General features: G+C 66.7%; 59 protein-coding genes (1 of these 59 running past the window's edge). 33 read left to right on the top strand and 26 right to left on the bottom strand.

The genetic code is table 11. The features are described 5' to 3' along the window. From FHW78_RS04095 to FHW78_RS04080, 4 genes are all read right to left on the bottom strand, one after another. On the bottom strand, positions 1-121 hold the 5' end (the start) of the coding sequence (locus FHW78_RS04095; protein ID WP_183638047.1) for a hypothetical protein. The gene continues 146 nt to the left of window position 1, outside the view; the window shows 121 of its 267 coding nt (coding positions 1-121); its start codon is at positions 119-121; the stop codon falls past the left edge of the window. A gap of 9 nt (positions 122-130) precedes the next feature. Beyond that, positions 131-451 (bottom strand): YkgJ family cysteine cluster protein, encoded by a 321-nt coding sequence (locus FHW78_RS04090; RefSeq protein WP_183638045.1) that lies wholly within the window; start codon positions 449-451, stop codon positions 131-133. Then, positions 448-1,110, bottom strand: a complete 663-nt coding sequence (locus FHW78_RS04085; RefSeq protein WP_183638041.1) for a methyltransferase domain-containing protein — start codon at positions 1,108-1,110, stop codon at positions 448-450. Before FHW78_RS04085 ends, FHW78_RS04090 begins: the two co-directional genes overlap by 4 nt. Before the next feature lie 319 nt (positions 1,111-1,429). Further along, a complete protein-coding gene (locus FHW78_RS04080) occupies positions 1,430-2,014 on the bottom strand; it encodes a hypothetical protein (protein ID WP_183638038.1) in 585 nt (194 codons plus the stop codon). A 12-nt stretch (positions 2,015-2,026) separates the two neighbouring features. Between FHW78_RS04080 and FHW78_RS04075 the strand changes: the two genes are divergently transcribed. Both FHW78_RS04075 and FHW78_RS04070 read left to right on the top strand, forming a co-directional pair. Beyond that, the gene (locus FHW78_RS04075) at positions 2,027-2,392 is read left to right on the top strand and encodes a hypothetical protein (RefSeq protein WP_183638035.1); all 366 of its coding nucleotides are present in this window, start codon (positions 2,027-2,029) and stop codon (positions 2,390-2,392) included. A 358-nt stretch (positions 2,393-2,750) separates the two neighbouring features. Then, entirely contained in the window at positions 2,751-3,584 is an 834-nt protein-coding gene (locus FHW78_RS04070; protein ID WP_183638031.1) for an alpha/beta hydrolase, read from the top strand. A gap of 105 nt (positions 3,585-3,689) precedes the next feature. Here the strand turns inward: FHW78_RS04070 and FHW78_RS04065 are convergent, their stop codons facing one another. From FHW78_RS04065 to FHW78_RS04055, 3 genes are read right to left on the bottom strand one after another with little or no spacing between them, the layout of a single operon-like run. Continuing rightward, entirely contained in the window at positions 3,690-3,941 is a 252-nt protein-coding gene (locus tag FHW78_RS04065) for a hypothetical protein (RefSeq protein WP_183638028.1), read from the bottom strand. Further along, the gene (locus FHW78_RS04060) at positions 3,938-5,254 is read right to left on the bottom strand and encodes a TFIIB-type zinc ribbon-containing protein (RefSeq protein ID WP_183638025.1); all 1,317 of its coding nucleotides are present in this window, start codon (positions 5,252-5,254) and stop codon (positions 3,938-3,940) included. Before FHW78_RS04060 ends, FHW78_RS04065 begins: the two co-directional genes overlap by 4 nt. Before the next feature lie 21 nt (positions 5,255-5,275). Next, a complete protein-coding gene (locus FHW78_RS04055) occupies positions 5,276-6,427 on the bottom strand; it encodes an SPFH domain-containing protein (protein WP_183638023.1) in 1,152 nt (383 codons plus the stop codon). A gap of 280 nt (positions 6,428-6,707) precedes the next feature. Here FHW78_RS04055 and FHW78_RS04050 point away from each other — a divergent pair, with 280 nt between their 5' ends. Then, positions 6,708-7,523 carry a trypsin-like serine protease gene (locus FHW78_RS04050; protein WP_183638019.1) on the top strand — a complete coding sequence of 272 codons (816 nt, stop codon included), beginning with the start codon at positions 6,708-6,710 and terminating at the stop codon, positions 7,521-7,523. A gap of 42 nt (positions 7,524-7,565) precedes the next feature. Here the strand turns inward: FHW78_RS04050 and FHW78_RS04045 are convergent, their stop codons facing one another. Continuing rightward, on the bottom strand, positions 7,566-7,892 hold the full coding sequence (locus FHW78_RS04045; protein WP_183638016.1) for a YciI family protein: 327 nt from the start codon (positions 7,890-7,892) through the stop codon (positions 7,566-7,568). Positions 7,893-8,300: 408 nt separating this feature from the next. Between FHW78_RS04045 and FHW78_RS04040 the strand changes: the two genes are divergently transcribed. The 3 genes from FHW78_RS04040 to FHW78_RS04030 are packed head-to-tail and all read left to right on the top strand — an operon-like array spanning position 8,301 to position 11,496. After that, on the top strand, positions 8,301-9,248 hold the full coding sequence (locus tag FHW78_RS04040; RefSeq protein WP_183638014.1) for a DUF1080 domain-containing protein: 948 nt from the start codon (positions 8,301-8,303) through the stop codon (positions 9,246-9,248). A 2-nt stretch (positions 9,249-9,250) separates the two neighbouring features. Next, positions 9,251-10,933: a GMC family oxidoreductase gene (locus FHW78_RS04035; protein WP_183638011.1), complete on the top strand. Its 1,683-nt coding sequence runs from the start codon at positions 9,251-9,253 to the stop codon at positions 10,931-10,933. Then, the gene (locus tag FHW78_RS04030; RefSeq protein ID WP_183638008.1) at positions 10,930-11,496 is read left to right on the top strand and encodes a gluconate 2-dehydrogenase subunit 3 family protein; all 567 of its coding nucleotides are present in this window, start codon (positions 10,930-10,932) and stop codon (positions 11,494-11,496) included. Before FHW78_RS04035 ends, FHW78_RS04030 begins: the two co-directional genes overlap by 4 nt. A gap of 37 nt (positions 11,497-11,533) precedes the next feature. On the opposite strand, the gene FHW78_RS04025 is transcribed toward FHW78_RS04030, so the two are convergent. The 5 genes from FHW78_RS04025 to FHW78_RS04005 all read right to left on the bottom strand — a co-directional run bounded on the left by FHW78_RS04025 (position 11,534) and on the right by FHW78_RS04005 (position 14,074). Beyond that, a complete protein-coding gene (locus FHW78_RS04025) occupies positions 11,534-11,887 on the bottom strand; it encodes a hypothetical protein (protein ID WP_183638004.1) in 354 nt (117 codons plus the stop codon). Between the two features lie 103 nt (positions 11,888-11,990). Continuing rightward, positions 11,991-12,356 (bottom strand): cupin domain-containing protein, encoded by a 366-nt coding sequence (locus FHW78_RS04020; RefSeq protein WP_183638001.1) that lies wholly within the window; start codon positions 12,354-12,356, stop codon positions 11,991-11,993. 46 nt (positions 12,357-12,402) lie between these two features. Then, positions 12,403-12,777 carry an ammonium transporter gene (locus FHW78_RS04015; RefSeq protein ID WP_183637998.1) on the bottom strand — a complete coding sequence of 125 codons (375 nt, stop codon included), beginning with the start codon at positions 12,775-12,777 and terminating at the stop codon, positions 12,403-12,405. Then, a complete protein-coding gene (locus tag FHW78_RS04010; RefSeq protein ID WP_183637996.1) occupies positions 12,774-13,070 on the bottom strand; it encodes an autorepressor SdpR family transcription factor in 297 nt (98 codons plus the stop codon). The genes FHW78_RS04015 and FHW78_RS04010 overlap by 4 nt, the downstream gene beginning before the upstream one ends. Before the next feature lie 110 nt (positions 13,071-13,180). Next, positions 13,181-14,074 (bottom strand): LysR family transcriptional regulator, encoded by an 894-nt coding sequence (locus FHW78_RS04005; RefSeq protein ID WP_183637992.1) that lies wholly within the window; start codon positions 14,072-14,074, stop codon positions 13,181-13,183. Positions 14,075-14,180: 106 nt separating this feature from the next. Between FHW78_RS04005 and FHW78_RS04000 the strand changes: the two genes are divergently transcribed. Together FHW78_RS04000 and FHW78_RS03995 are read left to right on the top strand one after the other, a co-directional pair. Then, positions 14,181-14,924: an SDR family oxidoreductase gene (locus FHW78_RS04000; protein WP_183637989.1), complete on the top strand. Its 744-nt coding sequence runs from the start codon at positions 14,181-14,183 to the stop codon at positions 14,922-14,924. Positions 14,925-14,950: 26 nt separating this feature from the next. Continuing rightward, on the top strand, positions 14,951-15,847 hold the full coding sequence (locus FHW78_RS03995; protein WP_183637986.1) for an SDR family oxidoreductase: 897 nt from the start codon (positions 14,951-14,953) through the stop codon (positions 15,845-15,847). A gap of 146 nt (positions 15,848-15,993) precedes the next feature. Here FHW78_RS03995 and FHW78_RS03990 read toward each other — a convergent pair whose 3' ends face one another. Continuing rightward, the gene (locus tag FHW78_RS03990) at positions 15,994-16,734 is read right to left on the bottom strand and encodes a hypothetical protein (protein WP_183637983.1); all 741 of its coding nucleotides are present in this window, start codon (positions 16,732-16,734) and stop codon (positions 15,994-15,996) included. An 84-nt stretch (positions 16,735-16,818) separates the two neighbouring features. Beyond that, positions 16,819-17,430 (bottom strand): DUF1294 domain-containing protein, encoded by a 612-nt coding sequence (locus tag FHW78_RS03985; protein WP_183637980.1) that lies wholly within the window; start codon positions 17,428-17,430, stop codon positions 16,819-16,821. A 280-nt stretch (positions 17,431-17,710) separates the two neighbouring features. On the opposite strand from FHW78_RS03985, the gene FHW78_RS03980 reads away from it, so the two are divergent. Continuing rightward, positions 17,711-18,580, top strand: a complete 870-nt coding sequence (locus tag FHW78_RS03980; RefSeq protein WP_183637977.1) for a type II toxin-antitoxin system RelE/ParE family toxin — start codon at positions 17,711-17,713, stop codon at positions 18,578-18,580. Between the two features lie 117 nt (positions 18,581-18,697). Here FHW78_RS03980 and FHW78_RS03975 read toward each other — a convergent pair whose 3' ends face one another. The 3 genes from FHW78_RS03975 to FHW78_RS03965 all read right to left on the bottom strand — a co-directional run bounded on the left by FHW78_RS03975 (position 18,698) and on the right by FHW78_RS03965 (position 20,855). Beyond that, entirely contained in the window at positions 18,698-19,180 is a 483-nt protein-coding gene (locus FHW78_RS03975; RefSeq protein ID WP_183637974.1) for a hypothetical protein, read from the bottom strand. 130 nt (positions 19,181-19,310) lie between these two features. Continuing rightward, positions 19,311-19,721, bottom strand: coding sequence for a Na+:solute symporter (locus tag FHW78_RS03970; RefSeq protein WP_183637971.1), 411 nt, complete (start codon positions 19,719-19,721; stop codon positions 19,311-19,313). 42 nt (positions 19,722-19,763) lie between these two features. Then, complete coding sequence (locus tag FHW78_RS03965; protein WP_183637968.1) at positions 19,764-20,855, bottom strand: alpha/beta hydrolase; 1,092 nt, start codon at positions 20,853-20,855, stop codon at positions 19,764-19,766. 296 nt (positions 20,856-21,151) lie between these two features. Between FHW78_RS03965 and FHW78_RS03960 the strand changes: the two genes are divergently transcribed. From FHW78_RS03960 to FHW78_RS03935, 6 genes are all read left to right on the top strand, one after another. Beyond that, on the top strand, positions 21,152-21,607 hold the full coding sequence (locus tag FHW78_RS03960) for a hypothetical protein (protein ID WP_183637965.1): 456 nt from the start codon (positions 21,152-21,154) through the stop codon (positions 21,605-21,607). Positions 21,608-21,705: 98 nt separating this feature from the next. Then, complete coding sequence (locus FHW78_RS03955) at positions 21,706-22,053, top strand: GFA family protein (RefSeq protein ID WP_343205530.1); 348 nt, start codon at positions 21,706-21,708, stop codon at positions 22,051-22,053. Between the two features lie 544 nt (positions 22,054-22,597). Beyond that, positions 22,598-23,002, top strand: a complete 405-nt coding sequence (locus tag FHW78_RS03950) for a VOC family protein (RefSeq protein ID WP_183637960.1) — start codon at positions 22,598-22,600, stop codon at positions 23,000-23,002. 97 nt (positions 23,003-23,099) lie between these two features. After that, the gene (locus tag FHW78_RS03945) at positions 23,100-23,492 is read left to right on the top strand and encodes a BlaI/MecI/CopY family transcriptional regulator (RefSeq protein WP_183637956.1); all 393 of its coding nucleotides are present in this window, start codon (positions 23,100-23,102) and stop codon (positions 23,490-23,492) included. Then, positions 23,489-25,021: a M56 family metallopeptidase gene (locus FHW78_RS03940; protein ID WP_183637953.1), complete on the top strand. Its 1,533-nt coding sequence runs from the start codon at positions 23,489-23,491 to the stop codon at positions 25,019-25,021. The genes FHW78_RS03945 and FHW78_RS03940 overlap by 4 nt, the downstream gene beginning before the upstream one ends. 142 nt (positions 25,022-25,163) lie before the next feature. After that, entirely contained in the window at positions 25,164-26,735 is a 1,572-nt protein-coding gene (locus tag FHW78_RS03935) for a serine hydrolase domain-containing protein (RefSeq protein WP_183637950.1), read from the top strand. Between the two features lie 37 nt (positions 26,736-26,772). On the opposite strand, the gene FHW78_RS03930 is transcribed toward FHW78_RS03935, so the two are convergent. Beyond that, on the bottom strand, positions 26,773-27,255 hold the full coding sequence (locus FHW78_RS03930; protein WP_255443136.1) for a LuxR family transcriptional regulator: 483 nt from the start codon (positions 27,253-27,255) through the stop codon (positions 26,773-26,775). Between the two features lie 322 nt (positions 27,256-27,577). On the opposite strand from FHW78_RS03930, the gene arr reads away from it, so the two are divergent. Together arr and FHW78_RS03920 are read left to right on the top strand one after the other, a co-directional pair. Next, complete coding sequence (arr, locus tag FHW78_RS03925; protein ID WP_218533516.1) at positions 27,578-27,979, top strand: NAD(+)--rifampin ADP-ribosyltransferase; 402 nt, start codon at positions 27,578-27,580, stop codon at positions 27,977-27,979. 95 nt (positions 27,980-28,074) lie between these two features. Beyond that, positions 28,075-28,524, top strand: a complete 450-nt coding sequence (locus FHW78_RS03920) for a hypothetical protein (protein WP_183637945.1) — start codon at positions 28,075-28,077, stop codon at positions 28,522-28,524. A 101-nt stretch (positions 28,525-28,625) separates the two neighbouring features. Here the strand turns inward: FHW78_RS03920 and FHW78_RS03915 are convergent, their stop codons facing one another. Further along, complete coding sequence (locus tag FHW78_RS03915; RefSeq protein ID WP_183637941.1) at positions 28,626-29,420, bottom strand: winged helix-turn-helix domain-containing protein; 795 nt, start codon at positions 29,418-29,420, stop codon at positions 28,626-28,628. A gap of 232 nt (positions 29,421-29,652) precedes the next feature. On the opposite strand from FHW78_RS03915, the gene FHW78_RS03910 reads away from it, so the two are divergent. The 3 genes from FHW78_RS03910 to FHW78_RS03900 all read left to right on the top strand — a co-directional run bounded on the left by FHW78_RS03910 (position 29,653) and on the right by FHW78_RS03900 (position 33,681). After that, positions 29,653-30,423: a hypothetical protein gene (locus FHW78_RS03910; protein ID WP_183637938.1), complete on the top strand. Its 771-nt coding sequence runs from the start codon at positions 29,653-29,655 to the stop codon at positions 30,421-30,423. A 100-nt stretch (positions 30,424-30,523) separates the two neighbouring features. Then, the gene (locus FHW78_RS03905; RefSeq protein WP_183637935.1) at positions 30,524-31,978 is read left to right on the top strand and encodes a serine hydrolase domain-containing protein; all 1,455 of its coding nucleotides are present in this window, start codon (positions 30,524-30,526) and stop codon (positions 31,976-31,978) included. Positions 31,979-32,265: 287 nt separating this feature from the next. Then, on the top strand, positions 32,266-33,681 hold the full coding sequence (locus FHW78_RS03900; RefSeq protein ID WP_183637932.1) for a GGDEF domain-containing protein: 1,416 nt from the start codon (positions 32,266-32,268) through the stop codon (positions 33,679-33,681). 19 nt (positions 33,682-33,700) lie between these two features. On the opposite strand, the gene FHW78_RS03895 is transcribed toward FHW78_RS03900, so the two are convergent. Next, the gene (locus FHW78_RS03895) at positions 33,701-34,318 is read right to left on the bottom strand and encodes a LysE/ArgO family amino acid transporter (protein ID WP_183637929.1); all 618 of its coding nucleotides are present in this window, start codon (positions 34,316-34,318) and stop codon (positions 33,701-33,703) included. A 104-nt stretch (positions 34,319-34,422) separates the two neighbouring features. Between FHW78_RS03895 and FHW78_RS03890 the strand changes: the two genes are divergently transcribed. Continuing rightward, entirely contained in the window at positions 34,423-35,319 is an 897-nt protein-coding gene (locus FHW78_RS03890; protein WP_183637926.1) for a LysR family transcriptional regulator ArgP, read from the top strand. Positions 35,320-35,420: 101 nt separating this feature from the next. Then, positions 35,421-36,041: a glutathione S-transferase gene (locus tag FHW78_RS03885; protein WP_183637923.1), complete on the top strand. Its 621-nt coding sequence runs from the start codon at positions 35,421-35,423 to the stop codon at positions 36,039-36,041. Between the two features lie 73 nt (positions 36,042-36,114). Here FHW78_RS03885 and FHW78_RS03880 read toward each other — a convergent pair whose 3' ends face one another. After that, the gene (locus FHW78_RS03880) at positions 36,115-37,320 is read right to left on the bottom strand and encodes an acyltransferase (RefSeq protein ID WP_183637920.1); all 1,206 of its coding nucleotides are present in this window, start codon (positions 37,318-37,320) and stop codon (positions 36,115-36,117) included. Positions 37,321-37,708: 388 nt separating this feature from the next. Between FHW78_RS03880 and FHW78_RS03875 the strand changes: the two genes are divergently transcribed. From FHW78_RS03875 to FHW78_RS03850, 6 genes are all read left to right on the top strand, one after another. Further along, positions 37,709-38,344 carry a DUF6348 family protein gene (locus tag FHW78_RS03875; protein WP_183637917.1) on the top strand — a complete coding sequence of 212 codons (636 nt, stop codon included), beginning with the start codon at positions 37,709-37,711 and terminating at the stop codon, positions 38,342-38,344. A 267-nt stretch (positions 38,345-38,611) separates the two neighbouring features. Further along, complete coding sequence (locus FHW78_RS03870) at positions 38,612-40,831, top strand: TonB-dependent siderophore receptor (protein WP_183637914.1); 2,220 nt, start codon at positions 38,612-38,614, stop codon at positions 40,829-40,831. Further along, positions 40,828-42,198: an alpha/beta hydrolase-fold protein gene (locus FHW78_RS03865; protein WP_183637911.1), complete on the top strand. Its 1,371-nt coding sequence runs from the start codon at positions 40,828-40,830 to the stop codon at positions 42,196-42,198. Before FHW78_RS03870 ends, FHW78_RS03865 begins: the two co-directional genes overlap by 4 nt. Next, entirely contained in the window at positions 42,195-42,482 is a 288-nt protein-coding gene (locus FHW78_RS03860) for a hypothetical protein (protein WP_183637908.1), read from the top strand. Before FHW78_RS03865 ends, FHW78_RS03860 begins: the two co-directional genes overlap by 4 nt. Further along, positions 42,479-42,781, top strand: coding sequence for a hypothetical protein (locus tag FHW78_RS03855; RefSeq protein WP_183637905.1), 303 nt, complete (start codon positions 42,479-42,481; stop codon positions 42,779-42,781). The genes FHW78_RS03860 and FHW78_RS03855 overlap by 4 nt, the downstream gene beginning before the upstream one ends. 21 nt (positions 42,782-42,802) lie before the next feature. Next, positions 42,803-44,428, top strand: coding sequence for a PepSY-associated TM helix domain-containing protein (locus tag FHW78_RS03850; RefSeq protein WP_183637902.1), 1,626 nt, complete (start codon positions 42,803-42,805; stop codon positions 44,426-44,428). 5 nt (positions 44,429-44,433) lie between these two features. On the opposite strand, the gene FHW78_RS03845 is transcribed toward FHW78_RS03850, so the two are convergent. Together FHW78_RS03845 and FHW78_RS03840 are read right to left on the bottom strand one after the other, a co-directional pair. Next, the gene (locus FHW78_RS03845) at positions 44,434-44,895 is read right to left on the bottom strand and encodes a GNAT family N-acetyltransferase (RefSeq protein WP_183637899.1); all 462 of its coding nucleotides are present in this window, start codon (positions 44,893-44,895) and stop codon (positions 44,434-44,436) included. A 50-nt stretch (positions 44,896-44,945) separates the two neighbouring features. Beyond that, positions 44,946-45,350 carry a VOC family protein gene (locus tag FHW78_RS03840; protein WP_183637896.1) on the bottom strand — a complete coding sequence of 135 codons (405 nt, stop codon included), beginning with the start codon at positions 45,348-45,350 and terminating at the stop codon, positions 44,946-44,948. A 143-nt stretch (positions 45,351-45,493) separates the two neighbouring features. Between FHW78_RS03840 and FHW78_RS03835 the strand changes: the two genes are divergently transcribed. After that, complete coding sequence (locus tag FHW78_RS03835) at positions 45,494-46,240, top strand: metallophosphoesterase family protein (protein ID WP_183637894.1); 747 nt, start codon at positions 45,494-45,496, stop codon at positions 46,238-46,240. Between the two features lie 12 nt (positions 46,241-46,252). Here the strand turns inward: FHW78_RS03835 and FHW78_RS03830 are convergent, their stop codons facing one another. Beyond that, positions 46,253-46,819, bottom strand: a complete 567-nt coding sequence (locus FHW78_RS03830; RefSeq protein WP_255443135.1) for an isochorismatase family cysteine hydrolase — start codon at positions 46,817-46,819, stop codon at positions 46,253-46,255. Between the two features lie 132 nt (positions 46,820-46,951). On the opposite strand from FHW78_RS03830, the gene FHW78_RS03825 reads away from it, so the two are divergent. Beyond that, complete coding sequence (locus FHW78_RS03825) at positions 46,952-47,332, top strand: VOC family protein (protein WP_183637892.1); 381 nt, start codon at positions 46,952-46,954, stop codon at positions 47,330-47,332. Next, positions 47,329-48,150 carry an exodeoxyribonuclease III gene (xth, locus tag FHW78_RS03820; protein WP_218533518.1) on the top strand — a complete coding sequence of 274 codons (822 nt, stop codon included), beginning with the start codon at positions 47,329-47,331 and terminating at the stop codon, positions 48,148-48,150. Before FHW78_RS03825 ends, xth begins: the two co-directional genes overlap by 4 nt. Before the next feature lie 4 nt (positions 48,151-48,154). Here xth and FHW78_RS03815 read toward each other — a convergent pair whose 3' ends face one another. Next, the gene (locus FHW78_RS03815) at positions 48,155-49,090 is read right to left on the bottom strand and encodes an AraC family transcriptional regulator (RefSeq protein ID WP_183637886.1); all 936 of its coding nucleotides are present in this window, start codon (positions 49,088-49,090) and stop codon (positions 48,155-48,157) included. A gap of 249 nt (positions 49,091-49,339) precedes the next feature. On the opposite strand from FHW78_RS03815, the gene FHW78_RS03810 reads away from it, so the two are divergent. Further along, positions 49,340-52,567: an efflux RND transporter permease subunit gene (locus FHW78_RS03810; RefSeq protein WP_183637883.1), complete on the top strand. Its 3,228-nt coding sequence runs from the start codon at positions 49,340-49,342 to the stop codon at positions 52,565-52,567. Then, positions 52,564-53,685, top strand: a complete 1,122-nt coding sequence (locus tag FHW78_RS03805; protein WP_183637880.1) for an efflux RND transporter periplasmic adaptor subunit — start codon at positions 52,564-52,566, stop codon at positions 53,683-53,685. The genes FHW78_RS03810 and FHW78_RS03805 overlap by 4 nt, the downstream gene beginning before the upstream one ends. Positions 53,686-54,259 lie beyond the last annotated feature (574 nt).

The raw sequence follows: 54,259 nt of genomic DNA, 5'->3' as shown, positions 1-54,259 counted from the left end.
TTTCGTGCGTGAGGGGGACGCGGTCGCTGCTGCCCGGGTGGCGCGCGAACATCCGGCTGACTTCACGGTGGCCTTTCGGCGAGGTCGCGGCGTTCGGTATCTGCTTGCGGGGACGGGACATGCGGCTCTCCTATGAGTACAGCGTCAGGGGGATGCCACGCGAGGTGCTGTCCAGATATTCGGTGCGCACCGCGCGGCAGTAAGGTCCCAACATGACGAAGCGGCGACACACATCGGGTCGTGTGTCGTAGATGGAACAACACATGCGTGCCGCGTCGATGGCCACGCACCAACCTTCCGCATCGCGCGCCATCACCGTCAGGCCGGCCGGCGTGTGCTCGGTCAGATGCGCGGGAATACGGTCTTCCGGCTGCAACACGACCGTCAGGCGGCAGCACACGGCATCGCAACTCGCGCACAGCGGCAATTCGGAAGCAGGGATGGCGCTCATGCGGCCAGTCCCCGCCGGTAGTGCAGCAGCCGGCCGCGATGCGGAGGGGCGTCGCGGTCGTCCATCGGACAGGGCGTGGCGTCCACCCCGAACCCCTGCGCCGCCAGCATGTGGCTGAAGCGCGCACTGTTGCCGCGCCCGGGATCGGTGATCAGCACCTCCGCACGGGGTTCCGCATGGCGTTCGATCACGGCGCTCAGTACGTCCGCGCTGTCGCGCTCGTACAGGACATCGCTGGCGACGATCGCATCGAAGCGACCCAGTGACGGCAGCGGGGTATCCCAGCGGAGCTGCCGGTAGTTGAGCGCCGGCAGACAATTCAGCGCGGCGTTGTAGGCCAGGAATACCTCCGCCAGCGGATGCATGTCCGATGCGACCACGTTGGCGCCGCGCTTCTGCAGCACCAGACTGGCCAGGCCGATACCGCAGCCGATCTCCAGGATGCGCTTGCCGGCGATGTCAAAACGCTGCATTGCCTGGGCCAGCAGGCGGCCCGCAGGCCAAAGCTGCCCGAACAGACTCCACTGCGCCGACGAAATGCCGATGCGCGCGCCATGGCCGTCGGGGTCGGCGAATTGCTGCTTGTCGCTCAATACGCGCAGGCGATAGACATGACCACCCACGGCGTGGCGGGTCTCGCGGACTTGGTAGCCCGTCATGGGCACTCCAGGAGGTGCGTCTGCCGGAAGGACGGTGACGCGTGAAGAAAAGCGCAGCGAGCGACGGCAGGGACGGTCGGACGGGACGCACGATGTTGCCGCGCCATCGTACGCCATAAGACGTGCGCGAACCTGAAGCGGACCAGGGAGCAAGACGGACGGTAGCCCCGAGGTCTATACGGCCGTCCATCCGGTCATCGGCTCCCCTCGGCGGTTTTTCCGGCAATGGCGGGCCGCAGGGACCGATTCCCGTCGCTTCGCACCAGGGGTGACAGGCTGCCACACCGGTCCCACGGCGGCTTTCGCAATGCATCTGCATTTACAGCGTATGGTATTCAGGGCATAACGCATCAGGCGAAGACCTGACGCTATGGCGATGGAAAGCATCGAAATCGTGAATGAGCTGGCCTACACCCTTGGCTCCCAAGACAATTCCCGGCGGTACGCCTTCGAACTGGATCTCTCCGGTGAATATTCCCCGAGCTCCATTCATGGAGTCATCGTGGATGGCGTGCCAACGGCTGTCTTCGCCGCCAGCGGCGGCGCCACCGGCGTCCATGACCACTCCTTCATCCGGGCGGAGGACCGTTGCTACTTGGCGGTAGGATCGCACGTCGTTTGCTTTGGAGTGAAACCGTTTGAGTATCTCTGGACGTTGCGGATAGACGAGGTCACCTGTTTTGGCGTTCATTACGGTGACGAAGCAGATGCGCTTGTTTCCCATGGAGAGCTTGATATCTCCCGTTTTACAGAATCCGGGCAGATCGTCTGATCGAAATCCGGCGAAGATGCCTTTACGGGAGCGGTCACCCTGCGCGGTGATCATGTCGAAGCCATTGACTTCAATGGCAGGATGTATCGTTTTGACTATATAGACGGGCATGAGCGCAATTGACAGATCCACTAAGGAGTTCCTATGCCGGTAGTTGCCGTCTGCTGGAACGTGATCTTCTTCCTCGCTGTCCGTGAGACGGTCAGGAAGGCCAGGGAGATTGGCCCAGGCAACCTCCGTTTTCTGACGACCAGCCCCCGGGTTTCATGGCTGCTCATGTTGGTTGGGGTGGTCATCGGCGTCGGGATGCTGCTGGTGGTGCTCCATGCGATTGCCGCGGGTGATGTGAGCGAAGTCTGCCGCAGGTGCTTCAAGCAACGGTTCTCGTATGCCACCAGCCCGGTTTCCTATTTGCTTACGGTCGCCGCGCTCATCGAACTGTGTTTTGTGGGTTTCTTTGTCGTATTCCTCGCTCGTAATTCGTTGAACGCCATCCGGGAGCGTGGCTGAACTTGTCCGGAGCCGCGCTGTCGATGATGTCCGGCATTGTGGCCGAACCGGCAAGGTAATCACGACAGCGGTTGATCATGCATGCGACCGCCTGGAGCAGTCCGGCGCTCTCGTGGAAGCGGATAGGGTAGGAGGGAAGGCTGTCAGCTTCGGCAGTCGTCGCTCATCATGCCGTCCGTCCAGAGGCCTGCCTTGAACATACAGTGGCGCAACGCTCCGGAAGGCATGATCCGGAGTGGCCCGAAGTTGGATGCCGGGCCGGCTCCGTCCCGGCGTGTCATGCGCATGCAAACCGCGTCCGGGGCATTCGTTTCGCAACTGGCGACTCCCCTCCCAACCACTGCTCAGGAGAAGACCCATGGGATACGTAACGACGAAAGACGGCGTCGAGATCTTCTACAAGGACTGGGGCCCGCGCGATGCGCAGGTCATCCATTTCCATCATGGCTGGCCGCTCAGTTCCGATGACTGGGACGCGCAGATGATGTTCTTCCTGAACAAGGGTTTCCGGGTGGTCGCGCATGACCGGCGCGGGCATGGCCGATCCAGCCAGGTCTGGGAAGGCCACGACATGGATCACTACGCCGACGACGTGGCGGCGGTGGTCGAGAAGCTCGGCACCCGCGGGGCGATGCATGTCGGGCACTCGACCGGCGGGGGCCAGGTGGTGCGCTACATCGCGCGGCACGGCCAGGACAAGGTGTCCAAGGCCGTGCTCATCAGCGCCGTGCCGCCGCTGATGGTCAAGACCGAGAGCAATCCGGGCGGGACGCCAAAGGAGGTGTTCGACAACTTCCAGGCGCAGGTCGCGGCGAATCGTGCGCAGTTCTACTACGACGTTCCCGCCGGTCCCTTCTACGGGTACAACCGCCCCGGCGCCAAGCCCTCGGAAGCGGTGATCTGGAACTGGTGGCGGCAGGGCATGATGGGCGGCGCCAAGGCCCACTATGACGGCATCGTCGCGTTTTCGCAGACCGACTTCACCGAGGATTTGAAAGGCATTTCCATCCCGGTGCTGGTGATCCACGGCGACGACGATCAGGTCGTGCCCTACGATGACTCGGGCGTGCTGTCGGCGAAGCTGGTGAAGAACGGCCGGCTCAACACCTACAAGGGCGGGCCGCATGGCCTTCCCACCACGCATGCCGATCAGATCAACGCGGATCTTCTGGCGTTCCTGCAGGAAGGTTGATCCTCGTTGGTACGAAAGCACACGCCCCGCATTGAAGGCGGGGCGTGTGTCGATTGCAAGGGAAGTGTTCGGATCAGGAACAGCGGCGACTGATATGCGCCGCCGTCACCCATCATCCCGCTGCACCCGCGCCCGATAGTCACGCACATTGTCGCCGCGGATACGGGTCTCCTGCGTACCGGTCACGGTATCGACCTTCGAGTCCGAGCCGGTCACCGGCTTGGCTTCGATCGTGGTCTCGCGCTCGAAGGCGTGTGACTTGTCGGTGTTGCGGTAGTACCGGTACAGGGCCCAATAGAGCGCCGTCGCGCCGACCGGGCCGGCCGCCAGCAACCAGAGTCCGCCGTCGTCGCTCATGACGCCACCACCAGGAACCAAAGGACCAGGGATTCGATGAAAGTGCCGGTGGCCAGCGCGGCCAGCAGCAGTTTCCATTGCTGCACGGGCACGCTGCCCATGGTTTCGCCGGTACGGCCGTTCACCGCGATGTAGTGCAGCATGCCGCCGTTGCGGCCGGGCTGGTGATAGGAGTACAGCCAGACCGGCAGGTACATCGACACCCAGCGGGTGCCGTGGACTTCGAGCTGCTCGCGCTCCCAGCGCACGCCGCGGTCGTAGCGGCGCACGGAGCTTTCGACCTGCGCGCGCGCGATCGACAGCAACTGGTCTTCCAGCCTCGGCCGCATCCGCTCGACGTCCAGGTTGCGCTTCTCCGAGGTGAAACCCAGCAGGTACGAGGCGTTCCACTTCAGCGCGTTCTTGGTGTCGAACGGCAGGATGGTATTGATGATGTTGTTGGTGTTGACGCGGGTGTCCAGGTTGCCGCGATCGGACGAGGATTCCAGCGGCAGGTCGTCCACGGTGAAATCCACCGCGCGGTTCACCTGGTACACGTCGGCGTCGTAGTAGGTCTTCTTCTTGTCGCCGCTGCCGCGCGTGTATTCGCGGGTCTTGATTTCACCCCTGCCGGTGACGGCGGCGCTCGCGTTGCCATCGACGATCATGTAGGGCAGGTAGACGCCGACGACATTCTCGGGCGTGAACTGTTCCTTGAACGCCTTCAGCGCGAACAGGCGGCGTTTGTCCACGAACTGGCGGATGCGCGCGACCGCATCCTCCTTGCCTATGTGGAACGGCAGCACGGCATCGGGCACCGCGCCGTTGGCGACCTGTTCGTTGACGCCGAACACGTGACGGCACCAGTGGCAGCGCGCCGTCATCGTGGTCTCGGTATTGACGGTGACCTCGGCGCCGCAGCCGGTGCATTTGAAGCTCATCAGGCTGGCGGCGTCGGCCTCGATGTCCCGCGCGCCCGAGGCGATGACGGTGCCGCGCAGTTGGTCGAGGCCTTCGCCCAGCCCGAATTCCTCTTCCACGCGCGCGCCGTGCCATTCATGACGGCAGTACTGGCAAACCAGCACGTCGGTGCCGAGCCTGAGGCGGACATCGGTGGCGCCGCATTTCGGGCAGCGGTTCAGGCCGTCCCGGAGTTCGGCCGATGCCGTGTCCAGCGCAACCGGATCAGGCGCCTCCAGCTCATCGCGGATGGCGCCGGGCAGGGTGGCCGGATCGACCGGGAACTGGCCGGGCAGGGGCGGCACGTCCCGCGGCGAGCCGGGGCCGGCCACGGGCGCCGCCGGCAACGGCGGCGGGGTCTTGGGATCGGACATGGATGCGGAACGCCTGCTCGCTTACAGACCCAATGCCTTGGCCTTGAGCGCGTCGTAGTCGGCCTGGGTGATGAGGCCGAGGTCCAGCATCTCCTTGGCCTTCTTCAACCGGGCAACCGGGTCTTCGGCCGCGGGCGCGGCCGGGGCCACCGGCTGCTGCAGGCTGCCGACACCGCCGACCATGCCGGTCGCCATGCCCAGTCCGACCAGCCCGGCGGCGCCGCCGTTCTCGCCGGCCGACTGGATGCCCTGCGCCACGCTGGCCTGCAGGTTGGAGTTGCCGCGCCCGCCGGACAGCGCGTCGGCGCGCTGCACGGTCTTGAGCAGCTCACGGGTGTTGGCGTCGTACTCGATCGACACGATGGCGGTCTTGACGATCGCCAGCCCGCGTTGCGAGCTCCACTGGTAGCCCTGTTCGACCGCATCGGACAGGCTTTTGGCGAAGCCCAGCGAATCCTGCTGCAGCTTGGTGATGCGGTTGCCCTTGGCCGGATCGTTCGTATACAGGCTGAAGGCCGGCGCCAGCGAACCCACCACTTCATTGAACAACTGGCTGGCGGCGGCGTTGTCCATGTCGGTGAAATCGAATACCTCGCCCGGCTGCAGGTAGCGCGCCGGCACGAAATTCTTCACGAACAGGATGGGGTCGGTGATCTTCAGCGTGTAGGAACCGCGCGTCACCGCGCCGACCTGGGTATTGAGGAAGCCGTCGTCCCAGTAGATTTCCGACTGGGTGCCGAAGCGGTTGTCGGGCAGTTCCTTCAGCGAAACGAAGAACGCGGCCTGCTGGGAACCCGGCTGGCCGCCGAACTTGAAGCGCTCCCAGCTTTGCTTGATCAGCGGGCTCACCAGGCCGTCGCCGGCGAAGATCGACTGCGAGTTCACGTCGTCCGAGCGCCATTCATAGCCACCCGGTTCGGCGACGAAGCCGGTCACCGCGCCGTCCTGGAACAGCAGCAGTCCGTAGCCCTCGGGCACGACGATCTTCGACCCGTTGGTGATGATGTTGGAGGAGCCGCGGGTGTTCGAACCCCGTCCGGCATTGGTCCCGCGCGGAACCGCCGCGAACAGTGCCGCCGTTGCCGGCAATCCTTCCGGCACAGTGTAGAAATCCTTCCACTGGTCGGCCAGAACACCGCCAACCGCGCCTGCCACCGCCTGTACAAGACCCATGACCAACTCCCTTCTGTTCGTGGACGGGCACCGTGCCCCTATGCTCGCCGCACTATACCAGTGCGGTGGGTCGGGAAAGGTTGCGGGGCGGCAGGTCGAAGCCACCGATCCGCCGCTTGTCATGCAAGGACCGAAAGTCCTGTGCACGGGACTCGGGTTCTCCCCGGGGGCTGCGCGAAGCCCCGTCGTGCGTCGTGGGTAGATGCCAGGCAGGCGTGCGGGAACGGATTCAAGTATCTTGCCGCTTCACCAGAAACGCACTCCCGCTCCGGCCCCGCACATGACCCGAACCTTGTTGCTCGCAGCGCTCCTCATGATGTCATCGGCGGCGACCGCCATCGTCATCCGGCATGACGTCGATGATGCGAAGTACCGGATTCCGGCCTCCGAGTTTCCCGCGCTCGTCGACATGCCGGGCGAAGGACACGGGGTATTGATTGCTCCGCAGTGGGTCATCACGGCGGCGCACACGATTCCCGCGGATTCAAAACTGGAGCAGGTCGTCATCAACGGCGTACCCAGAAGCGTCGAACGCGTCGTCACCCATCCCGGCTACAAGACGGTGCCGCATGACCTGATCGAGCAGGCCACGGCCACCGGAGAGGCGATGTTGATCGTGGTGTTCCTTGCCAATTCCGACGACGTCGCCCTGATCAAGCTGAAACAGCCTGTCGAGGACGTCGCTCCCGTCGCGCTCTACAAGGACGGCAGGGAGTTCGGCCAGATTGTAGAGATCGTGGGGAAGGGCGCGACGGGCACGGGCGCGAGCGGTTACGCTCCGGAAAGTCCCCATCGGACGGAGCTTCGCCGCGCGTTCAACAAAGTCAGCAGCGCGCATGACCGCTGGTTCTGCTACGAATTCGACGAACCGCCGGCGGCCCTGCCCCTGGAGGGCATACTGGGCAACGGGGACAGCGGCGGCCCGGTGCTGATCCAGAACGAGGGCCAACGGGCGTTGGCCGGACTGGCGTCCTGGAAATTCGTCCACGGCCACGTCATGACGGCACGGCCGGGACGCTACGGGCAGATCAGCTGCAATGTCCGCGTGAGCCATTACCGCGAGTGGATTGAAGGCGTGATGTCGGGGCAACCGTAGGCGGTGATGTAACGGACGGTTTGGCTGCGCCAGCTTTACGGTTCAAACAATGACCCGCAACTCCTGATCGCAGCGACAAGCCTTCGCGATACGTGCGGCCCATGCGATGGCTTCCTCGCGCGAAGGCAGTTCCAGCACGGTGAAGCCGCCAGTGAGTGGGGGCGCCCAGGAGTAGCCACCTTCGGCGAAGGTGCCGTTGGCCGAAACGAGCACGGGGGACACGCTTTCCTCGATGCCGCCGGCGAAGAGGTAGACGCCGGCGGCCTTGGCCTCGTCGATCACGGCATTGGCGTCACGGCCCACCGCCTGCATTTCGTCATCGGGCACGACCATCGCCGCGCTGGGAAAGGAAATCAGGTACATCGCCATGGTGCCCTCGTCTTGTCTGGGGAAACAACGCCGCGTAGAGCGGAGCTCGCTCCGCTGCCTTCCGCCTCCCGGAGAGAGCCGGTCACCCCGTTCCGTACCGCTGTGCCTGGCGGGAAGGGAGATTGCATGATGCCCGAATCGACGTCGCATCAAAGCGCCGAGGTCCCAGCAGAACCCTGACGGACGAAGCTTCCTTTATCTGAACAGGGCGCGCCTCCTGCCGGATACGGATTTTCTCGCACCGCACAAAATGAAAGACCGCTTCCGACGGCGCGTTGCGAAGGGAAATCCGATGCCAATCCGATACCTTCTCCAGCACTGGATTCGTGGAAATGTCCGGCCTGGCACGTAGCGTTGTCCAGCGCTGTCATTTAAAGTCGGTCGCCTCTGCCAGCAAACGGGAACACCATGGCCGCACGCCGAACCCCGCCAGCACTGCTCGCGCTTGGTCTGCTCGCGAGCCTGCCCATCGTCTCCGCGACGGCTTCGCAGAACCCCACCGACGAACTGGCCGGACGCTGGGACATCACCGTGCATACGCCCACCGGCGACGTGCCTTCCTGGCTGGAAATCCGCCGCTCCGGCGCGAGTGCGCTGGTCGGACAGTTCGTCGGCGTGGCCGGCAGCGCGCGACCGATCGCGCGGGTGGAAACGGACAATGGCGAAATGCGCTTCGCCATTCCGCCGCAATGGGAGGGAGGCAACGACCACCTTTCGTTCCAGGGACATCTGCGGGATGGCAAGCTCTCCGGGACGATGCAATTGCCGGACGGCAAACGCCACGACTGGAGCGCGGTGCGCGCGCCGTCGTTGCAGCGCGCGGAACCGCCGCGCTGGGGACAGCCGATCCGTCTGCTCGGCGGCAAGGGGCTGGAAGGCTGGCGTGCGATCGGCCAGTCCTCGCAATGGTCCGTGCAAGACGGCGTGCTGCGCAATGCCAAGGCCGGCGCCAACCTGGTCAGCGAACAGCGCTTCACCGATTTCAAGCTGCACGTGGAATTGCGTTTTCCCAAGGGCAGCAACAGCGGCGTGTACCTGCGCGGACGCCATGAGGTGCAGATCGCCGACACCTTCGGCGAGCCGGCCAGCGACAGCCTCGGCGCCATCTACGGTTTTCTGGCGCCCAGCGAGGATGCTTCCGCGAAGCCCAGCGAATGGCAGTCGCTGGATATCACCCTGGTCGGGCGCAAGGTTACCGTCGCGGTCAATGGCAAGACCGTGATCTGCGATCGCGAGATTCCCGGCATCACCGGCGGCGCGCTGGACAGCGACGAAGGCGCGCCGGGTCCGCTGATGCTCCAAGGCGACCATGGCCCCGTCGAGTTCCGCAACATCACCCTGACCCCGGCGTTGTGAGCATGGCCGACGACAATACCTACGACGCCATTGTCATCGGTTCCGGGATCTCCGGCGGCTGGGCTGCCAAGGAATTGTGCGAGAAGGGCTTGAAGACGCTGGTGCTGGAACGCGGCCGCAACGTCGAGCACATCAAGGACTATCCGACCGCGTGGCTGCCGCCGTGGGAGCTGCCACATGGCGGGGCGCTGACGCGCAAGTACCGGGAAGAGAACCCGGTGGCTTCCCGGATCGCCGCCGAGGACGTGCTGCACTTCTTCACCAAAGACGCCGATCATCCCTACGTGCAGGAAAAGCCGTTCGACTGGATTCGCGGTTATCAGGTCGGCGGGAAATCGATCATGTGGGGACGCGCCTGCCAGCGCTGGAGCCGCTATGACTTCGAAGCGCCGGAACGTGACGGCTACGGCATCGGCTGGCCGATCGGCTATGACGACATCGCGCCGTGGTATTCGCACGTGGAGAAATTCATCGGCGTGTCCGGCAACCTGGACGGCCTGGATTCGATGCCTGATGGCGAGTTCCAGCCGCCGTTCGATTTCAACTGTGTCGAGAAAGCCTACAGCGAGCGCATCCGCAAACACTACGGCGATCGCTACGTGGTGCAGGGACGCTGGGCGCACCTGACCAAGCCCGAGCAGATCCACCTGGATCAGGGGCGCGGCCCCTGCATGTCGCGCAACATGTGCTGGCGCGGCTGCCCCTATGGCGCCTACTTCAGTTCCAACTCGTCCACGCTGCCGTGGGCGGCCAAGACCGGCAACCTGACCATCCGGCCCGATGCGGTGGTGCACTCGATCATCCACGACGAGCGCAAGGGGCGCGCGGCGGGCGTGCGGGTGGTCGATGCGCATACCGGGAAGATCACCGAATACCGCGCGCGCATCGTGTTTGTGAATGCATCCGCGCTGAACTCCGTACTGATCCTGCTGAACTCGACCTCCGCGCGCTTTCCGCACGGACTGGGCAACGACAATGGCCTGCTCGGCAAGTACGTGGCCTTCCAGAGCTATCGTGCCAACGGCGGCGGTCTGATCGACGGGTTCGAGGACGGCTACTACTACGGGCGCCGCCCTTCGGAATGCATCATCCCCAACTTCCGCAATCTCAAGCGGCACGAGATGGGTTTCGTCGGCGGTTACACCACCTTCACCGGCGCCTTCCGTGAGCGTGGCGCGCCTTCGTCGGCGCGCATGGGCGGTGTCTACAAGGATGCGCAGGCGCGACCGGGACAGTGGAAGGTCTACATGTATATGCAGGGCGAGACCGTTCCCAAGGAAAGCAACCACGTCCGCCTGCACGATACGCTCAAGGATGCCTGGGGCATCCCGCAACTAGTGACGTCGGTGGAGTACGACGACAACGACGAAAAGATGGTCCGCGACTGGCGCGAGCAGGCGAAGGAGATGATGGAAGTCGCCGGTTGCCGTGACATCGAAACCGCGGATACCCAGTGGTATCCCGGACGCGACATCCACGAGATGGGCGGTTGCCGGATGGGGCGCGATCCGGCCACGTCGATGCTCAACCAATGGAACCAGCTGCACACGTGCCCGAACGTCTTCGTCACCGACGGCGCCTGCATGACCTCCACCGGCAACCAGTCGCCGTCGCTGCTCTACATGGCGTTGACCGCGCGCGCGGTGAACCGCGCCGTCGAGGAATTGGGGAGGCAGAACCTGTGAGCGATGCCAAGCAAAAGATCACCCGCCGCGAGGCGTTGAAGACCGCGCTGGCCGGCAGTGCGCTGGCTGCGACCGGCTTGTTGCTGGGTGCCGGCATGCCCGGCGACACCGAGGCCGCTCCCGCGACGCCGTCCCCGGCGCAGGACGACCGGACCTTGCTGGAGGACATCGCGGATACGTTGCTGCCGACGACGCCTGCATCTCCCGGTGCCAGGGCCGCCGGCGTCGGCGCGATGATGGTGCTGATGCTGGCCGACTGCGAGAGCCCCGAAACGCAGCAGCGTGTCGCCACGGGCTTGCAGGAACTCCGCGCCGCCTGCCGCGAGCGCGGCGGCAGTTTCGCCTCGCTGCCCGTTGCGGAACGCGAACGCCTGCTCACGGAACTGGATGCGGCGGCACAGAAGGCTGGGGACAAACACTGGTTCAACAGCGTGCGCGCGCTTGCGTTGCAGACCTATTTCAATTCCGAAGTCGGCCTCACCCAGGCCCTGCGCTATATCCCGGTGCCCGGACGCTACGACGGCTGCGTGCCGCTGGAGCCGGGGCAGCCGGCGTGGGCGTGAGGGCGATTCCCGGGGGGGCATTCAAGGACTTGGCAAGCTAGCGGGCAATCAACTTCAAGGCCCACGCGGCACAGATCATGAACGTCCAGGCCGATATCGCGATCACGGTGGTCAGCAGGATGACCGCCGAATCGGGTGCCCTGACGATCTCGTCGGCTGCTTTTTTCCTGGACCTGAGCATCGACAGGGGGAGGTGAATTCCACCGAGGATCATCAGCAGGGACGCGGCGAGTCCCATGATGGTGCCCAAGGGCTTCAAGTCGGCCGCGATTTCCGGTGGACCCAGCATCGCAAGGAGGTCTCCCGCGATGGGAGCCAGAATGCTCAAGCAGATCACCACGAATCCCAGGGCACAGGTGTGGCTGATCAATGTCCTTGTGCTTTCCTTCATCGAATCTGTTCCCTGATGTCGTCAACCCACCCGCAGAGATGGAGACGCTGAACCTACCGTCGCGAGGCGAAGCGGCGTCAATCCGAATGACACACGGGCTTCACTAAACCCACACATCATTCCGCGCGGTATACGTGCCCCCCGCATCCCCCGTGTTGACCACACCACGCGGCTCCACCAGCATGATGCAGCATTCCCGCGCGGCCACGGGCCGGTGTTCGACGCCCTTGGGGACGACGTACATCTCCCCGGCGGCGAGCGGCACGGCCTTGTCCCGGAACTCGATCGTCATTTCACCGTCCAGGACGATGAACACTTCGTCCGTATCCGCGTGGGCGTGCCAGACGAATTCGCCCTGCACCTTGGCGAGCTTGAACTGGTAGTCGTTCATCTCGGCGATGACGCGCGGCGACCAGTGGTCCGAGAACCGGGCCAGCTTGTCCCGCAGGTTGATTGCGGTATCCGACATATGCACCTGACTTCCTGACAGTTGGACCCCGATTCTGCCGTATCGGCTAGGACGCTTTCGTCTTACCACGCAGCGACAGGCAATAGCCGATGGTCACGGCTATTCCCAGCAACACGGCCAGCGAACCGCCCGCCGCCGCGACCTGGATCGGGGCGAATGCCCAGAGTCCGGCGTAGACGAGGCCGCTCAGGGCGAGGGACCAACCGCCGACCCGCGTGACCCGGCGCGCCCAGGCCTCCGGAACGAAGCGTTTGGGCATGCGATTGCCGAACCAGGCGACCATCAGGCCGATGGCGCCCATGACCAGACGGGTGACGGTTTCGCCATCGATGTAGCCGAGCTTGCGCGCGTAGGTGGCGCCGAGTGCGAGCAGCACGATGCCGACGCCCCACGCGAGATCCGAAATCAGTTCTTTGTTCATCGTGCCGTCTCCTTCTTGGACTTCGGCGACCCGGCGCCGACGCCGAATGAATGGACGAAGCCCAGCAGCGCTTCCTCGAGCACCGAGAGCTTCAGGTGGTAGATCACGGATTTGCCGGCCTTTTCCGCGTGGACCAGATCGGCTTCCTTCAACACGGCGAAATGCGCCGACATGGTGGGCTTGGAGACATCGAACTGGTCGCTGAGCTCGCCCGCGCTCAGCGGCCCCTGCCGGAGGAGTTGCAGGACCCGGCGGCGGGTGGGATCGGAAAGGGCTCTGAATACCTGGCTCATGTTGCGACAATTAGCTAAATATCTAATTGTGTCAAGTGAAAAGACCGGGAAGCCGACGACTGGTTCGGGATGGCGCTCGGCCGGCGCCGCCTTCGCGTTCGGGCGCGGAGTCAGCCCGCGTCGAAAACCCCGCTCGCCCAATCGATGAACGCCCGCAGCCGTGGCGACGGCAGGCGGGTGCGCGCGTAGACGATATTGACCGGGCTGGGCAGCGGCGGGAAACGTTCGAGCAGCGGCACCAGCGCGCCGGTGGCGAAATAGCCGTCCAGCCGGTAGCGCGGCGCCTGGATAATGCCGAATCCGGCGAAGGCCGCGCCCACGTAGGATTCGGCGCCGCTGACCCGCACGCGGGTGGGCAGGGTGAGGTGGCGGACGCGTCCTTCCTGCTGGAACTCCAGCGGCAACAGCGCGCCGATGGCGGTCGACTTGAAGCCGACCATCACGTGGCCGCCGGTTTCTAGGGTATCCACGTCCGTCGGCGTGCCGTGCCGCTTGCAGTAGGCCGGCGAGGCGGCGGTGGCTTCGGGCAGCAGGGTCAGGCGGCGCGCGACGAGATCGCTGTCGCGCAGTTCGCCGACGCGCACCGCGCAGTCGACGCCTTCGCGCACCAGGTCCACGTAACGGTCGCCTTCGCTGACATCCAGTTCGATGTCGGGATAGGCCTCCAGGAACGCCGGAAGCCGTGGAAACAGCAGATGGCGGGCGAGGGTGCCATGCACTTCGATGCGCAGAGGGCCTTTCGGGCGCGTATCACGGAAGGCGCCTTCGGCATCCTCCATGTCGGCGATCAGGCGCAGGCAGCGGGCGTAGAAGATTTCCCCTTCCAGGGTGAGGCTGACCTGGCGGGTGGTCCGTTGCAGCAGGCGCACGCCCAGGCGCGATTCCAGCGCCTTGATGGCGTCGGTCACGGTGGCGCGGGGCAGCGCCAGATCCTCTGCGGCGCGGGTGAAGCTGCGGCGTTCCACGATCCTGACGAAGACCCGCAGGGCGTCGAAGCGGTCCATTGTCCGGATTCCCGAATAGTGTTGGCGGATATTGCCAGATTATCCGGAACAGCTCCGCCAATAAGGTAGCTCCACCGCCAATCGGGCGGTCCAACGAGCCCCCTCCATGAACACGCAAACCTCCCGTCCGGTCGCCATCGTCACCGGCGGTTCCCGCGGCATCGGCGCCGCCATTTCCGAACGCCTGGCCGCCGATGGCCATGCGGTGGTCATCAACTACGCCGGCCGGCGCGACGACGCCGAGGCGCTGGCGAGCCGCCTCGTCGCCGGAGGCGCGGAAGCCATCGCCCTGCAGGCCGACGTCAGCGATCCGGTCGCGGTGCAGCGTCTGTTCGATGCGGCCGAGGCCCGCTACGGCGGCGTCGATGCGCTGATCAACAACGCCGGCATCCTGGAACAGGCCACTCTTGCACAGGTGGACGATGCCGCGTTCGACCGGCTGATCGCCATCAACCTCAAGGGCAGCTTCAACGGCATGCGCGAAGCGGCGCGCCGCCTGCGCGACGGCGGCCGCATCGTCAACCTGTCCACCAGCCTGGTCGGTACCAAGCTGGAAACCTACGGCGTATACGCCGCGACCAAGGCGGCGGTGGAAACCATGACGGCGATCCTGTCCAAGGAACTGCGCGGGCGCGCGATCACGGTCAATGCCGTCGCGCCGGGGCCGACCGCTACCGATCTGTTCCTGGAAGGCAAGTCGCCGGAACTGATCGAACGCCTGGCGAAGATGAATCCGCTCGAGCGCCTGGGTACGCCGGCGGACATCGCCGCGGTCGTGGCCTTCCTCGCCGGCCCGCAGGGCGGCTGGATCAACGGCCAGGTCATCCGCGCCAACGGCGGCATGGTCTGAGCCCTTTTCCTTCCGGAGACTTCGCAATGAACAAGATCATCCTGGTGACCGGCGCTTCGTCCGGCTTCGGCGCCCTGACCGCCCGCCATCTGGCGGACCGGGGACACACGGTGTACGCCAGCATGCGCGACACCGCCGGGCGCAACGCGCCGCAGGTGGAAGCGGCGGCGCGGTACGCGCGCGAGAAAGGCGTGGACCTGCGCACGCTGGAACTGGACGTGCAGTCCGACGCTTCGGCCGACGCCGCCGTGCGTGCCATCCTGGCCGATGCCGGCCGCCTCGACGGGGTGGTGCACAACGCCGGCCACATGGTGCTGGGACCGGCCGAAGCGTTCTCGCCCGAGCAATACCTGCAACTCTATGACGTCAATGTGGTCGGGACGCAGCGGGTCAACCGCGCGGCGCTGCCGCACCTGCGCGCGCAGGGCAGGGGACTGCTGGTGTGGGTGGGTTCCAGCAGCACGCGCGGCGGCACGCCGCCCTATCTGGCGCCGTACTTCGCCGCCAAGGCGGCGATGGACTCGCTGGCGGTGTCCTACTCGACCGAACTGTCCCGCTGGGGCATCGAAACCACCATCGTGGTACCGGGCGCCTATACCGCCGGCACCAACCACTTCGCCCATTCGGGCAAGCCGGCCGACGCGGCGCGTGCGGCCGAGTACGACACCGGTCCCTATGCCGGCGTGCCCGAGCGGATCCTGGAAGGACTGAAGGCGCTGGAACCCGCCGACGCCAACGTGGACGACGTGGCGGCGGCCATCGCCCGCGTGGTCGACCTGCCGCACGGGCAACGCCCCTTCCGCGTGCACGTGGATCCCTCGCAGGACGGCGCGGAGACGGTCAACGCCGTGGGTGACCGCGTGCGCCGCGAGATGTACCGGAATCTTGGCATGGAGGATCTACTGAAGCCGGTATCGCGTTGAACGAACCCGTTGGAACGACTTCGCGGAACGTCCGAAGCCGCAAGATGCGAATTCGGCCTGGGCCGGGCACTGCCCGGCCCGATACCGTGCGGGGGCGAACGCGATCCGTCGACGGCGATGCCCGAAGCCGCCCGATTGGCGGGACGCTAGTCGTGCAGCAGACCAATCTTGAAGCTGCCCGCGAAGCTGCCTGCAAGCAGGTCCTCCACCAAAGCCCGCGCGGTGTTCAGGTCTTTCGATTTGAATTCGATGTCGTTTCCGCTGTCTCCCACCCAGGTACCGAGTTTCCTGTCGGCGAGTGCGGCGGTCAGCTGGTCGAAGACGGGCTGGAAGTCGTAGTCCGGAGGACTGCCTTCCGGCGCTGCAAGTTCGATGGTGAGGCTTCCTGATGCTTTCCCCTCCGAATGAAGGGAGTAGGCATGGAAGAGCGCCCATTGCTCCTTCGTGGCGGTCGGGAAGGGATGCGCCCGGGGAAGCGGGATCGATGCGTGGAGGGAGCCGAGCGCGGATCGCGATGCGTGATCGGGGATTCCGTGATCGCATATCGCGAGCAGGCCCAACAGGCCGGCCCGGTAGAGCCGCCAGCCGAGGTCGGCGTCGCTTGCGTCCAGCACGGACGTCGCGTCGAAACGAACCGTGACGCGGGCGGAACCTCGACGCTCCGATGGCGCTTCCGCCACCTCCTCCCGGTCCGATGCCAGCAAGGTCAGGTGAACCTCGCGCAGTTTCGGCATCGCGTGCAGGAAGCCGCTCTCCAGCGCGGCGATGAACAGAGGGCACTCCGTGCTATCGACGCGATTCAGCCTGTCGATGACCCGACCGCTTCGTATCGTCGGAAAGTCCAGCAGGGGAGCCAGGTAAAGATTGAATCTGCGGATCGGTTTCATGTCGCGGGCTGTCGGATGGACGATGTCGTGATACCGGACGACGAACCGCGCCGGATCGTCGAACGACTTCGGATACGCGCCTTGTCAGGCCCCGAGCAAGGCGCTGGAAAGCCGCTGGGCGATGCCGCTCGCGACCAGCACGAACGCACCTGCGAGATTCAACAGGACCGTCAGCCAGAACGTGCGCTGGAATGAATCCTTCGCGGTTTTGTGCCGGCATTGTTGCTGCGCGACCAGCCCGCCCGGCCAACCGAAAAGAAGGTCGATGAAATGGAGAGTCGTTTCCGGAATCCGGCGATATTCCTTTTCCGCCGCTGCCTTGTCGAGGCAATACAGCACATAGGAAACCAGACTGACGGCCAGGTAGGCTAGCGAAACCATGACGGGGACTTTGCCGAAAAGAGTGAAAATCGCCACCAGAAGGAAGAACGCCAGGGCGATGCCCAGGCGTGGAATGCGTCGGTGCTTCCCGGGGGCTTCAATCTTCTGGCCGGCAAAACGGATGGTCTTTGCGTTCAATCGGCCCTTGGCGTCTTTCCTGATTTCGTACGAGATCAGATCGCCAACCACCGGCGGTCGCGAACCTCGCTGGAATTCGCTGACGTGAACGAAGGCGCGGTCACCGCCTCCGTGGGGGACGACAAAACCGAAGCCCCGTTCGCCGTTCCAGTCGGTGATGCGTCCTGCGAACCTCATGGAAGTGCTCCGGCCACGCGATTTGTCCGTGGGCGCCGGTGGGCGCGCCATCCCCTGATGCGGGCGATCCTATGTTTCCGGTGGCTGGCTCACAAGCCGCGCGGGCGCCGGCCCGTCGAGTTGGGGGGAAGAGACGCGGACCGGCGACGGGAAAGTGGGGAACCTATACAAGTTCCGGATCGGAAGCCGCACCCTGACGCGTTACCATGCGGAACTCCCCACGTCGCGTACTGTCGATCTCCCCCATGATGGCCCGCATCCCCCACGCACCCCTGGCGGCATGAGCAACGCCTCGAAGCGCGTGGAGACCTGGGTAGCCGATCCCAGGGTCGAACGCTCGCAATCCTGGATCGCCGCGCTGTTCAGCGCGCTGCTGCATCTGTTGATGTTGTTCATCCTGCTTTATTCCTCCAAGCCCACGGTGACTGCACCGCAGAGCGCTGCCGGGGGCAGCCGGGTCCGGGTGGATTTCATCGGCGAACCCAACCAGTCCGACCAGCCCGTGCAGGCGCCGCCCAGCCCGCCGCCTGCGCGGCCACCCGAACCCATCCCGCCGCCGCCCGCGGCGTCGCGCATCCCGTCCAGGCTGGTCGACCGGGCCGACGATCCGGTACCGCCCGAAGCGCGGATGCCGTCCGACAGTCGCGATGCGCGACGTAGCCCCAGCACGGTCTCGCGCCAGAGCCAATCGCAGCCACAACCGCCCAGCACGCCCTCGTCGGCCCGCCGCCGTCCCGAGACATGGACGGGACGGCCGCCGGGCCTGATGGCGGAAGACGCCGCGCCGGAGAACGCCGGGATGACCAACAGCCCCGCCATCCGCAACGGACGCGGCCGCGACATGACGGCCAACGGACCCAGCATGGAACTGGGCGGTTATCTGGTCTATTACGACGTGCGCAACGAAGTCCAGTTGCGCTCCTGGGCCGACCAGGGCATGAAGGAACTGTTCCTGCCGCTGCCGGGAACACGCTACTACATGGTCTGCCCGCTGGAGATCGCGCTGAAGCGCGGCTCGGGAAAATGCCGCGCGCTGGATCCGGACGCACCGGAAATGAAAGCCATCGGCGACGCCCGCCAGGCCGTCAACATGATGCAGGTCTACAAGCAGGGCGAACTGGTCTGGAACGGACCCGGGCCTTACCGATGAGAGGCTCCGGAGCGTGGTCATGGGTCACGCTCCGGGTGTCGCGGATCGCGGTGTCAGCGTCGTTGGCATGAAAGGGAGGGCTAAGCCCGTCGCCTCCCCAGCTGAAACGCGAAAAAGTCAGGAGGCCAGTTCGCCCTTGAGCGGCGGCTTGGGCGGCACCGGATCGATGTGCCTGGCCATGTGTACCACCAGACCCGCATGTATGCCCAGCCAGATGCCAACCCCCCGGACGATGCCGAACGTGGTCCAGTCGTATACCTCAGAGCCATTCAGATAGACGTCCGCGCGTTCCAGTTGCCAACGATCAGCGCGCGGATTTCCCGCATGAGGCTGGAAGCGGATGTAGACCGGGAATTTCTCCATATTCTCGGTCCTTAGATAGTGCGAGTTGGGATCGTTGAGATCCGGGTGCTGGACGTTCCGATCGCTGTTCTTGTCACCGAAGATGTAGGTTCGCGACGAATCTCTTTCGAAATCGTCTTTCGTCGAATCGATGTAGAACTCGCGACCGCACAGGCCGAGATAGACATCTCCGTCGGTGCCGGCGTCGCTTTGCTCGCCGGTTTCCAGGTGCAGTTCGATGCGGGTGATCTGTGGCATGACACGCTCCATGTGGCGGGACGTACGCGGACCGCGTGCGCTCGCGGCGGGATGGAACGGGCCGATGCGCGCGGGAACGGCCGCTATCGCTGCCGTCGCTGGGGAAAACGCGCGGGTGCGACGCCCCAGGTCACCGTTCGTCGTCGCGGCGGCCGGTCGCGGCGACCTTCACGCCCGCGAGCCGCAGTATCGGGCCGGTCATCAATGCGCCCAACAGCGCGCATGGCGTCCCCCACAACAGCACGGCCACGTAGATCAGGGATGCCCCGCCGCCGGCGTAGGGGGCGACGCAGTCGGTGTAGTAGGCGAACCACAACCAGGGCGAAAGCAGCAGGCATGCGCCCACCGCGCGCAACGGATTGGCGGTCAACAGGGACACCAGCGCGGGAAGCAGCGGGAGGAGCAGGAAGACGCCCACCGCACGCAGGTAGTCGAGCAATGAGTGGTCGTAGCAGGAAAAACTGTTGAACGCCTGTTGCGCGAGCACGGCGGCTACCGCGCTGACGCCGAGCAGTCGGGCTGCGTTGCGGGAAACGATCATCAGCCACCGGCGCCGGGAACGGCGCGGGCCGTCCGTGGGAGGTCAGCGCGCGGGTATCGCATCGGCCTTTCCGGCGAGCACTTTCAATGCGGCGACGGTCTGCTCGTCGGAGAAGCCGCAGTGTCCTTCGCCCGCCGCCGGCAGCACCGTGGGGAGTGGCGCTGCCCCTGCCTTGGCCGCCAGCTGCGGATAGACGCCTTGCATGCGCGGCACGATGGTGGGATCGCGGTGATTGAACTGGATCACCAGCGGTCGCTTCAGCGCGCCGGTCAGCGCCAGTTCGTCGGTGAACCTGGCGCTGACCGCCGGATCCGCCGGGTAGCGCTTCACGCCGGCGTTGAAGGCCGCGTCATCGCCGAATCCGGCATAGACCGTGTCCTGGTTTCCGACCGGCATGCCGCCGTATCGCCTGGCCATGTCATGGAACACCAGCGCATGCAGGCTGATCACGCCCGCGAGTTCCTCGGGTGTCACTTCCATGCGGGTGGCCAGTCGTTGCGCCGTTTCCGGCTGCGTTTGCAGCGCCGCCGCGATGCCCTGGTGGAGCTGCATCTGGGGAAGCGCGGCCGCCGCCGGCGAGGCCAGGCCATCCATGGGCAATCCTTCCGCCTTCGGGAAGAAGTAGTCGAAGGCCACGAGCGTGGTCAGCAAGTCGCCGGCCAGCGTGTCGCCGGGGAGGGTGGCGCCGCACAGCGCGACCCCGCCGTCGTAATGGCGGGACTGCCGCTCCAGGCTGGCGACCGCGATCGCGCCGCCCATCGAGTAGCCGAGAATCCAGGTGCGCCGGGTGTCCGGGTGCCCGGCGATGAAATGCTGGCGCAGGCGTTCGGTATCCGCGATCGCGTCGGCGACCGCCCAGCCCTGGGTGCGGTAACCGCTTTGCGCCACGGCGTAGCCGGCGCCGAGCAGCGCGGGCGTGGCCTCGTTCGCGGGCCAGGCGGATGGGCGTGGCGTTCCGACGGGTTCGAATCCATGCGCCAGCATGATGAGTTCGCCGTTCCAGTTGTCCGGAACATCGATGCGCCACGGGGCGCCCTGGAGTTCGCCGGTTTCCGAAACCGGCGCCCCGGCGAGCGCGTGCGGTGCGAACAGGGAGATGCCGAGAAGGAGAGCGAGTCTTGCAACTACGGGCATGGCGTCCGTCCTGGATGGGCAATGGGCGGAACATAGCATTCGCCTGGCGTGTTTCCCTATACGAAAACGATGGAAAAACGCGACGAGCCGGCCTCGTTCATCGTCCGTCATTGGCGGATGGGACATCAGGGGGGGACGGATGCCGGCGACTGTATGCGTGTACATTGCCGATTGGGCGCGCGCCCAACCTTCCGGCCGCTTACATCGGACCTCGGACGCATGCGAGCTGGCGGGATGCGTTGGCTACGTAGTGTTGGCCGGATTCACCCATCGGAGCTCGCAGATTCAGGATAAACATGACCGTATCCCCGGAACAGTTGCACGAACTGCTGACCTACTGCATCGATTTTGGCAGGCGGATGCTCGATGATTCGGCCGACTTCTATCCGTTCGGCGCAATGCTTGACGCTGACGGTCGGATCGTCTCCGTCGGGGGCAGCAATGGCGAAGAGAAGCCGGCTCCACAGGAGATCTATCGCCTGCTATGGGAGGCGTTCGCCTCAGGCGCGGCGGATGGAACCGTCACCGCAGCAGCACTGGCCGCCAACGTGGACATTCCCGCCGAATACGCCCCGCCGGTGCCTGACGGGATTCGTGTTCATCTTGAAAGCGCGGAATTCTCGAGATTCATCTACATTCCCTATGCCATCGGGACGAAGGACGTCGTTGCCCCGTCCCGTACGGTCACGTTGTTTGAACCCATCGCCGTACAGATTGAGCCAGGTATCTTCGCTGCGGCGCCCAAGGGTTGATTGCCGGCCGGAGCCGCATTGAAGCAAAGAAGACACGCAGCAGGAATGACGCCATGGAACGATTTACGGGAGGTTGCCTGTGTGGTGAAGTGAGGTTGGTGGCAACCGGAACGCCGTACCGCGTCGGCATCTGCCATTGCCTGGATTGCCGCAAGCATCATGGCGCGCTGTTCTTTGCGGCGGCGATGTTCCCGCAGGAGGCGGTGACCATCGAGGGCGAAACCCGCGACTACGCCGGACGACATTTCTGTCCGCGTTGCGGCTCTTCGGTGTTCGCCCGCAGTGGTGATGAAATCGAACTGCATCTGGGCGCGCTGGACGTCCCCGGTCAGCTGGTGCCGACCTACGAGTGCTGGACCGTCCGCCGGGAGGCATGGTTGCCGGCGTTCCCGTTGGGGAAGCGATACGAGCGGGATCGCGAGGAAGGGGGAAGGTTCGAGGAATAGCCCGCCATGGTGTAGGGTCGCGACATCGTTCATGCGGTGCCAGGGGTACTTTGATGCGTAGCAAAGGATTGGCCGTCTGGTGTTTCAGGATAGGCACATGTGTCGTCGCACTGGTGACGATGGGGTGCGCTTCCCGTCCAGGGTCGCCCTATTCCAGTGAGTGCGACATTTCGTCCCTGAACGCGAGCGACTACCTCCGGGGCACCTGGTGCACGGTCAAACATGCAGCGCTGCGATGCAGCACGAAATCGGACAAATGCCTGGTCCAGTGCGAACTTGGCGGAGGTGCCAAACACATCGGCGGGGGATGCCAACATCTGTGTTCCCCTGGCGTATACACCGATAAGGACGTCGCCGAAAATGGCGGATCTTTCGTCCCTCCGGGCGCCACCGCCTGTGCCAACGAAGGCAGGCGTTGACGAATTCCCGGTGAACCCGCGAGTGTGGTGGCCGGCCGCCCATTGACTCCCGGCAGCGTCCCCTCGAGCATTCGCCCGCGCGGGCCGGTTTTCGGCATCGGCAACTCAACGGGCTGGGGGCGAAGATGGCAAGGATTACCGGTATCGGTGGCGTCTTCCTGAAATGCAGGGGCGACGCCGCCGCGTTGGCCGCCTGGTACGAGAAACATCTGGGCATGCCGTTGGAGTCCTGGGGCGGCGCCGTCCTGCGCTGGCCGGACGACAAGGCCGAGGACGGTGGACTGACGGTGTGGCATCTCGCCCAGCGGGACAGCCAGTGGTTCAGTCCCAGCGAATCGTCCTTCATGATTAACTACCGCGTCGACAATCTCGATGAGTTGCTCGCCCAGCTGCGCGCGGCGGATGTGCAGATCGTGGGCGGCCCGGAGTCGCACGAGAACGGCAAGTTCGCCTGGATCATGGATCCGGACGGCAACAAGGTCGAACTGTGGGAACCCATGCCCTGGGATGAGAAGAACAAGGGCGCCTGACCGCCCGGTGCCGGGCAATGGAATCTACGAATTAACTAGTTGACAGCCGTCCCGGCCCGTGATTCCATCCGCCAACTAATTAACAAGTAGATTTGGCATGGCCAGACCCGCTTCGCCCACGCTGACGAAATCCGAACAGGCGATCCTCGAGGTGTTGTGGGACCGCGGCGAGGCTTCCGTCCGTGAAGTTGCCGACGAGTTGTCCAAGCAGAAGCCAGCGGCCTATACGACGGTGCTGACGATGTTCAACATTCTTGGCAAGAAGGGCTTCGTCAGCTATCGCCAGGAAGGACGAGCCTTCATCTACCGGGCCGTGATCACCCGGGAAGAAGCCCGCCAGCAGGCATTGGACCATCTGCTGTCGCAGTTCTTCGAAGGGTCGCCGAACCTGTTGGCCCAGCATCTGCTGCAGGACCAAGGCATCGGCCGCAAGGAAATCAAGGCACTCCAAGACAAGGTCGACCAGGCCAGGGCCAAGGGACGCAAATGAACATCATCGAGATGGTGCTGGCTTTCGCGGTCCGGCACCTGCTGTTGAGCATCGTGCTGTTCGGCGTCGCGGTGTGGCTGATGCGCCTGCGCGCGCTGGGTGCCGAACGTCGCTCATGGCTGCTGCTGGGGGTGTTCGCGCTGGCGGTGGCGTTGCCGTTCGCATCGTTCCTGCCGGACTGGACGACCACGCTGCCGGCGCGGGTCACCGAACCCGAGCACGTCGTCGTGCTGCCGGGAGAAGGCGCGCGCGCGGATGAGGCGGTGTACGAGGCGGGACAACATCCTGACACGATGTATCTGGAAGTTCCGCGCTCCTTCTCGACGGTGCTGGTGTTGGCGTGGGGGCTCGGCCTGTTATGGCAGTGGATGCGATTGTTCGAGGGATGGCGGGAAACGCGCCGCCTGCGCCGCGTGGCACAGCCCGCGCCCGCGCTGGAAGCGACGCTGGGCGTGGCCCTGCCCCGGAACGCGCGCATCGCCAGCACCGCCGCCGACGGGCCGATGGTCGTCGGGCTGCTTCGTCCACGCATTCTGGTTCCGTGCGGCCTGGTGGAGAGCCTGCCGGTGGACGCGCTGCGCGACGTGTTGCGGCACGAGATCGCGCATATCCGGCGTGGCGATCTCTGGCTCGCCGCCGCTTTGCGCGGCCTGCTGGCCTTGTTCTGGTGGAATCCGTTCCTGCGCGCCATCAATGCACGCCTGGAACTGGCGCGGGAAATGGCCTGCGATGCGCGCGCCGCGCAGGATTGCGATGCGCCGACCGACTACGCCGACTCGTTGCTGGCCAGCGCCGAGGCCATGCTGGATCTGGGCGAACAGCGCGAGTGGCTTGCAGTGGGCATGGTCGAGCATCGCGGCCATCTCGCGCAGCGCATCGATGGGTTGATCCAGGACGGTGCGGGAGCCGGCTTCGCCCGGCGCCGTGGCGCGATGGCGCTCAGTGTCGCCCTGCTGACGGCGTGCACCGGCCTGGCGGTAGCGGCTACGCCGCGCCTGGACGTGCCCGGGGGATGTGCCGCCAAACCCGATGCGCAGGTCACTGCCTTGCTCGCCGCCGCCCGCGACGGGGATCGGGAGATGGCGCGCGAACTCGTCCGGGCGGGCGCCGACGTGGATGCGCGCGTGCTCGACGAAGGCACGGCGCTGATCCAGGCGGTCCGCTCGCGGGATGTGGGGACCGTTGATGCGCTGCTGGAACTCGGTGCGGATCCGAACCGGGCCTCGCTCGGCGAAGGCAATCCGTTGATCGTGGCTTCGGGCCTGGGCGCGCAGCCAATCGTGGAGCGCCTGGTCGCCGCCGGTGCCGACGTCAACCGCGTGGTGACCTATGACGAAACGCCGCTGATCAATGCCGCCCGCGCCGGCCATCTTCCAACCGTCCGCTATCTGGTCGAACGTGGTGCCGACGTCAATCTGGGCGTGGAAGCCGACGGCTGGCTGGGACGCTGGCGCACACCGCTGAACCAGACCCGCGATCCGGCGGTGCGTGCCTATCTGCTGGAGCAGGGCGCGAAAGCCGGAGGTTGAAGAACGCGCGACATCGGGCGGGAGGGCACCCGATGGATGCAGAAAAAACCGCCGTCGCCGCGAAACGCGCGGCAACGCGGGCGGCGCCGTGCTCGAAGCCCCGCGCGACAACACTCATCAACGCATCAACGGAGGATTGCAGATGAAGAACAGGAGATCGGTCCGCATGCTGTCGGCGCTGATGCTGGCGGGCGTGATGGGCATGGCGGGCGCGCAGGCGCCGGCCGGTGGCGATACCGCGCCGCTGAAAACCGCTCTGGCGCAGGGCCTGCGCCCCAGTCTACTCAAGGCGGGCGAACCCGTACCGCGTTGGTCATTGCAGGAGCGCATGGCGCACTACAAGGTGCCCGGCGTGGCCGTGGCGGTGCTGAGGAATGGCGAGGTGGTTTACGCCGCCGGCTTCGGCGTGCGCGAAGCCGGCACCCCGGATGCGGTGGATGCGGACACGCTGTTCTCGGTGGGTTCGGTCAGCAAGGTGGTCGCGGCGGCGACGTCGCTGCAACTGGTCGCGCAGGACAGGATCGATCTGGATCGCGACGTCAATCGCTACATGACGTCGTGGCGGATCCCGGAAGCCCCAGGCATCCGCAATCCCACGGTGACGATGCGCATGCTGCTGTCGCATACCTCCGGGCTGACCGTGCACGGATTCCAGGACTATCTGCCCGGCGAGAAGCTGCCCACGCTGGTGCAGACCCTCGACGGCGCCCCGCCCGCCAAGAACGATCCGGTCCGCCTGAAGCGCGAACCGGGTACGGAGAGCGATTATTCCGGCGGCGGTGTCATGGTCGAGCAGCAGGTCATCGAGGACGTGACCGGCACGTCGTTCGTCGAAGCGGCGCGGGCGCAGGTCTTCGAACGCATCGGCATGCGCCGCAGCACCTTCGAGAATCCGCTGCCGGCGCGGCGCGGCAACATCGCCAAGGCACACGACGAACAGGGCCGGCCAACCGCATTGCCGCGTGGCTGGGAAGCGTTTCCGGAGCAGGCCGCCTCGGGCCTGTGGACCAGCGCCAACGAGCTGGGCGCATTCGTCGGCGCGCTGATCAAGAGTTATCAGGGCCGGAGCGACTTCCTGCCGCGTGACACGGCGATACAGATGATGAGCGAGGTTTCACCGGGCACGCGCGGGCTGGGCCCGGAACTGTCCGGTACCGGCGCGACGCGCCGGTTCTTCCACAATGGCGACAACGACAGCTACCACGCCGGGTTCGAGGGCTATCTCGACTCCGGCGATGGCTTCGTCATCCTGACCAATGGCAAGAACAGCAAGGGACTGCGCGGTGAAATCCGCAATGCGCTGTCGGATGCGCTGGGACACGGCGTGAAGCCGCTGGTCCGCACGATCGCGCTGGATACCAGCGCGCCGGCCTACGCCGATTACGCCGGCACCTATCGGCTGGATGCGGCTGTTCCGATGGACCTGCGTGGTGAATTGGCCGACCGGTTCGAATTCGACGCGCTGGAAGTCAAGCGGGCCGATGGCGCCTTCACGGTCGGCCCGGCCGACGAGCCGGAGGAATCATCGACGCTGCTGCCGCTGACGCCGGTGCGCTTCCTGGCCGCGCGCTACGACGCGGAACTGCGCTTCCATCGCGACGCTCATGGCATCGTGCGGGCGCTGAGCGTGGAAACCCCCACCGCTCGCGCCTACTACCGGCGGCAGGCAACACCGCCGATGTCGCCGGACGCGGGTGCAAGTCCGGCCCGGTAGGGCGGCGGATATTGATTCTCCACCGCCGGCCAGGCTGTCAGGGAACGCGACTGAACGTCGTGGTCTGCAGCATCGGGCTGCCTTCCTTGCTGAAGAAGGCCTTGGTTTCGGTCAGCGTCTTGCCGTCCCCGGTGACGGTGTAGATGCGGGTGGAGGAGGGCGTGCCCTTGTACGCCAGTTGCAGCACCAGCACGTTGGGAGCGGGCATCTTCATCGCCGACACGTCGGCCCAGTAGTCGCCGGTGACCGGACCCGGCGTACCGTCCAGGGGCAGCGTGGCATCGGAGTGCATCGTGCTGCCATCCGGATTGACGATCTTGACCTGTGTGTTCCACTTGCCGTCGGCCTGGGTGCTGAACTCCAGGGTCACGCTCTTCGGCCGCGCTTCCGGAGGCATCGGCAACTTGGCAACGTCGATCGCCCACTTTCCGGTCAAGGGAGACGATACCGGCGAGTCGGCGAGGACTGGCGCGGCGTGCAGTGCGACCGCGGTCAGCAGGATGGCGAACATCGACTTCATGGGAATCTCCGACGGCGAGGGATGAGGTACGGGCGCAAGGAAGCAAGCGTACCGCCGGCCCGGCTGAATGTAATTGGCAGATTGCGACATTCTGCCCGAGACCACGGTCGAGTCTGCTTCGGGATGGCCGGGAACGGCCTCCGGACGGTTTTTCCGGTCGCCCGGTGAGAACCGGGCCAAACCAAGGCGGTGAAAACGAAAACGGGAGACGCCACGCGCCTGCCGCCACAAATTTATATAACGGCGGGGGGCTTGCGGCAAGGCCCCGCCCATGCGTCAGCATCGCCCCCCTGTCGAAACGGCAGGACACCGGAACAAGGCGATGGCGGATTCGCAAACCTATTACCACGGCACCAAGGCCGACCTGAAGGCGGGTGATTTGATCGCGCCGGGGCGCACCTCCAACTACGGCAGTCGCCGACCGTCCCGGTTCGTCTACCTGTCCGCCACCCTGGACGCGGCGATCTGGGGCGCGGAACTGGCGGTGGGGGACGGACCGGGCAGGATCTACCTCGTGGCGCCGACCGGGCCGATCGAAGACGACCCCAACCTCACCGACAAGCGGTTTCCCGGCAATCCCACCCGCTCATACCGTTCTTCGCATCCCTTCCGCGTCATCGGCGAGGTCGCGGCGTGGGAGGGGCATGCCCCCGAGCGGCTAGCGGAGATGCGTGCGCATCTGGAGAGCCTGCGCCAGCAGGGCATCGAGGCGATCGAGGAGTGAACCGCGTGCCGCTTCGGTGCCGTCGTTGTGCCGAGGCGCGCCGGGCGCTGTAATGACGTTCCATCGGCCGCATCCCGGGATCGCACGGGTCAATCATGAAGACGTCCACCACGATGCTGTATGCAATCCTTCTGCTCGCCGCGCCCACGGCCGTGGCCTGGCCCGATGAAGCAACCACGCCCGCGACGACCATCAGCGGCGGACATTGGAAAGCCGACGCCCAGGAGGGAACCTACCGCGTCGTGGTCGAAAGCGTCGGTTTCGAACATGTCAGTTGCCGGGTGTGGATCGAATGGATGAGCTTGCCCGAACCCGGACAACCTGCCCGGGTGGCGGCGCGCGTGCCGTTCGCCGAGGTCTCGACCGGATTCTGGTCGTGCGACCCCGGGGGCAAGGCGATCGCGCTGACCAACAACGCGCCTACCCACAGCATGCTGATCAACAGCACGCTGACCATCGACACCACGCATACGTACTCGCGGGAGGCGCGGACGTTCGAGGCCGTCCTCGGCGCGCCCGGGGAGTATCGAATGGTCGGGCAATGATGCGGGCGAAGCGGGTGTGGAGTCGTCGCTCCCGGTGACGTCAGCGGGCCGCCCGTCCGCCGCCGGTGTCGCGATGCGCCATCACGGCCGCATCGTTGCGGTCACGAGCGCTTGTTTTCCAGCGCGCCGGTCAGTCCCGCCGCCATGCGCTCGGCCAGCGAGCGCTGCAAGGGCACATAGTCGTCCATGTCCGTGTCGCCGGTGAATTCGTCCGACCACAGCAGGCGCCCGTCCCGCTTGTCGACCAGGGTCAGCACCACGACGGTCCGCCGGGGCGTCTGCCGGACGCTGACGCGCGCATGCAGATCCGCTTCCCGGCTGTCGGCGGCCACGCTGTAGCCCGTGGGCAGGTGGTGGCTGAGCCGCGCGGTCAGGCTTTCGCGCAGGCCGGCATTGAATTTCGGGAACAGCACGTATTCGCACAGACCCTGCACCGGTTCGATGGCGATGCGATGTTGGGGAGGAGACAGCGCCGCATGCGCCCACAGCGCGCCGCCGACGCCCAGCGCCACGGCGAGCAGGCCGCCGGCCAGCGGCCACCGGTTCGGGGCGCGCGCGGTCGGCGGCGGCGGTCCCGGCGCATCGACTTCGCCGGCCAGCGTGGCGATGAAGCGATAGCCCGCGCGAGGTCGGGTCTGGATGTAACGCGGGGCTTCGGCATCGTCTTCCAACAGGGTGCGGATGCGGCGGATACAGGTGTTGAGGGCGGCGTCGCCGCCGGTGCCGGCGCGTGGCCAGAACCGTTCGAGCAGTTCCTGGCGGGGAACGATCCGATCCCGGTGCTCGATCAGGTAGGCCAGGACTTCCACCACCTGCGGCGACGCATCCAGCGGAACGTCGTTCCGGAACGCCTGCAAGGTGGTGGTGTCCAGCCGGACGTCATCGAAGCACAGCATCGCTTTCTCCTGATTCCCGTGGCCCGAAAGCCTTGCGGTGACGACATGTCAGCCGATGTCACGACATGTCAGTGGCCGATTCTGCCAGATGGCTCCAGGCTTTTCCGGACCGCGCCGCCGGTGTCCGGTCGGGAAGGGTTCCCCCTCCCACGAGTCCGCCCTGACGGCCGGCCTGCCGGTGATATCGGTCGGTCGTCGCTGTCGTCTTTCCACATTCCCCTGGAGCCTGTTCATGCATTTTCCCATCCGTGTTGCGTGGTGCCTTCTTCTCGTCTGCGCCGGCGTGGCCGGTCCGGCCCATGCGGAACGGACGGACGTGGAAGTCCGGGTACTGGCACGGGGCGCCAAGTTCCTCGGCGGCTACACCGCGCCGGTGCGGGTGGTCCTGAGCGATGCGGACACCGGCGAGATCCTGGTCCGGGGCCAGACATCGGGCAGCACCGGCGACACCCGGCTCATCATGGACGCCGGAAGAAAACCGGGCGGGAAAGTTTCCACCGCCGATTCGGCGCTGTTCCGGACGACCCTCGATCTGGATGGTCCGCGCCGGGTCACCGCGAGCGTGACCGGGCCGCTCGGCCAACCGCAGGCCATCACGACCGCCACCAGCACGCAGTGGATCCTGCCGGGCCGCCACCTGACCGCGGGCGATGGCTGGCTGCTGGAATTGCCGGGCCTGATTGTCGATCTGGCCAGCCCGGTCGCCTATCAGTGGATCAAGACCGGTACGAACGTGCCGGTGCGGGCGGGGGTCACGATGCTGTGCGGCTGCACGATTTCCGCGCAGGGGCCGTGGCGCGTGGCCGACACCGAGGTCGAATTGCATGTGACGGTCGACGGCGGCGCGCCGCGCCGCTACCCGCTCCGGTTCGATCCGGACAGCGGCTTGTTCGGCGCGGACATTCCCGCCGACCAGCCCGGGCTGCATGAGCTGGAAGTGCGCGCCTGGATGGGGCCGAGCAACAATGCGGGCGTGGCGCGCACCGCCTTCTTCGTCCAGTGAGCGCCTGGCCAGATCGCATGCATCACAAGGCAAGCAAAAAACTGCCCCTCCCCCGCCTGCGGGGGAGGTTGGGTGGGGGCCCGGCAACAGGAGCGACGGAATGAAGTGCAAAAGGTTGATGGCGATGCTGATCGTGCTGGTTGCCGTGTTGCCGGGTGCCGCCTTCGCGCGCGACGACGACACGCTGTCCCGTTCACTGGAACGGCAAATGACGCTCAACCGCGAGCGCTACGGCATCGCCGGCCAGGCATTGCTGGTTGCGCATGATGGCAAGGTGGTGTTCCGGGGCGTGGACGGCGAGGCCGACGTGGAAACGCGCCGACGGGTCGCGAGCGGCGATGTCTTTCCCGCCTATTCACTGGCCAAGCTGTTCACCAGCACGCTGATCATGCAACTGGTCGAGAAGGGGCAGGTGGATCCGGATACGCCGGCAAGCACCTACCTGCCCGGACTGCCGGCGGCCTGGCGGACCATTGCCGTGCGGGATTTCCTCGATCACACCTCCGGCGTGCCGGAATACTTCGACAACCGGAACGGTGCCGGCGCGGCGGCGGACACGGTGTTCGCCCCGGATCTGGCGGGTGTGTTCACGTCGCTGGCGGACAGGCCGATGCAGTTCGCCCCCGGCACCGACACGCGCTACACGCAGACCAACTATCTGGTGCTGGCCGCGCTGCTGGAAGCCCGCTACCGGAAGCCGTATCCGCGGATCGTGGAGACGCGCATCCTCGGCAGACTCGGCATGCGCCACACCTGGCTGGGTCCGGCCGGATTGCCCCCTCGAGGCGTGGTGACGAGCTACATCGGCAAGGAAGGTCGCCTGCAACAGGAACAGGATCTGGCCTGGCCCGCCTATGCCTACGGCCATGCCGGCCTGTATCTGACGCTGGACGACCTGGGCCGTTTCCTGCGGGCGATGACCTCGGGTGAATTGGTGGGCAAGGCGACACTGCGCCGCCTTTGGCAGCCGCGCACGCTGTCCGGCGGAAAGCGCGGCTGGTTCGCCGCCGGCTGGGAGTACGGCGAGAGCGACGGCTACCGGCAGGTCGGCCATGACGGTGGCGCCCGCGTGCGGGTCCGCATCGTGTTCAAGGATTCGCTGGACGAAGACGTCCATGTCTTCGCCTATCTGACCAATGGCAGTACCCGGAATGTCTGGTCGCGCGTGCTGGTGGACAGCGCGATGGCGGCGACGGCGCCGGAACGGTTCACGGCGGAGGCGTTGTCGGAAAGGCTGGTGACGTACGCGTTGCAGGCCCCCGTCGAGGGAGATGTGCAGGCGCAGGCCCGAACGATTCGCGCAGGCGGCGTCCTCGACGCCGCTGAACTGGAACGACTCGTCAACACCACCGGCTACGCCGTGCGCGAGAACCTGGGCGTGGACGCGGCATTGCGCGTGTTCGAACTGAATACCGTCCTGTTTCCCGGGTCGGCCAATGTCTGGGACAGCCTGGCGGAAGCCCACGCAGCCAAGGGCGAGATGGACAAGGCGGACGCACTGCGCGACAAGGCGCGGCGACTTGCGGTGCCAGCGGGTGAGCCGCCGCCGCGATAGTGGAACTCGGGAATACACGTCGCGCAGGGATTAGAGGACATCTCTGATGTCTCCGGACAACCCGATGCGCGCAAGGCAGGCACCTCTGGCGGCAGCAGGAGCAAGGGGAGGGATGACGGGCAGCATTACGCTTGGCGCCCGAAGGGGAATCCGGATAGCGTCATTTCCCCGTGGACCTGAACGACATGGCGCTCCGGTCCGCTTGCCGGCGCCCCCTCTTGACCCCGGCATCACGAAGATCAATTTTTAGTGGCGATGACGGGGGGAGAAAGGATACCGGCGCCGACATGGCCTACCTGATCATGATGCTGTATGTCGCGGCGCATGCGTGCGCGATCGGTCTGTCGGCCGCGGCGCCGATGGCGTCGTTTCCATTCCTGGTGGCCGCGCCGACGATCGCGGCGGCGAGTTGCGTGGCGCGGATGTGGCGAACGCGCCGGTGGGACCAGAGCTGGCCGGCCGTCGGGGTCGCCATGCTGCTATGGGCGTCAGGCATGTTCATGGCGATGTGGCAGGTCCGCACCGGCAGCCCGGCCGCCGGCACCGCGAGCCTGCTGCTGTACGTGCTTTACGGAGTGCCGCTGACATTCGCGATTGCCAGCGTTGGCAGGGAAGCCTGGTACCTGCGGCTGATCGACGCGGTGCTGGCGCTCGCGCTGGGCGTGCTGTACGCAATGCGCACCGCGGCGCTGGCGACGGATCAGGACGTCGGCAGCGCCGGTTTCCTGGATCTGCGGATGATGCTGGACCTGGAGAACCTGTTCATCGCCGTATTCGCGGTGACCCGGCTGGTGACTGCCACCGCATCCCGCGCCCGCGCGTTTTTCCGCGCGCTGTCGTGTTTCGCGATCGCCTACCTGCTGGTCGCGGTGGCGATCAACCACTTCTTCGCCGATGTCGATTTCGGCCACTGGGCCGATCTGATCATCCCGCTTCCCTTCCTGTGGCTGGCGGTGCTGGCGTGGAAGGTTCCGGAAGAGGAACCCATCCGCGTCTATCCGCCGCGCCGCAGCCACCTGGCGCGGGCCGGCAGCCATCTGTTCCTGCCGCTGACACTGATGCTGATTTCCGCGCTGGTGGTGCAGGCGCAGCCCCTGCTGGGCACCGTGGGCTTCGTGCTGGCGACGCTGGGTGCAGGCATCCGCGGGGTTCTCCTGCAAATCCAGACCTACGAGGAACGCGACTACTTCGACGCGCTCTCGCGCATCGACGGACTGACCCGGATTCCCAATCGCCGCCACTTCGAGGAAACCATGGAGCGCGAGTGGCGGCGCTCGATGCGCTCGGGCGATTCGCTGGCGCTGCTGCTGATCGACATCGACCATTTCAAGCAGCTCAACGACACCTACGGGCATCCGGAAGGGGATCGCATCCTCCAGGCGGTCGCGCATGCGCTGGCGGGCTGCGCCTCGCGGTCGTCCGATACGGTGGCGCGCTATGGCGGCGAGGAGTTCGCCGCGCTGCTGCCGTCGATCAGCCGGGCGGGCGCGCTGAACGTTGCCACGGCCATGCGTGAGGCCATCGAACAACTTGCGCTGCCGTCTCCCACGCCCGAAGGGCGGGTGACCGTGAGCATCGGCGTGGGATTCATCGCGGCGGTGCAGGGCGGACGCGCGCATGAAGTGCTGACCGAGGCGGACGAGGCGCTCTACCAGGCCAAGGCCGAGGGACGGAACCGGGTACGGGAGCGGGGCGCGCGATAGCGGGCTCGCAAGCCGGAACTCAGTCCAGCGGCCGCAGCAACAACAGCAGGCACAGCGCGCCCATGAACACCGCCATCAGCGCATCCAGCACCCGCCAGGCCACCGGATTGCGGAACACCGGCAGCAACAGGCGTGCGCCGTAGCCGAGGGTCGAGAACCACGCCACACTGGCGAGGCAGGCGCCCACCGCGAACGCGGTCCGTGCCGCTCCCGCGTAGCGGGTGGACAGACTGCCCAGCAGCACCATCGTGTCCAGGTAGACGTGTGGATTGAGGAAGGTGAAGGCCAGGCAGGCCAGCCACACCCGGCGCCAGTCGGCTTCCGCGCCGGTAGAAGGCGAGAGTGAACCCGTGCCGTGCCAGGCGCGCCGCGCCGCCAGCCATCCGTAGACGCCCAGGAACGCGGCGCCGCCGTAGCGAAGCGCTTCCAGCAACGCCGGCCACCGCCGCACCAGCGCGCCGATGCCGGCCACGCCGCAGGCGATCAGCAGGATGTCGCCGAACATGCAGGTCAGTACGACCAGGCCGACATGCCGGCGTTGCAGGCCCTGGCGCAGCACGAAGGCGTTCTGCGCGCCGATGGCGATGATCAGGCCGGCGCCGGCAACGAATCCGGCGGAGGCGGGGGCAAACAGCATGGTGGTGTTCCATTGGGCGGGAAGGGAGCCTGTCGCGCCCGCTGGATTAAGGCAAACTGTTTTTACTTCACGTAACGAAGCAAATCTAATCAAGGCCATCGCCCATGGACCTCATCCATCCCCAACTGGCCGCCTTCGCCGCCGTACTGGAAGAAGGCAGCTTCGAAGCCGCGGCACGCCGCCTCTCGGTCACGCCTTCGGCCATCTCGCAACGGATCAAGGCGCTGGAGGACCGCCTCGGCCAGGTCATCGTCGTGCGCCAGGCGCCATGCCGGCCCACGCCCGCCGGGGAAAAACTGCTGCGGCGCGTCCGGCCGATGCAGGCGCTGGAAGCCGAGGCGCTGGCGGACTTCCTGCCCGAGACCAGCGCGGCGCCAGCCACGCGCTCGATCGCCATCGCGGTGAACGACGATTCGCTGGAAACCTGGTTCATCGTCGCGCTGGCACGCCTGCACCAGCGCCACGGCTACCTGTTCGATGTGCGCGTGGACGATCAGGATCACACCCTGGAACTGCTGCGCGACGGCACCGTACTGGGCGCCGTCACCGCCGAAGCACGCGCGCTGCAGGGCTGCAATGTGCATCCGCTGGGCACCATGCGCTACTGCGCGATCGCCTCGCCAGACTTTGCCGCGCGGCATTTCCCGTCGGGCGTGGACGCCGCCTCGCTCGCGCGGGCGCCGATGGTGGTCTACAACCGCAAGGACGAGCTGCAGGCGCGCTTCGTCCGCCGCATCACCCGCGCGCGCATCGCCCCACCCACGCATTACCTTCCCACGTCCACAGGTTTCGTGGACGCCGCCGCGCTCGGCCTGGGCTGGTGTCTGGCACCGGCCTCCATGGCCGCGCCCGCGTTGAAAGCGAAGGCGATCGTCAACATCGCCCCGTCACGCTGGATCGACGTGCCGCTGTACTGGCAGCACGCGGCGGTGCGGTCCACCACGCTCAGGCAAATCAGCGATGCACTGCGCGAAGTGGCGGCGGAAACACTGCGCGGCTGACGAAACAGAACGAAGAGATCATCAGGCCGTCGCTATACTGCGTGCCCGACAAACCGGGCGTCGGACATCCGCCGCCCATCTCTGCCGAAGGAACCCGCGACATGCTGAAGATCTGGGGCCGCATCAATTCCTCCAACGTCCGCAAGGTGTTGTGGGCGGCGCGGGAACTGGGCCTGGCCCATGAATCCATCAATGCCGGCGGCGCGTTCGGCGTTGTGGATGGTCCGGAGTACCGGCGGAAAAATCCCAATGGCCGGGTGCCGATGATCGAGGATGGCGATTTCGTCCTTTGGGAATCCAACGCCATCGTCCGCTACCTGATGGCGCGGTACGGCACCGCGGATCTGTATGCGACGGATCCGATGGCGCGGGCGGTCGCGGACAAATGGATGGACTGGACCACCTCCACCTTCGCCGGACCGTTCCGCACCGTGTTCTGGGGTGTCCTGCGCACCCCGCCCGAGCAGCAGGACTGGAATGCGATCCATGCCGCCATCCACGAAATCGACGAACTGCTGCGGATTCCCGAGCAGGCGCTGGCCGGACAGCCTTACCTTTCCGGCGAGCGTTTCGGCATGGGCGACATCCCGCTGGGCAGTTTCATCTATGCATGGTTCGAGATGCCGATTGAGCGCGCGGCCACGCCGCATCTGTCCGCCTGGTATGAGCGTCTGAAGGCGCGGCCCGCCTATCGGGCCGCGGTGATGACCGCGTTGACCTGACGCGCCAACGAAGCGCGTGAGGGAACCGGCATCCCCGCGACGGCGTGGGGCGGATTCGTCCACGAATTACCCGTCACGACCAGCGGCGCGGATGCCGACGCCCGTTGATCCAGCCGCCCAGCCGGGTGGTGCGGACGAACAGCCCGTAGCTGCCCAGCAGCAATGCCAGCGCGATCAGCAGGACGGCGATGAACTTCAAGCCGGCCGGGCCGGGCACGCGCACGATCAGCACCTGCAGGGCCATCACCACCGGGATGTGTGCCAGGTAGATCCAGTAGGACGCGTCGGCCAGATAGCGACGGAAGGGATGTGCCTGCGCGAATGCCCGCAGCGCCGCGCCGGTGAGGCCGAAGGTCCAGCTCCACGCGCCCAGCGCGTAAAGCGCCGCGTATAGCCAGGTGCGCGGCTCCCGCGCGGCGGGGACCAGCACCACCTGGCCTCCCAGTAGTGCCAGGCAGATCAGCGTGCATGCCGCCGCGATGACGAGCTGTGCTCGCCAGTGTCGCGCCAATCCGGGCAGCAGATCGCGCCCGCGATGCAGCCACCAGCCGAACAGGAATGCGCTGCCGAAGGCGACGCACGCGGCCAGCGGGGGATACAGCGATTGATCCGGAGTGGGAATGCCGAAGAACGCGTACCACTTCGCCGTGGTCGCCAATGCGATCGCCAGCGGCAGGGCCAGCAACGCCGGTCCGGCGCGGGATGCCAGCACGCGGGTGACCGCGTCGCCCCATCGCAGCAGGACCGGCGAGAACGGCAGGCGGCCGATGACGGCGCGCAGCGCCAGCAGCACCGCGTAGCAGAGCGTCAGCACATACAGGAACCACAAGTGGGTCAGCGGAAACGTCTCCGGCGTGAGCGGTGGCGGAGGCGGCGACGGCGGCAGGGTGCCGCCGTTGTCCAGCATCGCACCCAGCGCCAGCGCCGAGACGATGCCGGTCATCACCAGCGGCCAGCCGGCCAGCAGGACCAGGGTGACGCGCCTGCCGCGATCGCGGATGAAACCGCCGGTTCCCAATCGTTCGCAAGCCAGCCGGCCGAAGAAGCCGGCCAGCAGGAAGAACAGCACCATCCGGAACATGTGCGGGATGTAGAAGCCCAGGCCGATCCAGGCGGAAGGATCCGGATCGTGGGCGATCCAGAACGCCTTCGCGCCCGGCATGAAAGCCATGCTGGCGTGGACCACCAGGCCCAGCAGCAGCGCGAGTCCGCGCAGTGCGTCCAGGCCATGCAGGCGCTCGCCGTCGGCGGGGGAAGCGGGAAGTGAAGAGGAAGACATGGCAGGATTCCTTTTTCGGGACATGCGCGTCCCCGGCCCGCCGTGGGACGGCAGGAGCACGCGTGGAAACAGGGAATGACGCGGCACGCGGCCGCTGGGCGGATCAGCGGTCCGGCGGGTGGACGACGGATGGCATGGAGGAGACTCCGGGCAAAGGTACGACCGTGATTCGCGCCGGGACGGAAAAAATCACGGCGCTCCGATGTTCAGCCCGAGCCTGTCCGTGGAGGGTGTGCCGGTATCGGTGGAGCTCCGCTTCACGGCATCGCGTGCCCCCATCCGCCCTTCGGGCACCTTCCCCCGCAAGCGGGGGAAGGGAGTTCTGGGAGTGCTTGGCGGAACGGGTGGTAGCCGCGATGATGGCGGCTGGAAATGAAATGAAGCCTTGATGATTACCTCCACCGTTACCGAAGCGCTGTCCCAACTGTTCGACGGCCATGGCATCGCCCATGTGGTGGAGGGCGACTGGATCGCGCCGAACGGCGAGCTGCCGGCGATGCGCGCGGTCTGGCATCCAGGCGAAACGACCGGACGACTGGACGTGCACGTGGTGCTGCCGGACAAGACCATCGTCGAGGAGAACTTCGCCGGCATCGGCGAGGGCGAGGATGGACTCAATGACGGATTGGCCAATTTCACCCGCAATTCCTTCCATGTGTTGCTGTCGGCGCTCTGGGGTCAGGTGGATGAGGAGCAGGTGACGGTGGAGACCTGGTCAATCGGCGACAGGGACTACGCCGCGCACATCGGCAACTTCGGCACGCGTGGTTCGGCGGGCATGCAGCCGCCGATACCTGACGGGCTGTTCGCGCGGCTGGAAGCTGCCATCCGCGCCGAGCCGCTGGCGGGGCATACGCACTGGTTCCGGTTTTTCTTCTGCAATCTCAATGGTGCGTTCACCGTCGAGGCCTTGCGCGACAGCGAGCCGTGGGATGTGGGCGAACAGGCATTGGCGTCAGCAGGTTGGGCGGCGCAGGACGGGTACTACAGCGTCCGCCTGTTCCTGATGCTGCGGGCGGTCTGAGGGGCCAAATCCCAGTCCTCGTCACTCCAGCAAATGCTGGAATCGCTCTTTGCGTGATGCCGCGGGATTCCAGTGGTTCCCACTCGCGCGAAAAAATGGGGCCCGGCGTTCGCCGGGATGACGGGGGACAGGCTTTCCCGCCACAACCGAGCGCCGGCTTGATTCAAATCAATTGCGAATCATTCTCATCAAGGTAGAATTGCCCCAATAGCCGCTGCGGACGCAGTCAGCCAACCCTCTTCATTCCAGGTTGGTTCCGTGTCCAGCATGCAACGGCGCGCTTTCGCGCGCACCCCGCTTTCCCTCTCCCTCGCCTCGCTTCTGGCATTGTCCGGCGCCGCCACGGCGCAGACCACGTTGCCGTCGGCGGGCGAGGCGGACGCCCCCGCGCCCACCACGCTCGATACCGTCCGGGTCAACGCCTACCGGACCACGTCCCACGCGCAAGGCGCGACCAAGACCGATACCACCATCGCCGAGACGCCGCAGTCGGTGTCGGTGATCGCGCGCGAGGAACTGGATGCGCGCGGCGTGCAGAACCTCAACGACGCCATGCGCTACGTGGCCGGTGTCAGCCTGGAAAGCACCGGTATCGACAACCGCGTCGACGATTTCCGCATTCGCGGCTTCGATGCCGGCAGCTGGAGCAACAACGTCACCCTCGACGGCATGCGCGCGCCGCAGGGCGGGCAGTGGAACCGGACCATGTTCGACAGCTGGAACCTGGAACGGGTGGAAGTGCTGAAGGGACCGTCCGCCGTGATGTACGGGCAGGTCGCCCCGGGCGGCATGGTCAACCAGGTCAGCAAGACCCCGCGGCCGGATGCGGAGCAGCAGCTGCGCATCGGCGTGGATGGTCACGGCCAGGCCAGCGCCGCGTTCGACGTCGGCGCGGGCAAGCAGGGCGATGCGCATCTGTTCCGCCTGGTCGGCCTGTATCGCGACGGCGACACACAGATCAAGCACACCGAACAGAAGCATGGCTTCCTCGCGCCCAGCTACAGCTGGCAGATTGCCGAGCGCACCCGCCTGACCCTGCTGGGGCTCTATCAGAAGGACGACGGCGGTTCGACCTACCAGTTCCTGCCAATGGACGGCACCCTGCGACCGACCCGCTATGGCCGGATGAAGAACACCACCTTCATCGGCGAACCGGACTGGAACACCTTTGATCGCACCATCTGGACCGCCGGCTGGCTGTTCGAGCACGCCTTCAACGCGAACTGGACGGTGAGCCAGAGCGCGCGGCGCACGCATGTGGACTCGCTGTTCCGCACGGTGGTCACCAGTGGGGGCCTCAATCCCGATGGCCGTACCCAGAACCGGCGCGCCACCTGGGGCACGGGCGACTCGGATGGTGATACCGTCGATACCCGCCTGCAGGGCAAGTTCGACACCGGCGCGGCCTCGCACACGCTGCTGCTGGGCATGGACTGGCAGAAGGCCGATTGGGACGCTCAGCGTGGAGCGATGACCAATCCCGCGCCGATCGACATCTTCCGTCCGGTCTACACCGGTTACGTCCCGGTCACCCGCAGCATCAGCCTGTCGCGTGGCATCAACCGCCAGACCGGCGTGTACCTGCAGGACCAGATCGCGCTGGACAACTGGCGCTTCACTCTCGGTGGCCGCTACGACTGGACCAAGGACGACACCGCGACCGCCACCCACACCGTGGCCACCGGCGTTACCGGTCCGTGGACGCGCACGCAGCTGGACGCCGAGGCTTTCACCGGCCGTGCCGGCGTGGTGTACCTGTTCGACAACGGACTCACGCCGTACGTGAGCTACGCCGAGTCGTTCCAGCCGTCCACCACCAGCGTGTTGCAGAGTTTCACCCGCACGCCGTTCGATCCGATCACCGGAAAACAGTGGGAGGCGGGCCTGAAGTACCAGCCCGCCGGTTTCGATGGCCTGGTGACGTTGTCGGTGTACGACCTGCGCCAGCAGAACGTGCTGACCCAGGATCCGGATACCGCGCACAGCAACTGCGGCGCCACCGGCCAGGATCGCTGTTCCATCCAGGATGGCGAGGGCCGCGTGCGCGGCATCGAACTGGAAGGCCGCATCACCCCGCTGGAAGGCTTCAGCGTGATCGGCGCGGCGACCCGGATGGATTCGGAGATGACCCGCAGCGACCTCTACCGGGGCAAGCAGATCGCGATGGTGCCGGACTACACCGCGTCGCTGTGGGCGGATTACACCTTCCAGGGCGGTGCGCTGGGCGGACTGAGCCTGGCCGCGGGCGTGCGCTACAACGGCGAAAGCTACGGCGACAGCGCCAACGTGTTCCGGATTCCCGCCTACACGCTGTTCGATGCGGCTCTGCGCTACGACCTGGGCGATCTCGGTGGCGTGCATACGCAGTTCAGCCTCAACGTCAGCAATCTGTCGGACAAACTGTATGTCTCGACCTGCGGTGGCATCTCTTCCTGTTACTACGGCAGCGGCCGCACGGTGACGGCGACAGCGAGGTTCAGCTGGTGAGGGCGCTGCTTGTCCTCATCGCGGCCGTGTTGCTGGCGACGGCGATGCCTGTGGTCGCGCAGCCGGACCTGAGCCGGCGCATCGGTACCACCGTCGCCGATACGGGCGCGCCGGGATACCGCTTCGAACGCGTCATCCTGCCAGCCGAAGCAGGCGGGCAGGGATACCGGTTCAACCTCGCGATTCCGCTGGCGCCGCCACCCGCGACGGGCTATCCGGCGGTCTGGCTGCTGGACGGCAACGCGGCGCTGATGGAGACGCCGGCAACCCTGTTGCAGGCATTGGCGAAGGCACCTTCGCCGCCGCTGCTGGTGTTCGTCGCCCACGACAACGATCTGCGCATCGACAGCGCGGCGCGCGCGCATGATTACACCCCGCGCCTGCCTGGCGGGGAGGCCGCGCAGGTCGATCCGTTGGGGCGGCGCAACGGTGGCGCGGATGGTTTCCTCGACTTCCTCACCGGCGCCGCGCGCGAGCGCGTGCGCCAGGTGGTGCCACTGGACGATGCGCGGCAGGCGATCTGGGGACATTCCTACGGCGGCGTGTTCGTGTTGCATGCGCTGTTCTCGCGGCCGGATGCGTTTGCCACCTATGCGGCGGTGGATCCTTCGTTGTGGTGGGGGGAGGGGTATCTGTTGAAGGAGGCCGGCAATGCTGCATCCGCCACGGCTGTGACGTTGTGGTTGGCGGCGGGTGAGAACGGCGCTGATGCCGCTTCGGGAAAGGCGCCCCCATCCCAGCCTTCCCCCGCAAGCGGGGGAAGGGGCGAAAGCGGGATGCCCAATGACTCCCTCCCCCGCCTGCGGGGGAGGGCCGGGGTGGGGGCCACCGAAGCCGAACCCCGACCCGCAAACGCCGAAGACAGCTCCCTCCTCCGCGTGCGGGGGAGGGCCGGGGTGGGGGCCACCGAAGCCGAACCCCGACCCGCAAACGCCGAAGACAGCTCCCTCCCCCGCGTGCGGGAGAGGGTTGGGGTGGGGGCCACCGAAGCCGAACCCCGACCCGCAAACGACGAAGACAGCTCCCTCCCCCGCGTGCGGGGGAGGGCCGGGGTGGGGGCCACCGAAGCCGAACCCCGACCCGCAAACGACGAAGACAGCTCCCTCTCCCGCGTGCGGGGGAGGGCCGGGACGGGGGCCACCGAAGCCGAACCCCGACCCGCAAACGCCGACCGACCGGATCACGCCCCGATGCGGCGCGCACGCGACGCGGTACCACCGGGCGCGGCGAAGGATCTGGTGGAGCGGCAACGGGCGCGTGGCGTGGAAGCGCGCTACGTCCCGCTGCCGGGTCTTTCGCACGGACAGACGCTGGGCGCGTCATTGCCATTGTTCCTGCCCGCGTTCGCAGGCATGGCACCGCCATGAATCCCATCCTGATCGCATTGGCCGCGGGCACCGGTATCGCCGGTGCCGCGCTGCTTTACCTGGCCTCGCCGCAACAGGCGTGGCGCGCCGCCGGGCCGTGGCCGGCGCGTGCGCGCGGCTGGCCGGGCGGTCTGTGCCTGCTGATCTCGCTGCTGGCGCTGTTGCAATTGCTGGGCGCGCTCGCCGCCACGTTCACCTGGCTGACCCTGCTGATGCTGGTGTGGTCGCTGATGCCGTTCCTCGGCGCATGGCGCGCGCGCAACCGCAAGAGGGCGGCGCGATGAGCCAGGCCGCGCCGAAACTGCAGAGCCGGCATTGGCTGGGCAAGAGTTGCGCGGGCCTGCTGCTGGGCTTCGGTTTGGCGCTGGCGCTGTCGGGCCTGTTTGCCTGGTGGGGACCGGGCGGCATCGCCGGCGGGCCGGGCAAGCTGCAATTCAACATGTGGCTGATGGCGCCTATCTGGGCGGTCGTGCTGGGTTTCGTGTTCCTGTTCCGCACCCCGTTGCGCGCGTGGCTGTGGCTGTCACTGGCCAACGCGCTGGCGTTCGGCCTGCTGCATGCCAGCCGCGGGCTGCTGGGCTGACTCCTTCCACCGGTTTTTCGCATGCGCATCCGCAACGACATCATCAAGGTCTACAAGGACGTCCATATCTGGGTGGGCGTCCTCAGTGGGCTGTGCCTGTTCATCGCGTTCTATGCCGGCGCGCTGACCATGTTCGAGAAACCGATCGAGCGCTGGGCCAGTCCACCGAGCCAACTCGCGCCCGCCGTGCCGCTGGAACGGGCGCCCGAACTCGTCGCCGCCACCGTCGCCGCGCATCCGGAAGCCGCGCGCGACTACGAAATCCGCGTCACGCCCACCCCGGACATGCCGGCGCGGATGCTGTGGCACGTGCGAGGCGAGCGCCGTGGCGAGGTCGCCAGCTTCGCCGCGTCGCTGGATGGCGACGGCCACCTGCGGACCCAGGCGCTGGAGAAGGCCGAAGTCGCCGAATGGATCGACGTCCTGCACCAGCAGGTCGGCCTGCCGTTCCCGCACGAAGTGGCGATGCCGATCATGGGCGTCATCGCGCTGCTGTACTGCGTGGCGCTGGTGTCCGGCGTGATCGTCCTGCTGCCGACCCTGGTCAAGGATCTGTTCGCGCTGCGCATTGGCCACAACCTCAAGCGCATGTGGCTGGACGCGCACAATGCGCTGGGTATCCTGAGTCTGCCATTCCACATCGTGATGGCGCTCACCGCCGTGGTGTTCGCCTTCCACGACCAGTTCTACGATCTGCAGGAACGGGCGGTGTATCCGACCGCGATCGAATGGGGCAGGGAGCCGCCTCCGGAACGGCCACCCGGCGCACAGGTACTGGCGCCGGCCGAACTGGTGCGGCAGGCGCGACTGCAGGCACCGGGCTTCGAAGTGCTGGCGGTGAGTTACCAGAGCCGTGGCGGGGTGACCCAGGTGCGGCTGGAGGGCGTGGATCCGCGCCATCCGATCCGTGGCCGCATCTCCACCCTGGTCGGCGCCAATCCCTATACCGGTGAACTGCACCGCGACGACATTCCCGGGCGCCATGCGGGCTACGAGACCGCGATCGCCAGCTTCTTCAGCCTGCACTTCGGCAACTTCGGTGGCCTGCCCGTGCGTTGGGCCTATTTCCTGCTGGGCCTGGCCGGGGCGATGCTGTTCTACACCGGCAACGTGCTTTGGCTGGAGTCGCGGCGCAGGAAGGAACGTGGCCAGGGCATCGTCGCGCAGCGCCGTTCGAGCCGGGTGATGGCCTGCCTGACCGTGGGCGTGGCGCTGGGTTGCGTGGCCGGCATCTCCGCCACGCTCGCCGCGGCCAAATGGCTGCCGGGGCGCGTCGAGGATCCGGCGCTGTGGCATCGCATCGTCTACTACGCGGTGTTCCTGGGGACGATCGGATGGGCGTTCCTGCGTGGCGCCGGTCGCGCGTCGTCGGAACTGGCGCTGTTCGCCGCGGCGACCACCCTGCTGATTCCGCTCAGCAGTCTGGCCGGTCGTTGGCATCTGGGGGGCGCGTGGTTCCCGCCGGGCATGTTGGCTTGGGTGGACGGCGTCGCATTGCTCGGTGCGGGCGCGCTGGTGCTGATGGCGGCACATGCGCGACGGCGTGCGCGCATTGGACCACGCGACAGCGTGTGGGCCGATGCAGCGAAGAACCTCGCGGTGACGTCACCGGAAGCGCGGGAGACCGGACACCCGGCAGCGCCCTGAACTTCTTAACCGGGTGCCGGCAGTTCCTTGCGGAGCAGGGCGACGGTACGCCCGTCGACGGTGGCCATGTCATCCAGACGGTTGAAACCGATGCGCTGGTGGAAGGCGAGCGAAACAGGATTCGGCGGCGACAGGTTGACCTCGCAGCAGAGCACGTTGGCACCCTGGGCGGTTGCGTGTTCCGCCAGTCGCTCATACAGCATCCGTCCAAGACCCGCGGCGCGCGCGTGCGGATCCACCACGATCTGATCGACGTAGTGGAAGGGCACCCCGATGCTCCGGCCAAGCGCCAGGAACTCCTCGCCGTCGTAGGGCTGGTCGTGGGAGAAGGCCAGCGCGTAGCCCACGAGGCCTCCTTCCGGCGCAGTGACCGCCAGGTGCAGGCCGGACATCGCCATCAGCCGTGCCAGCTCGAACGCGTCGAACGCGAATACCGCCGGCGTCGCCGCGGCGTTGAGTCGGAGCACGGATTCGGCGTCCTCGGACCGCAGCGCCCGGATCCTGAAGGCTGCGCTGCTCACGCGGCGGACCACTGGAAACACAACAGGAAGCCGTCCGGATCGCTGACATACAGCTGTTTCATGCCGTAGGGAGCGACCTTCGGAGGTGCCACGTCCATTCCTTTTTCCCGCAACTGCCGGTAGGCCGCGTCCGGATCGGGGCAACCGAAGTAGAGGCAGACGTCGCGATGCTGCGACAGGCGTGCAGGATCCGGCGATGCCGGCCGGTCATCCGCCTCGTATGCCGTGTTCAGCATCAGCTCCGCCTCGCCCAGCCGCAGCAATCCCCAGTCAAACCGGTCGCCCTCGCGTGCCGAGGTCTGGACGATCTCGAACCCCAGCACGTCGCGATAGAAGCGGACCGAGGTCGGCATGTCGAAAACCTGCAGCAAGGCGCACACGCCACGCACTTCGATGCTCATGATGTTCCCCAGCGGCGGTCATGTCCGTGTTCCCGGCGGCGGACGAGCGGGACCGGTCCGCGGACGGTGGCGTCGCAGTATCGCACCGTCCGCGGCGCAGCATTCTGCTAGATTCACCGGCCTCCCGACACGCTGGTGTCCGCATGGCCCGCATCGCCGTCGTCTCCGACATCCATGGCAACCTCGCCGCGCTGGAAGCGGTGGCGGCGGATATCCGTGCACGCGGCGTCACCCGCGTGGTCAACCTGGGCGACAACCTGTCCGGGCCGCTGCTGCCGCTCGAAACCGCCCGCTTCCTGATGGACTCCGGCTGGCTGTCGCTGGCCGGCAACCACGAGCGCCAGATCCTGGAACTGCTGCGTGACGGGCGGGGCGGGGGATCGGATCGCCACGCGGCCTCGCAACTGGGCAAGGCGGAACTGGACTGGCTGCGTTCGCTGTCGCCATGCGTGCATGTGGACGACGCGTTGCTGCTCTGCCACGGAACCCCGCGCAGCGATTGCGAACACCTGCTGGAAACGGTGGTGGGGCCGGGGACGCGGATGGCCTCGGCGGAGGAAGTGGTTCGGCGCCTGGCGGGCGAAACCGCTCCCGTCATTGCGTGCGGGCACACCCACGTGCCGCGCGCGCTGCGTACGCCGGCCGGGCAACTGCTGTTCAATCCCGGCAGCGTCGGCCTGCAGGCGTATCGCGACGATCATCCTGTGCCCTATGTGGTCGAAAACGGTTCACCGGATGCGCGCTACGCGATCCTGGAGATGGGCGCGCACGGTTGGCAGGTGGAGCACATCGCCTTGCCCTATGACCACCTCGCGATGGCCCGGCTGGCGCGCAAACGCGGGCGACCGGAATGGGAGCGAGCGCTGCTGACCGGCTACGTCCCGGAGTGATGTGGCCCGCCCTCAGGGCCGGACGCGCGACACGCGGCTGATGCCGATGCCTGCGGCTCCCTGCAGGGTCGCCAGCGCGAGATCACGCAGGCGCGGGGTGCGCGAGGCCACGCCGTCACGGGGAATTTCCAGCGCGTATTCGCGCGCGTGCGCATCCATCGCGGTCGCCAGGATGCAGGCGTCGGCGGCGATGCCGGTGAGCACCAGCCGGCGCACGCCCAGTTTCGCCAGCAAAAGCGCCAATGGGGTGCACAGGAAGGCCGAATGCTTGGGCTTGAGGACGTAGTAGTCCTCGGGTCCCGGGCGCAGGCGTTCGGCGATTTCGGCGCCGGGCGCGCGCGGATGCGCGCAGATCGCGACGAGTTCCTTGAAGTCGGCCTGCCAGTGCATGAAATTGTCGTTGACGTAGACGACCGGCGCGCCGGCCTGGTGGAAGCGCTGCTTGAGCACCTGCAGGCGACGCGCCAGCGGCCGGGCCTGGCGCGCCAGGCCCGCACCGCCCGGAAAGTCGAACAAGTTGATCATGTCGATGATCAGCAGCGCGGCGGGCGCAGGCGGAGTGGAAAGGCGCGAAACCAAGCGGTATCTCCGGTGGCATCTGCCCGCAGCATCGTTCGGGCGATGCCAGCGGCACGTGAAGGCGCGCGCTTTTCACCCGTCCGTGATGGTGCCGACCCTAGGTTGGAAGCACACCCGCATGGAGAGTAGGGCATGCACCGCAGCCGCCTGGCACAACTGGTCATCGATTGCCGGCAGCCGGAACTGGATGCCGCGGCCGGGTTCTGGTCCGGCGCGCTGGGCCAGCCATGGCGGCGCCTGCCGGATCCGGACGATGGCCATTATCGACAGCTCGACACCGCGCCCGGCCAGCCGGGCATCCTGTTGCAGGCGGTCCGGCATCCCAGCCGCGTCCACCTGGACATCGAATCGACCGATGTGGAAGCGGAAGTGCGCCGGCTGGAAGCGCTCGGCGCGCGGCGGGTCGCGCAGGTCCGGGACTGGTGGGTGATGCAGGCGCCGACCGGACACCGCTTCTGCGTGCTGCGCCAGCAGCGCGACGACCTGCCGAAAGAAGGCCATCGATGGCCATGAACCGGCGACGCACGCTGGCCGTGGCGACATTCAACGTCAACGGCATCCGCACCCGCCTGCCGCATCTGATCGCATGGCTGCGGCGGGAGACGCCGGACGTGGCCTGCCTGCAGGAACTAAAGGCGGTAGACGAGGGATTCCCGCGCGCGGAACTGGAAGCGGAGGGTTATCACGCGCGCTGGGTGGGCCAGCGCTCCTGGAATGGCGTGGCGGTGCTGACCCGCGGCGAAGCGTCCACGGAGGTGCGCCGCAGCCTGCCGGGCGATCCCGGCGACAGCCACGCGCGCTATCTGGAAGTCGATGCCTTCGACCTGCGCGTGGCCTGCCTGTACCTGCCCAATGGAAATCCACAACCGGGACCGAAGTTCGACTACAAGCTCAAGTGGTTCGATCGCTTCATCCGCCACGCGCGCAAGCTGCACGCGCTGGAACAGCCGGTGGTGATGGCCGGCGACTACAACGTGGTGCCCACCGACGAGGACATCTACAACCCGCGTTCCTGGCGAAAGGACGCGTTGCTGCAACCGGAAAGCCGGGAGCGCTACGCGAAGCTGCTGAAGACGGGCTGGGTCGACGCGCTTCGCGAGCGGCATCCGGAGAAGCGCGTCTATACGTTCTGGGACTATTTCCGCCAGCACTGGGAGCGCGACGCCGGACTGCGCATCGATCACCTGCTGCTGAATCCGCCGGCCGCCATGCGCCTGAAGGAGGCGGGCGTGGACCGCTGGGTGCGCGGGCTGCCCAAGCCCAGCGATCACGCGCCGACCTGGATCCGGATGACCCGGCCCGCCAAACTGCGGAAAAAGGCCGGCGCCTGAAACCTCAGACCTGGCGCGCGTTGAAGCGGACCTGCCCGATCTCCGAACGCGGCGGCGCGCCGAACAGGCGCTTGTATTCGCGGCTGAACTGCGAAGGGCTTTCGTAGCCGACCCGATGCGCGGCGGCGACCGCGTCGATGCCGTCGGCCAGCATCAGCCGGCGCGCCTCGTGCAGGCGCAGCTGTTTCTGGAATTGCAGCGGCGAGAGCGTGGTGACCGCCTTGAACTGGTGATGCAGCGACGAGGTGCTCATGTGCACGGACTGCGCCAGTTCCTCGATGTTGAGCGGATGCAGGAAGCGTTGGCGCAGGTGCGCGACCGCGCGCGAGATGCGGTGCGAGCGGGTGTCGGCGGCGGCGATCTCGCGCAGGCTGTGGCCGAGGTCGCCGACCAGCACGCGGTAGAAGATCTCGCGGATCGCCAGCGGCGCCAGCACCGGCAGATCCGCCGGGGTGTCGAGCAGGCGCATCAGCCGCAGTACCGCGTCCAGTAATGGCGTCGTCACCTTGGCGGCGTAGAGTCCGGGGTCCAGGCGGTTGGACGTGGGCTGCGGGCCGGCGTCCAGCATCAGCGAGGCGATCACCGCCGGGTCGATGTCCAGGCGCAGCGACAGGTAGGGCTTCTCCGGTGTGGCTTCGATGACCTGGCCGATCATCGGCAGGGTCACCGACACCACCAGGTAGTTGAGCGGGTCATAGCGATAGGTCTGCCCGGCCAGGGTCGATTCCTTGCTGCCCTGGGCGACGATGCACAGGCGCGGTTCGTAGACCGTGGGAATGCACGGTGTGGGCGAATTGCGCCGCATCAGGTGCAGTTGCGGGATGACGGTGGCGTGGCTGCCGTCGGAGGTTGCCAATTGGGCAATCCGATCCGCCAGTTCGGCCTTCGCCGCGCAGGTCGCGCGCTGGGCGAGGGTATCCGCGGAAGTATTGGCGCTCATGGCGATGCGTGGGGGTGGGGGTAGGCCGATTATTCGGAACCCGGCGCGGCGGTGCAAAGCCCGGGCGGCGGTTTTGCAGAAATAGGCAAGCATTGGACAGCAATGTACTAACCAATGCGCCGATGAGCCGACTAACGTAAAGGCCCCCCACCGGATGAGGCGCCCGCGCGCCTCGCGACGCGGGTCGGTGCCCGCTCGCCAGCGGCGCCGCCCGCGTACCGGCTTCCCCCGCCGTTGGAAGCACGCCCCATGTGGATCGTCCAGTACGCGCTCAACCGTCGCTATACCATCGGGGTGCTCGCCATCCTGATCCTGCTGTTCGGCACCCTGTCGGCCCGGCGCATGCCGACCGACATCCTGCCCGAGGTCGGCATTCCGTCCATCAACCTGGTCTGGACCTACAACGGCCTGTCGGCCGCGGACATGGCCGCCAAGATCACCACCTTCTCCGAGGCGGCCATCCTCAACACCGTGGATGACCTGAAGGAAGTGCGCTCGGAAACCATCAACGGCGCCAGCATCATCCGCATCGATTTCCAGCCCAACGTCAGCCTGGACCGTGCGCTGGGCCAGATCACCGCGGTGTCGCAGACCATCCTGCGGCGCATGCCGCCGGGCACCTCGCCGCCGCTGGTGGTGCGCAACAACGTGTCCAGCACGCCGGTGCTGCAGTTGGTGCTGTCGTCGGACTCGCTGACCGAGGCGCAGCTGTACGACTACGCGCGCCTGCAACTGCGCTCACAGATCCAGACCATTCCCGGCATCCGCATGACGCTGCCCTACGGCGGTGCCGCGCGCCAGGTGATGGTCGACCTGAATCCGTCCGCCTTGCAGACCTACGGCCTGACCCCGTCCGACATCACCGGCGCGCTGGAGCGCGGCAGCCCGACGTTGCCGTCCGGTTCCATCCGCGAAGGCGCGCGCGAACTGCAGATCTCGCTGGATGCGAGTCCGGCCAGCGTGCAGGAGTTCCTCGACCTGCCGGTCGCCACCCGCAACGGCGTCGTGCTGTACGTGCGCGACGTCGCCTCGGTGCGTGACGGCGGTGCGTTGCAGACCAACGTGGCGCGGATGGACGGTTCCAGCGCGGTGTCGGTGGCGCTGATCAAGCTGGGCGGCGCCTCGGCGGTGGAAATCGTGCGCGCGGTGCGCGAGCGGCTACCGGAAATCGAGGCCTCGGCGCCGCCGGGCATGCGCATCGCGCCGATCTTCGATCAGTCGGTGTTCGTCGACAATGCCATCGCCTCCATCCAGCACGAGGCGGTGCTGGTCGGCCTGCTGGTGGCGCTGGTGGTGCTGGTGTTCATCGGCTCCTGGCGTTCCAGCCTGATCGTGCTGTCGGCCATCCCGCTGGCGCTGCTGGCCAGCGTGGCGATGCTGGACCTGCTGGGCTACACCTTCAACGTGATGACCCTCGGCGGCCTGGCGCTGGCGATCGGCATCCTGGTCGACAACGCGGTGGTGGATGTGGAGAACACCAACCGCAACATCGCCCTGGGCAAGGACGTGCGCACGGCGATCCTGGACAGCGCCCGCGAGGTGGTGTTCCCCGAGTTCGTCTCCACGGTCTCCATCTGCATCGTGCTGACGCCGATCCTGCTGATGACCGGCCTGTCGGCGTGGGTGTTCACCCCGCTGGCGCTGGCGGTGATCTTCGCGATGATTGCCTCGTTCCTGCTCTCGCGCACCTTGATCCCGGTGTTGTGCTACCTGCTGCTGCCGGCCGACATCCGCAGCCGCGAAAACCCGCGCTGGGCGCCAGAAAAACTGCTGCTGGGCATCAACCACAGGGTCGAGCACACCCTGGATGCGCTGCGCGACCGCCATCACGCGCTACTGGTGCGGCTGGGCCATCACGGCGGCGTGCTGGCGATCGCCGCGCTGCTGGTGGTCGCGGTGGGCGTGGGCGCCGGCGCGCTGCTGGGACGCGAGTACTTCCCGCAGGTCGATGCCGGCCAGCTGCGCCTGCAGGTGCGCATGCCCTCGGGCACGCGGCTGGAGCAGACCACCCAGCGGCTGACCGAAATCCAGCGCGAGATCCGCCGGATCATCCCGGCCGGGGAATTGCAGACGGTGTACGAACAGATCGGCGTGCCGGACGCGATCAACCTGTCGCTGGTGGACAGCGCGGTGGTCGGATCGTTCGAGGCCGAGCTGATGCTGCAGCTGCGCTCGCCGCATGCGCCGACCCGCGACTACCTGGCCCAGATCCGCCAGCGCATGGCCGAGCGCTTCCCCGATGTGAAGGTATTCGAGCGTCCGCCGGACGCCACCAGCCGGACCCTGGCCGGCTCGGCCGCCGCCGCCTTCGAGGTGCGCCTGATCGGGCGCGACGTGCCCGGCAACCTGGCGCTGGCGCGGGAAGTGGAAAGCCGCCTGCGCCAGGAACCGGGCGCGGTCGACGTGGCGCTGCGGCAGATCCTGGATCTACCCGAGTACCGCGTGCACATCGATCGCACCCGCGCCGCCCAGCTGGGCCTGGACGCGCAGCAGGCCAGCCGCGCGGTGCTGTCGGTGCTCGGCACCTCCGGCACGGTCACGCCGGTGTACTGGACCGACACCGTCAACGCGATCGCCTACACCGTGCAGGTGCAGGCGCCGCCGGCCAGCCTGCCCGATGCCGAAACCCTGCTGAACATGCCGCTGCGGATCGGCGGGGAAGGGCAGGCGGTCCTGCTGCGCAACATCGCCACCGTCACGCCGCGCAACGTGCCGGCCAGCATCGCCCGTACCACGCTCGCGCCCACCGTCAGCGTGCTGGCGAACGTGCAGGGCACTGACCTGGGTTCGGTGTATTCGCGCCTGACCCGCATCACCGCCGACGTGCAGGCGCGGATGAAGCCGGGCAACCGGATCGAAATCACCGGCCAGGCCGGCGAGATGCAGAGCGCCTACGGTGAACTGGCCGGCGGTCTGCTGATGTCGGCGGTACTGGTATTCCTGGTGCTGGTGATCAACTTCCAGTCGTGGATCCAGCCGCTGGTGGCGATGTCCGGCCTGCCGGTCGCGATCGCCGGCGCGGCGATCGGCCTGTTCGTCACCGGCACGCCGCTGAGCGTGCCCGCGCTGATGGGCCTGATGATGGTGATCGGCGTGTCCACCGCCAACAGCGTGCTGGTGACCAGCTTCGCACGTGGCCTGATCGCCGACGGCCACGATCCGGAACTGGCCGCGTACGAATCCGCCGCCGTGCGCCTGCGCCCGGTGCTGATGACCGCCAGCGCGATGGTGCTGGGCATCATCCCGATGGCGATCGGACTGGGCGACGGCGGCGAGCAGAACGCGCCGCTGGGCCGCGCGGTGATTGGCGGCCTGCTGTTCGGCACCCCGGCCACGCTGGTGCTGGTGCCCTCGATCCTGGCCGTGGTCGGCCGCCGGCAGAAGCGACGCGCCGAAGCCGCGCGGGCCATCGATATCTCCGATGTTTCCTCCCCCACCGCCACCGGCGACGCTGCCGGTGCAGGAGTCTCCCCATGAAGACCGTTCCCGTTACCGGCCTGTTGCTGGCCGCCGCCGTCGTGGCCGGCATCGCCACCCTCAGCGGCTGCGGCCGCAGCTCCGCCGCCACCCAGCCCGCAACCGCCGTGCCGGACGTGTTGACCACTCCGGCCAAGGCCGCGGACCCGCAATCCGAGTTGAGGCTGCCGGCGCGCGCCGAAGCCGGCGAGTCGGCCAAGCTGTATGCGCGCGCCACCGGTTTCGTCAGCGAGCGCCGGGTGGACCTCGGCGATCACGTGAAAGCCGGCCAGGTGCTGGCGACGATCGCCACCCCGGAAGTCGATCAGGCGGTGCGCGAGGCCGCCGCGGATCTGGAACTGGCGCAGGCCAACCAGGCGCTGGCGAAGGCTAACTTCGATCGCGCCGACGTGCTGGTCGGATCCGGCGCCATCTCCAGGGAACTGCACAGCGAACGCCTGGCAAGCCTGAGCGCCGCGCGCGCGGCCACCTCGGCGGCGCAGGCGCGCCTGTCCAGTGCCCGCGAGCGCCAGGGCTTCCAGGTGGTGCGTGCGCCGTTCGACGGCGTGGTGGTGGCGCGCAATGTCGAACGCGGTGATCGCGTGGTCGGCGATTCGGCCTCGGCGACCTTGCCGATGTTCGAGGTCAACGCGCTGGATCCGCTGCGCATCGTGGTCGACGTGCCGCAGAACGCGGCCTTGCAGGTGCGTCCGGGCATGGCCGGGCAGATGCGTTTCCTGGAACTGGCCGATCAGGCGTTCGAGGTCGAAGTGGTGCGCAGCGCGCAGAACATTTCCAGCAGCGTCGGCGCGATGCGGATCGAATTGCGCCTGCCCAATCCGGAAGGGCGGATTCCCGCCGGCATGCTGGGTGAAATCGGCCTGAAGGTGCCGCGCGCGGTGCCAGCGGTGCTGGTGCCCGTCTCGGCGGTGACGCAGGACGCCGGCGGCGCGCAGGTGGCGGTGGTCGGCGGCGACGCGCTGCTGCAGTTCCGCAAGGTCGTGCTGGGCCGCAACCTGGGCAACGAAGCCGAAGTGCTCTCCGGCCTGAAGCCGGGCGAACAGGTCGTCCTGGCCCCCAACGCCATGCTGACCGCCGGCCAGAAGGTCACGGCCAAGGCCAATGTCGTGAAGAAGTAACCTCCACCATTCTTGCCTTTGTGGGAGCGACGTGAGTCGCGATGACGGAGCCGGGAAAAACGCACAAAAGCTCGCGACTTACGTCGCTCCCACAGTCAAACGGAAGGATGCGCCAACGCTCGCTCCGCCTGGGCCGATGGTCACGGCCAGGGTCAATGCGATGAAGACGTGACGCCAGCCAAAGTACCCCTTGTGGGAGCGACGTGAGTCGCGATGACGGAGCCGGGAAAAACGCGAAAAGCTCGCGGCTTACGTCACTCCCACAGTCAAACGGAAGGATGCGCCAACGCTCGCTCCGGCTAGGCCGACGGTCACGGCCAGGGTCAATGCGATGAAGACGTGACGCCAGCCAAAGTACCCTTGTGGGAGCGACGTGAGTCGCGATGACGGAGCCGGGGAAAACGCGAAAAGCTCGCGACTTACGTCGCTCCCACAGTCAAACGGAAGGATGGGCCGACGCTCGCTCCGGCTGGGCCCATGGTCACGGCCAGGGTCAATGCGATGAAGACGTGACGCCAGCCAAAGTACCCCTTGTGGGAGCGACGTGAGTCGCGATGACGGAGCCGGGAAAATC

The organism is Pseudoxanthomonas sp. OG2, from assembly GCF_014192765.1.
Taxonomy (GTDB): domain Bacteria; phylum Pseudomonadota; class Gammaproteobacteria; order Xanthomonadales; family Xanthomonadaceae; genus Pseudoxanthomonas_A; species Pseudoxanthomonas_A beigongshangi.
Note: the sequence above shows the minus strand (reverse complement) of the source record. Positions and strands in the feature narration are given on the sequence as shown.

Bases quoted from the DNA above. Each gene is read 5' to 3' on its own strand.
- FHW78_RS04040 (WP_183638014.1), top strand. From the start codon at position 8,301: ATGGCCGCACGCCGAACCCCGCCAGCACTGCTCGCGCTTGGTCTGCTC.
- FHW78_RS03995 (WP_183637986.1), top strand. From the start codon at position 14,951: ATGAACAAGATCATCCTGGTGACCGGCGCTTCGTCCGGCTTCGGCGCC.
- FHW78_RS03880 (WP_183637920.1), bottom strand. From the start codon at position 37,320: ATGTCTTCCTCTTCACTTCCCGCTTCCCCCGCCGACGGCGAGCGCCTG.
- xth (WP_218533518.1), top strand. From the start codon at position 47,329: ATGAACCGGCGACGCACGCTGGCCGTGGCGACATTCAACGTCAACGGC.
- FHW78_RS03945 (WP_183637956.1), top strand. From the start codon at position 23,100: ATGGCCAGACCCGCTTCGCCCACGCTGACGAAATCCGAACAGGCGATC.
- FHW78_RS04010 (WP_183637996.1), bottom strand. From the start codon at position 13,070: ATGAGCCAGGTATTCAGAGCCCTTTCCGATCCCACCCGCCGCCGGGTC.
- FHW78_RS04020 (WP_183638001.1), bottom strand. From the start codon at position 12,356: ATGTCGGATACCGCAATCAACCTGCGGGACAAGCTGGCCCGGTTCTCG.
- FHW78_RS04035 (WP_183638011.1), top strand. From the start codon at position 9,251: ATGGCCGACGACAATACCTACGACGCCATTGTCATCGGTTCCGGGATC.
- FHW78_RS04000 (WP_183637989.1), top strand. From the start codon at position 14,181: ATGAACACGCAAACCTCCCGTCCGGTCGCCATCGTCACCGGCGGTTCC.
- FHW78_RS03815 (WP_183637886.1), bottom strand. From the start codon at position 49,090: ATGAGCGCCAATACTTCCGCGGATACCCTCGCCCAGCGCGCGACCTGC.
- FHW78_RS04025 (WP_183638004.1), bottom strand. From the start codon at position 11,887: ATGAAGGAAAGCACAAGGACATTGATCAGCCACACCTGTGCCCTGGGA.
- FHW78_RS03915 (WP_183637941.1), bottom strand. From the start codon at position 29,420: ATGCTGTGCTTCGATGACGTCCGGCTGGACACCACCACCTTGCAGGCG.
- FHW78_RS03810 (WP_183637883.1), top strand. From the start codon at position 49,340: ATGTGGATCGTCCAGTACGCGCTCAACCGTCGCTATACCATCGGGGTG.
- FHW78_RS03935 (WP_183637950.1), top strand. From the start codon at position 25,164: ATGAAGAACAGGAGATCGGTCCGCATGCTGTCGGCGCTGATGCTGGCG.
- FHW78_RS03965 (WP_183637968.1), bottom strand. From the start codon at position 20,855: ATGCCCGTAGTTGCAAGACTCGCTCTCCTTCTCGGCATCTCCCTGTTC.
- FHW78_RS03985 (WP_183637980.1), bottom strand. From the start codon at position 17,430: ATGAGGTTCGCAGGACGCATCACCGACTGGAACGGCGAACGGGGCTTC.
- FHW78_RS03875 (WP_183637917.1), top strand. From the start codon at position 37,709: ATGATTACCTCCACCGTTACCGAAGCGCTGTCCCAACTGTTCGACGGC.
- FHW78_RS04065 (WP_183638028.1), bottom strand. From the start codon at position 3,941: ATGAGCGACGACGGCGGACTCTGGTTGCTGGCGGCCGGCCCGGTCGGC.
- FHW78_RS04045 (WP_183638016.1), bottom strand. From the start codon at position 7,892: ATGGCGATGTACCTGATTTCCTTTCCCAGCGCGGCGATGGTCGTGCCC.
- FHW78_RS03940 (WP_183637953.1), top strand. From the start codon at position 23,489: ATGAACATCATCGAGATGGTGCTGGCTTTCGCGGTCCGGCACCTGCTG.
- FHW78_RS04075 (WP_183638035.1), top strand. From the start codon at position 2,027: ATGCCGGTAGTTGCCGTCTGCTGGAACGTGATCTTCTTCCTCGCTGTC.
- FHW78_RS03885 (WP_183637923.1), top strand. From the start codon at position 35,421: ATGCTGAAGATCTGGGGCCGCATCAATTCCTCCAACGTCCGCAAGGTG.
- FHW78_RS03990 (WP_183637983.1), bottom strand. From the start codon at position 16,734: ATGAAACCGATCCGCAGATTCAATCTTTACCTGGCTCCCCTGCTGGAC.
- FHW78_RS03870 (WP_183637914.1), top strand. From the start codon at position 38,612: ATGCAACGGCGCGCTTTCGCGCGCACCCCGCTTTCCCTCTCCCTCGCC.
- FHW78_RS03970 (WP_183637971.1), bottom strand. From the start codon at position 19,721: ATGATCGTTTCCCGCAACGCAGCCCGACTGCTCGGCGTCAGCGCGGTA.
- FHW78_RS04060 (WP_183638025.1), bottom strand. From the start codon at position 5,254: ATGTCCGATCCCAAGACCCCGCCGCCGTTGCCGGCGGCGCCCGTGGCC.
- FHW78_RS04050 (WP_183638019.1), top strand. From the start codon at position 6,708: ATGACCCGAACCTTGTTGCTCGCAGCGCTCCTCATGATGTCATCGGCG.
- FHW78_RS03975 (WP_183637974.1), bottom strand. From the start codon at position 19,180: ATGCCACAGATCACCCGCATCGAACTGCACCTGGAAACCGGCGAGCAA.
- FHW78_RS04090 (WP_183638045.1), bottom strand. From the start codon at position 451: ATGAGCGCCATCCCTGCTTCCGAATTGCCGCTGTGCGCGAGTTGCGAT.
- FHW78_RS04085 (WP_183638041.1), bottom strand. From the start codon at position 1,110: ATGACGGGCTACCAAGTCCGCGAGACCCGCCACGCCGTGGGTGGTCAT.
- FHW78_RS03835 (WP_183637894.1), top strand. From the start codon at position 45,494: ATGGCCCGCATCGCCGTCGTCTCCGACATCCATGGCAACCTCGCCGCG.
- FHW78_RS03930 (WP_255443136.1), bottom strand. From the start codon at position 27,255: ATGAAGTCGATGTTCGCCATCCTGCTGACCGCGGTCGCACTGCACGCC.
- FHW78_RS03920 (WP_183637945.1), top strand. From the start codon at position 28,075: ATGAAGACGTCCACCACGATGCTGTATGCAATCCTTCTGCTCGCCGCG.
- FHW78_RS03860 (WP_183637908.1), top strand. From the start codon at position 42,195: ATGAATCCCATCCTGATCGCATTGGCCGCGGGCACCGGTATCGCCGGT.
- FHW78_RS04055 (WP_183638023.1), bottom strand. From the start codon at position 6,427: ATGGGTCTTGTACAGGCGGTGGCAGGCGCGGTTGGCGGTGTTCTGGCC.
- FHW78_RS03855 (WP_183637905.1), top strand. From the start codon at position 42,479: ATGAGCCAGGCCGCGCCGAAACTGCAGAGCCGGCATTGGCTGGGCAAG.
- FHW78_RS03840 (WP_183637896.1), bottom strand. From the start codon at position 45,350: ATGAGCATCGAAGTGCGTGGCGTGTGCGCCTTGCTGCAGGTTTTCGAC.
- FHW78_RS03960 (WP_183637965.1), top strand. From the start codon at position 21,152: ATGACCGTATCCCCGGAACAGTTGCACGAACTGCTGACCTACTGCATC.
- FHW78_RS03905 (WP_183637935.1), top strand. From the start codon at position 30,524: ATGAAGTGCAAAAGGTTGATGGCGATGCTGATCGTGCTGGTTGCCGTG.
- FHW78_RS03890 (WP_183637926.1), top strand. From the start codon at position 34,423: ATGGACCTCATCCATCCCCAACTGGCCGCCTTCGCCGCCGTACTGGAA.
- FHW78_RS04070 (WP_183638031.1), top strand. From the start codon at position 2,751: ATGGGATACGTAACGACGAAAGACGGCGTCGAGATCTTCTACAAGGAC.
- FHW78_RS03900 (WP_183637932.1), top strand. From the start codon at position 32,266: ATGGCCTACCTGATCATGATGCTGTATGTCGCGGCGCATGCGTGCGCG.
- arr (WP_218533516.1), top strand. From the start codon at position 27,578: ATGGCGGATTCGCAAACCTATTACCACGGCACCAAGGCCGACCTGAAG.
- FHW78_RS04015 (WP_183637998.1), bottom strand. From the start codon at position 12,777: ATGAACAAAGAACTGATTTCGGATCTCGCGTGGGGCGTCGGCATCGTG.
- FHW78_RS04005 (WP_183637992.1), bottom strand. From the start codon at position 14,074: ATGGACCGCTTCGACGCCCTGCGGGTCTTCGTCAGGATCGTGGAACGC.
- FHW78_RS03895 (WP_183637929.1), bottom strand. From the start codon at position 34,318: ATGCTGTTTGCCCCCGCCTCCGCCGGATTCGTTGCCGGCGCCGGCCTG.
- FHW78_RS03910 (WP_183637938.1), top strand. From the start codon at position 29,653: ATGCATTTTCCCATCCGTGTTGCGTGGTGCCTTCTTCTCGTCTGCGCC.
- FHW78_RS03805 (WP_183637880.1), top strand. From the start codon at position 52,564: ATGAAGACCGTTCCCGTTACCGGCCTGTTGCTGGCCGCCGCCGTCGTG.
- FHW78_RS03950 (WP_183637960.1), top strand. From the start codon at position 22,598: ATGGCAAGGATTACCGGTATCGGTGGCGTCTTCCTGAAATGCAGGGGC.
- FHW78_RS03850 (WP_183637902.1), top strand. From the start codon at position 42,803: ATGCGCATCCGCAACGACATCATCAAGGTCTACAAGGACGTCCATATC.
- FHW78_RS03825 (WP_183637892.1), top strand. From the start codon at position 46,952: ATGCACCGCAGCCGCCTGGCACAACTGGTCATCGATTGCCGGCAGCCG.
- FHW78_RS03980 (WP_183637977.1), top strand. From the start codon at position 17,711: ATGAGCAACGCCTCGAAGCGCGTGGAGACCTGGGTAGCCGATCCCAGG.